General features: G+C 66.9%; 80 protein-coding genes and 1 tRNA gene (1 of these 81 only partly in view). 21 read left to right on the top strand and 60 right to left on the bottom strand.

Features of this window, described 5'->3' with window-relative positions; genetic code table 11:
* The 32 genes from IPG97_13425 to IPG97_13270 form a co-directional block, all read right to left on the bottom strand.
* Window positions 1-330 carry the 5' portion of an HNH endonuclease gene (locus IPG97_13425; protein ID MBK6857508.1) on the bottom strand. 327 nt of this gene lie to the left of the window's left edge, so 330 of the gene's 657 nt are visible here — the first part of the coding sequence; the start codon lies at window positions 328-330; the stop codon falls past the left edge of the window.
* A 1605-nt stretch (window positions 331-1935) separates the two neighbouring features.
* On the bottom strand, window positions 1936-2388 hold the full coding sequence (locus tag IPG97_13420) for a hypothetical protein (protein ID MBK6857507.1): 453 nt from the start codon (window positions 2386-2388) through the stop codon (window positions 1936-1938).
* Between the two features lie 91 nt (window positions 2389-2479).
* Entirely contained in the window at window positions 2480-2851 is a 372-nt protein-coding gene (locus IPG97_13415) for a hypothetical protein (protein ID MBK6857506.1), read from the bottom strand.
* Window positions 2852-2890: 39 nt separating this feature from the next.
* Window positions 2891-3163, bottom strand: coding sequence for a hypothetical protein (locus IPG97_13410; GenBank protein MBK6857505.1), 273 nt, complete (start codon window positions 3161-3163; stop codon window positions 2891-2893).
* Window positions 3148-3447 (bottom strand): hypothetical protein, encoded by a 300-nt coding sequence (locus tag IPG97_13405; GenBank protein MBK6857504.1) that lies wholly within the window; start codon window positions 3445-3447, stop codon window positions 3148-3150. The genes IPG97_13410 and IPG97_13405 overlap by 16 nt, the downstream gene beginning before the upstream one ends.
* A complete protein-coding gene (locus IPG97_13400; GenBank protein ID MBK6857503.1) occupies window positions 3440-3661 on the bottom strand; it encodes a hypothetical protein in 222 nt (73 codons plus the stop codon). The genes IPG97_13405 and IPG97_13400 overlap by 8 nt, the downstream gene beginning before the upstream one ends.
* Window positions 3662-3676: 15 nt before the next feature.
* The gene (locus tag IPG97_13395; GenBank protein MBK6857502.1) at window positions 3677-6988 is read right to left on the bottom strand and encodes a hypothetical protein; all 3312 of its coding nucleotides are present in this window, start codon (window positions 6986-6988) and stop codon (window positions 3677-3679) included.
* Window position 6989: 1 nt separating this feature from the next.
* Window positions 6990-7418: a hypothetical protein gene (locus IPG97_13390; GenBank protein ID MBK6857501.1), complete on the bottom strand. Its 429-nt coding sequence runs from the start codon at window positions 7416-7418 to the stop codon at window positions 6990-6992.
* Window positions 7419-7429: 11 nt separating this feature from the next.
* A complete protein-coding gene (locus IPG97_13385; GenBank protein ID MBK6857500.1) occupies window positions 7430-7828 on the bottom strand; it encodes a hypothetical protein in 399 nt (132 codons plus the stop codon).
* Window positions 7828-8322 carry a hypothetical protein gene (locus tag IPG97_13380; GenBank protein MBK6857499.1) on the bottom strand — a complete coding sequence of 165 codons (495 nt, stop codon included), beginning with the start codon at window positions 8320-8322 and terminating at the stop codon, window positions 7828-7830. The genes IPG97_13385 and IPG97_13380 overlap by 1 nt, the downstream gene beginning before the upstream one ends.
* Before the next feature lie 3 nt (window positions 8323-8325).
* Window positions 8326-8658: a WhiB family transcriptional regulator gene (locus tag IPG97_13375; GenBank protein MBK6857498.1), complete on the bottom strand. Its 333-nt coding sequence runs from the start codon at window positions 8656-8658 to the stop codon at window positions 8326-8328.
* Window positions 8659-9132 carry a hypothetical protein gene (locus tag IPG97_13370; GenBank protein MBK6857497.1) on the bottom strand — a complete coding sequence of 158 codons (474 nt, stop codon included), beginning with the start codon at window positions 9130-9132 and terminating at the stop codon, window positions 8659-8661. It abuts the gene before it with no gap.
* Window positions 9129-11486, bottom strand: a complete 2358-nt coding sequence (locus IPG97_13365; GenBank protein MBK6857496.1) for a hypothetical protein — start codon at window positions 11484-11486, stop codon at window positions 9129-9131. Before IPG97_13365 ends, IPG97_13370 begins: the two co-directional genes overlap by 4 nt.
* Entirely contained in the window at window positions 11447-14497 is a 3051-nt protein-coding gene (locus IPG97_13360; GenBank protein MBK6857495.1) for a tape measure protein, read from the bottom strand. Before IPG97_13360 ends, IPG97_13365 begins: the two co-directional genes overlap by 40 nt.
* A 9-nt stretch (window positions 14498-14506) precedes the next feature.
* Window positions 14507-14752: a hypothetical protein gene (locus tag IPG97_13355; GenBank protein ID MBK6857494.1), complete on the bottom strand. Its 246-nt coding sequence runs from the start codon at window positions 14750-14752 to the stop codon at window positions 14507-14509.
* A gap of 92 nt (window positions 14753-14844) precedes the next feature.
* Window positions 14845-15177 carry a hypothetical protein gene (locus IPG97_13350; protein MBK6857493.1) on the bottom strand — a complete coding sequence of 111 codons (333 nt, stop codon included), beginning with the start codon at window positions 15175-15177 and terminating at the stop codon, window positions 14845-14847.
* 45 nt (window positions 15178-15222) lie between these two features.
* Window positions 15223-16191, bottom strand: a complete 969-nt coding sequence (locus IPG97_13345; protein MBK6857492.1) for a hypothetical protein — start codon at window positions 16189-16191, stop codon at window positions 15223-15225.
* Window positions 16192-16198: 7 nt separating this feature from the next.
* The gene (locus IPG97_13340; GenBank protein MBK6857491.1) at window positions 16199-17536 is read right to left on the bottom strand and encodes a hypothetical protein; all 1338 of its coding nucleotides are present in this window, start codon (window positions 17534-17536) and stop codon (window positions 16199-16201) included.
* Between the two features lie 5 nt (window positions 17537-17541).
* On the bottom strand, window positions 17542-18147 hold the full coding sequence (locus IPG97_13335) for a hypothetical protein (GenBank protein ID MBK6857490.1): 606 nt from the start codon (window positions 18145-18147) through the stop codon (window positions 17542-17544).
* A gap of 1 nt (window position 18148) precedes the next feature.
* Entirely contained in the window at window positions 18149-18697 is a 549-nt protein-coding gene (locus IPG97_13330; protein ID MBK6857489.1) for a hypothetical protein, read from the bottom strand.
* Window positions 18698-18771: 74 nt separating this feature from the next.
* On the bottom strand, window positions 18772-19473 hold the full coding sequence (locus IPG97_13325; GenBank protein MBK6857488.1) for a hypothetical protein: 702 nt from the start codon (window positions 19471-19473) through the stop codon (window positions 18772-18774).
* A 78-nt stretch (window positions 19474-19551) separates the two neighbouring features.
* Window positions 19552-20244 carry a hypothetical protein gene (locus IPG97_13320; protein ID MBK6857487.1) on the bottom strand — a complete coding sequence of 231 codons (693 nt, stop codon included), beginning with the start codon at window positions 20242-20244 and terminating at the stop codon, window positions 19552-19554.
* Window positions 20244-20435, bottom strand: coding sequence for a DUF1508 domain-containing protein (locus IPG97_13315; GenBank protein MBK6857486.1), 192 nt, complete (start codon window positions 20433-20435; stop codon window positions 20244-20246). The genes IPG97_13320 and IPG97_13315 overlap by 1 nt, the downstream gene beginning before the upstream one ends.
* Entirely contained in the window at window positions 20432-20890 is a 459-nt protein-coding gene (locus tag IPG97_13310; GenBank protein MBK6857485.1) for a hypothetical protein, read from the bottom strand. The genes IPG97_13315 and IPG97_13310 overlap by 4 nt, the downstream gene beginning before the upstream one ends.
* A 9-nt stretch (window positions 20891-20899) precedes the next feature.
* Entirely contained in the window at window positions 20900-21652 is a 753-nt protein-coding gene (locus IPG97_13305; GenBank protein ID MBK6857484.1) for an N-acetylmuramoyl-L-alanine amidase, read from the bottom strand.
* Entirely contained in the window at window positions 21649-21819 is a 171-nt protein-coding gene (locus IPG97_13300) for a hypothetical protein (protein ID MBK6857483.1), read from the bottom strand. The genes IPG97_13305 and IPG97_13300 overlap by 4 nt, the downstream gene beginning before the upstream one ends.
* 39 nt (window positions 21820-21858) lie before the next feature.
* Window positions 21859-23352: a hypothetical protein gene (locus IPG97_13295; GenBank protein MBK6857482.1), complete on the bottom strand. Its 1494-nt coding sequence runs from the start codon at window positions 23350-23352 to the stop codon at window positions 21859-21861.
* Between the two features lie 3 nt (window positions 23353-23355).
* Complete coding sequence (locus IPG97_13290; GenBank protein MBK6857481.1) at window positions 23356-24171, bottom strand: hypothetical protein; 816 nt, start codon at window positions 24169-24171, stop codon at window positions 23356-23358.
* A gap of 83 nt (window positions 24172-24254) precedes the next feature.
* Window positions 24255-25979 carry a major capsid protein gene (locus IPG97_13285; protein ID MBK6857480.1) on the bottom strand — a complete coding sequence of 575 codons (1725 nt, stop codon included), beginning with the start codon at window positions 25977-25979 and terminating at the stop codon, window positions 24255-24257.
* A gap of 106 nt (window positions 25980-26085) precedes the next feature.
* Window positions 26086-27333, bottom strand: a complete 1248-nt coding sequence (locus tag IPG97_13280; protein ID MBK6857479.1) for a hypothetical protein — start codon at window positions 27331-27333, stop codon at window positions 26086-26088.
* A gap of 4 nt (window positions 27334-27337) precedes the next feature.
* A complete protein-coding gene (locus IPG97_13275) occupies window positions 27338-29224 on the bottom strand; it encodes a hypothetical protein (GenBank protein ID MBK6857478.1) in 1887 nt (628 codons plus the stop codon).
* Window positions 29225-29234: 10 nt separating this feature from the next.
* A complete protein-coding gene (locus tag IPG97_13270; GenBank protein ID MBK6857477.1) occupies window positions 29235-29708 on the bottom strand; it encodes a hypothetical protein in 474 nt (157 codons plus the stop codon).
* Between the two features lie 27 nt (window positions 29709-29735).
* Between IPG97_13270 and IPG97_13265 the strand changes: the two genes are divergently transcribed.
* Window positions 29736-30332 carry a hypothetical protein gene (locus IPG97_13265; protein ID MBK6857476.1) on the top strand — a complete coding sequence of 199 codons (597 nt, stop codon included), beginning with the start codon at window positions 29736-29738 and terminating at the stop codon, window positions 30330-30332.
* Window positions 30280-30552 carry a WhiB family transcriptional regulator gene (locus tag IPG97_13260; GenBank protein MBK6857475.1) on the top strand — a complete coding sequence of 91 codons (273 nt, stop codon included), beginning with the start codon at window positions 30280-30282 and terminating at the stop codon, window positions 30550-30552. The genes IPG97_13265 and IPG97_13260 overlap by 53 nt, the downstream gene beginning before the upstream one ends.
* On the opposite strand, the gene IPG97_13255 is transcribed toward IPG97_13260, so the two are convergent.
* The 28 genes from IPG97_13255 to IPG97_13120 form a co-directional block, all read right to left on the bottom strand.
* On the bottom strand, window positions 30516-30758 hold the full coding sequence (locus IPG97_13255; GenBank protein MBK6857474.1) for a hypothetical protein: 243 nt from the start codon (window positions 30756-30758) through the stop codon (window positions 30516-30518). The two genes, IPG97_13260 and IPG97_13255, sit on opposite strands and share 37 nt — an antisense overlap.
* Window positions 30755-30985: a hypothetical protein gene (locus IPG97_13250; GenBank protein ID MBK6857473.1), complete on the bottom strand. Its 231-nt coding sequence runs from the start codon at window positions 30983-30985 to the stop codon at window positions 30755-30757. Before IPG97_13250 ends, IPG97_13255 begins: the two co-directional genes overlap by 4 nt.
* Window positions 30982-31122 (bottom strand): hypothetical protein, encoded by a 141-nt coding sequence (locus tag IPG97_13245; GenBank protein ID MBK6857472.1) that lies wholly within the window; start codon window positions 31120-31122, stop codon window positions 30982-30984. Before IPG97_13245 ends, IPG97_13250 begins: the two co-directional genes overlap by 4 nt.
* Window positions 31119-31382 (bottom strand): hypothetical protein, encoded by a 264-nt coding sequence (locus IPG97_13240; protein ID MBK6857471.1) that lies wholly within the window; start codon window positions 31380-31382, stop codon window positions 31119-31121. The genes IPG97_13245 and IPG97_13240 overlap by 4 nt, the downstream gene beginning before the upstream one ends.
* 114 nt (window positions 31383-31496) lie before the next feature.
* A complete protein-coding gene (locus tag IPG97_13235; GenBank protein MBK6857470.1) occupies window positions 31497-31925 on the bottom strand; it encodes a methyltransferase domain-containing protein in 429 nt (142 codons plus the stop codon).
* A complete protein-coding gene (locus IPG97_13230; protein MBK6857469.1) occupies window positions 31922-32983 on the bottom strand; it encodes a hypothetical protein in 1062 nt (353 codons plus the stop codon). Before IPG97_13230 ends, IPG97_13235 begins: the two co-directional genes overlap by 4 nt.
* Window positions 32980-33348: a hypothetical protein gene (locus tag IPG97_13225; protein MBK6857468.1), complete on the bottom strand. Its 369-nt coding sequence runs from the start codon at window positions 33346-33348 to the stop codon at window positions 32980-32982. Before IPG97_13225 ends, IPG97_13230 begins: the two co-directional genes overlap by 4 nt.
* A gap of 34 nt (window positions 33349-33382) precedes the next feature.
* Window positions 33383-34303, bottom strand: coding sequence for a site-specific DNA-methyltransferase (locus IPG97_13220; GenBank protein MBK6857467.1), 921 nt, complete (start codon window positions 34301-34303; stop codon window positions 33383-33385).
* Window positions 34255-34878, bottom strand: coding sequence for an HNH endonuclease (locus tag IPG97_13215; protein ID MBK6857466.1), 624 nt, complete (start codon window positions 34876-34878; stop codon window positions 34255-34257). The genes IPG97_13220 and IPG97_13215 overlap by 49 nt, the downstream gene beginning before the upstream one ends.
* A 411-nt stretch (window positions 34879-35289) precedes the next feature.
* On the bottom strand, window positions 35290-35523 hold the full coding sequence (locus IPG97_13210; GenBank protein ID MBK6857465.1) for a hypothetical protein: 234 nt from the start codon (window positions 35521-35523) through the stop codon (window positions 35290-35292).
* Window positions 35524-35774: 251 nt separating this feature from the next.
* Complete coding sequence (locus tag IPG97_13205) at window positions 35775-36308, bottom strand: transglycosylase family protein (GenBank protein MBK6857464.1); 534 nt, start codon at window positions 36306-36308, stop codon at window positions 35775-35777.
* Window positions 36309-36331: 23 nt separating this feature from the next.
* A complete protein-coding gene (locus tag IPG97_13200; GenBank protein MBK6857463.1) occupies window positions 36332-36568 on the bottom strand; it encodes a hypothetical protein in 237 nt (78 codons plus the stop codon).
* On the bottom strand, window positions 36565-37173 hold the full coding sequence (locus IPG97_13195; GenBank protein ID MBK6857462.1) for a hypothetical protein: 609 nt from the start codon (window positions 37171-37173) through the stop codon (window positions 36565-36567). The genes IPG97_13200 and IPG97_13195 overlap by 4 nt, the downstream gene beginning before the upstream one ends.
* A gap of 10 nt (window positions 37174-37183) precedes the next feature.
* Window positions 37184-37573 (bottom strand): hypothetical protein, encoded by a 390-nt coding sequence (locus IPG97_13190; protein ID MBK6857461.1) that lies wholly within the window; start codon window positions 37571-37573, stop codon window positions 37184-37186.
* Complete coding sequence (locus IPG97_13185; protein ID MBK6857460.1) at window positions 37573-37767, bottom strand: hypothetical protein; 195 nt, start codon at window positions 37765-37767, stop codon at window positions 37573-37575. The genes IPG97_13190 and IPG97_13185 overlap by 1 nt, the downstream gene beginning before the upstream one ends.
* Before the next feature lie 3 nt (window positions 37768-37770).
* A complete protein-coding gene (locus tag IPG97_13180; protein ID MBK6857459.1) occupies window positions 37771-38151 on the bottom strand; it encodes a hypothetical protein in 381 nt (126 codons plus the stop codon).
* Window positions 38148-38504 (bottom strand): HNH endonuclease, encoded by a 357-nt coding sequence (locus IPG97_13175; protein ID MBK6857458.1) that lies wholly within the window; start codon window positions 38502-38504, stop codon window positions 38148-38150. Before IPG97_13175 ends, IPG97_13180 begins: the two co-directional genes overlap by 4 nt.
* A gap of 249 nt (window positions 38505-38753) precedes the next feature.
* Entirely contained in the window at window positions 38754-39023 is a 270-nt protein-coding gene (locus IPG97_13170; protein MBK6857457.1) for a hypothetical protein, read from the bottom strand.
* Window positions 39016-39348 (bottom strand): hypothetical protein, encoded by a 333-nt coding sequence (locus tag IPG97_13165; protein ID MBK6857456.1) that lies wholly within the window; start codon window positions 39346-39348, stop codon window positions 39016-39018. The genes IPG97_13170 and IPG97_13165 overlap by 8 nt, the downstream gene beginning before the upstream one ends.
* The gene (locus IPG97_13160) at window positions 39345-39647 is read right to left on the bottom strand and encodes a hypothetical protein (GenBank protein ID MBK6857455.1); all 303 of its coding nucleotides are present in this window, start codon (window positions 39645-39647) and stop codon (window positions 39345-39347) included. Before IPG97_13160 ends, IPG97_13165 begins: the two co-directional genes overlap by 4 nt.
* A gap of 58 nt (window positions 39648-39705) precedes the next feature.
* Window positions 39706-39909: a hypothetical protein gene (locus IPG97_13155; protein MBK6857454.1), complete on the bottom strand. Its 204-nt coding sequence runs from the start codon at window positions 39907-39909 to the stop codon at window positions 39706-39708.
* The gene (locus IPG97_13150; protein ID MBK6857453.1) at window positions 39906-40154 is read right to left on the bottom strand and encodes a hypothetical protein; all 249 of its coding nucleotides are present in this window, start codon (window positions 40152-40154) and stop codon (window positions 39906-39908) included. Before IPG97_13150 ends, IPG97_13155 begins: the two co-directional genes overlap by 4 nt.
* Window positions 40155-40233: 79 nt before the next feature.
* On the bottom strand, window positions 40234-40575 hold the full coding sequence (locus tag IPG97_13145) for a hypothetical protein (GenBank protein MBK6857452.1): 342 nt from the start codon (window positions 40573-40575) through the stop codon (window positions 40234-40236).
* Complete coding sequence (locus IPG97_13140; protein ID MBK6857451.1) at window positions 40575-40913, bottom strand: hypothetical protein; 339 nt, start codon at window positions 40911-40913, stop codon at window positions 40575-40577. Before IPG97_13140 ends, IPG97_13145 begins: the two co-directional genes overlap by 1 nt.
* Window positions 40914-40969: 56 nt before the next feature.
* A complete protein-coding gene (locus IPG97_13135) occupies window positions 40970-41680 on the bottom strand; it encodes a hypothetical protein (protein MBK6857450.1) in 711 nt (236 codons plus the stop codon).
* Between the two features lie 69 nt (window positions 41681-41749).
* Window positions 41750-41820, bottom strand: a tRNA-Pro gene (locus tag IPG97_13130).
* Window positions 41821-41911: 91 nt separating this feature from the next.
* Window positions 41912-42391 carry a hypothetical protein gene (locus tag IPG97_13125; protein MBK6857449.1) on the bottom strand — a complete coding sequence of 160 codons (480 nt, stop codon included), beginning with the start codon at window positions 42389-42391 and terminating at the stop codon, window positions 41912-41914.
* Window positions 42369-43232, bottom strand: a complete 864-nt coding sequence (locus tag IPG97_13120) for a hypothetical protein (GenBank protein ID MBK6857448.1) — start codon at window positions 43230-43232, stop codon at window positions 42369-42371. The genes IPG97_13125 and IPG97_13120 overlap by 23 nt, the downstream gene beginning before the upstream one ends.
* Before the next feature lie 1331 nt (window positions 43233-44563).
* Here IPG97_13120 and IPG97_13115 point away from each other — a divergent pair.
* From IPG97_13115 to IPG97_13025, 19 genes are all read left to right on the top strand, one after another.
* Window positions 44564-44935 carry a hypothetical protein gene (locus tag IPG97_13115; GenBank protein ID MBK6857447.1) on the top strand — a complete coding sequence of 124 codons (372 nt, stop codon included), beginning with the start codon at window positions 44564-44566 and terminating at the stop codon, window positions 44933-44935.
* Window positions 44936-45040: 105 nt separating this feature from the next.
* Window positions 45041-45247 (top strand): hypothetical protein, encoded by a 207-nt coding sequence (locus IPG97_13110; protein ID MBK6857446.1) that lies wholly within the window; start codon window positions 45041-45043, stop codon window positions 45245-45247.
* Window positions 45248-45380: 133 nt separating this feature from the next.
* Complete coding sequence (locus IPG97_13105) at window positions 45381-45578, top strand: hypothetical protein (GenBank protein MBK6857445.1); 198 nt, start codon at window positions 45381-45383, stop codon at window positions 45576-45578.
* On the top strand, window positions 45575-45934 hold the full coding sequence (locus IPG97_13100) for a hypothetical protein (protein MBK6857444.1): 360 nt from the start codon (window positions 45575-45577) through the stop codon (window positions 45932-45934). The genes IPG97_13105 and IPG97_13100 overlap by 4 nt, the downstream gene beginning before the upstream one ends.
* Entirely contained in the window at window positions 45931-46458 is a 528-nt protein-coding gene (locus IPG97_13095; protein ID MBK6857443.1) for a hypothetical protein, read from the top strand. The genes IPG97_13100 and IPG97_13095 overlap by 4 nt, the downstream gene beginning before the upstream one ends.
* Before the next feature lie 185 nt (window positions 46459-46643).
* On the top strand, window positions 46644-46877 hold the full coding sequence (locus IPG97_13090; GenBank protein MBK6857442.1) for a hypothetical protein: 234 nt from the start codon (window positions 46644-46646) through the stop codon (window positions 46875-46877).
* Between the two features lie 106 nt (window positions 46878-46983).
* On the top strand, window positions 46984-47463 hold the full coding sequence (locus tag IPG97_13085) for a hypothetical protein (GenBank protein ID MBK6857441.1): 480 nt from the start codon (window positions 46984-46986) through the stop codon (window positions 47461-47463).
* Window positions 47460-47726 (top strand): hypothetical protein, encoded by a 267-nt coding sequence (locus IPG97_13080; GenBank protein MBK6857440.1) that lies wholly within the window; start codon window positions 47460-47462, stop codon window positions 47724-47726. Before IPG97_13085 ends, IPG97_13080 begins: the two co-directional genes overlap by 4 nt.
* The gene (locus IPG97_13075; protein ID MBK6857439.1) at window positions 47723-48022 is read left to right on the top strand and encodes a hypothetical protein; all 300 of its coding nucleotides are present in this window, start codon (window positions 47723-47725) and stop codon (window positions 48020-48022) included. Before IPG97_13080 ends, IPG97_13075 begins: the two co-directional genes overlap by 4 nt.
* Window positions 48023-48082: 60 nt before the next feature.
* On the top strand, window positions 48083-48631 hold the full coding sequence (locus tag IPG97_13070) for a hypothetical protein (protein ID MBK6857438.1): 549 nt from the start codon (window positions 48083-48085) through the stop codon (window positions 48629-48631).
* Window positions 48628-48900 carry a hypothetical protein gene (locus tag IPG97_13065; protein ID MBK6857437.1) on the top strand — a complete coding sequence of 91 codons (273 nt, stop codon included), beginning with the start codon at window positions 48628-48630 and terminating at the stop codon, window positions 48898-48900. Before IPG97_13070 ends, IPG97_13065 begins: the two co-directional genes overlap by 4 nt.
* Window positions 48901-49075: 175 nt before the next feature.
* Entirely contained in the window at window positions 49076-49297 is a 222-nt protein-coding gene (locus IPG97_13060; GenBank protein ID MBK6857436.1) for a hypothetical protein, read from the top strand.
* Between the two features lie 106 nt (window positions 49298-49403).
* The gene (locus IPG97_13055) at window positions 49404-49781 is read left to right on the top strand and encodes a hypothetical protein (protein MBK6857435.1); all 378 of its coding nucleotides are present in this window, start codon (window positions 49404-49406) and stop codon (window positions 49779-49781) included.
* Window positions 49782-49896: 115 nt separating this feature from the next.
* A complete protein-coding gene (locus tag IPG97_13050; GenBank protein MBK6857434.1) occupies window positions 49897-50211 on the top strand; it encodes a hypothetical protein in 315 nt (104 codons plus the stop codon).
* Window positions 50208-50492, top strand: coding sequence for a hypothetical protein (locus tag IPG97_13045; GenBank protein MBK6857433.1), 285 nt, complete (start codon window positions 50208-50210; stop codon window positions 50490-50492). Before IPG97_13050 ends, IPG97_13045 begins: the two co-directional genes overlap by 4 nt.
* Window positions 50483-50764: a hypothetical protein gene (locus IPG97_13040; GenBank protein ID MBK6857432.1), complete on the top strand. Its 282-nt coding sequence runs from the start codon at window positions 50483-50485 to the stop codon at window positions 50762-50764. The genes IPG97_13045 and IPG97_13040 overlap by 10 nt, the downstream gene beginning before the upstream one ends.
* Window positions 50757-51389, top strand: coding sequence for a hypothetical protein (locus IPG97_13035; protein ID MBK6857431.1), 633 nt, complete (start codon window positions 50757-50759; stop codon window positions 51387-51389). Before IPG97_13040 ends, IPG97_13035 begins: the two co-directional genes overlap by 8 nt.
* Window positions 51386-51646 carry a hypothetical protein gene (locus tag IPG97_13030; protein ID MBK6857430.1) on the top strand — a complete coding sequence of 87 codons (261 nt, stop codon included), beginning with the start codon at window positions 51386-51388 and terminating at the stop codon, window positions 51644-51646. The genes IPG97_13035 and IPG97_13030 overlap by 4 nt, the downstream gene beginning before the upstream one ends.
* A partial coding sequence (locus tag IPG97_13025; protein MBK6857429.1) for an ERF family protein occupies window positions 51643-51906 on the top strand: 264 nt, incomplete at its 3' end. The genes IPG97_13030 and IPG97_13025, both read left to right, overlap by 4 nt.

Below are 51906 nucleotides of genomic sequence, written 5' to 3'. Positions count from 1 at the left end.
GGGGGAGTAGTAGCGCCGGTGGTTGGGTTTGTCTGCGTCCGGGTACCTGCGGAAGCGGACGCCGTTGAATACGACTTCATCGACACGCACCGACCCGTGCTCTGTCCCTCGGTACTCGGTATCTCCATACCTGCGCCAGAGGGCGTAGTGCCTGTTGCACAAGTCGCGCACGATCTTCCCGCCACCGCCGCACACTCGGCACGTCTTGTCGAGTCGGGGGGCTTCGACGGCGAGAGGGTCGCCGCGTCCCCACCATGACCTGTAGTGGCGACGGCACCATCCCCTCGCCGTGACCGGGGAACCGCATCCCTCGATTGAACAGCACGCCATTGCAGCATCGTATCATCTTGACGCAGGTCGGAAAGGCCCACCCAGCCGCGTCCGGTCCAAACGGGATGAGTCGGCGTTCCGGTGAGCGGACCCATCTGGACAGTGGGGGCAGACGGTGAAGTCATCCCCGCCCACTCCACATCCACCCAACCAGTTGCCCCGAGCACGCTGTCCCCCACGCGCACGGCATCGAGCCGCTTCGGCCCGGCCGCGGTTTGCACGAGCGTGTCACCCACTAAGCACTGGTCATCGTGCCGGCCGCGGGGGAACGTGCGATGTTCCTCGATGAAGTCCTTCTCCCATCCGATGGAGTTGACGAGGTAGATGTTCCCGTCCTGCTGCTGGGCGGCGTATGGCATGGCCCGCTGCTCCTTGGTGCCTTCCGGCTTGGCCCCGATGAGGTTGTAGCCGACGAGCATCCTGCGGTAGTCAGCGATGACGGCCTTGCCCGCACCGGCTCGCTCCTGCTCGATGCGGATGGTTACCCCCTTGCCGTCCGCCCTGGCAGTAGCCAAGACCTGCTTCTTCACCTCGTTGCCGTCCATGCGGAACCGCTGCACGTCGAGCACGAAGAAGCGGTCCTCGGTGTCGCGTCCCATGAGCACGCCCACGGTCCAGTCGCCACCGCCCTTGGTTGCGGCGAGGTCCCAGCACCGGACTTTGGTGAGCCCTTCGGGTGCGGATGGTCGGCGCATCCAGTTGTCCACCTTGAACATCCCGCCCTCGCGAGGGGAGGGGTTCTGCTGGAACCGGGACTCCCACACCATCGGGTCTACGGACGCCTTGATCTGGAGTAGGTCGTCCACCGGCCAGACCTCGGGCCACAGTGCCTCCCCGTCCTTGCGGCCGAGCATGTCGGTCCAGGCGCCGGGGTCCTCGTCCTTCGGACACTCCGCTATGGCGGGGAGGTGGATGGTCTCCCAGCGATCACCGTCGGGGTTCTCGCGCATCTGCTCCTCGATGCGCCCGGCTGGGTCGTCCACGCGCCAGCGCGACATCACCATCACGACGGTGGAACCGGGCATCATGCGGGGGCGGAGGCCCTCTTGGTACCACTCCCATGCCTTCCGCATCTCGGCAGGGGAGTCGGCTGCCTGCTGGTCCAAGAGGTCGTCCAGCACGGCGAGGTCGATGCCCTGGCCCTCGATGGCAGCCCCGCGACCGAGGGCGATGACGCCACCCTTGCGACCGTCGATGTTCCACAGCGTCTTGGACGACGAGGACTCGGACACCCGCAACCCGAACAGGTCTGGACCGACGACCTTGAACAGATCACGGGTGGCCTCACCCCATTGCTTGGCGAAGTCGCCGGAATGAGTGATGATCGCCACCCGCTTGTCGGGGTACATGCCGAGGAACCAGACCACGAGGTAGAGGGTGGTCAGCATCGACTTGCCGTGGCGGACGCTGACCTCCAGGTTCACGAACCGGCGCTTGGGGTCGGTGACGGCCTCAGTGAGCACCTTGTTGATGAACAGGTGGTGGTGGTAGGGCTTCCACTTCGCGATGGAGTCATCGGGGAGATCCCGGGTCGCATAGACGGCGAGGTGGGCGGGGGTGGCCTTCTTGCGCCACTCGTCCAGGGTGGCCTCGAAGGCTTCGTTGTCAGCCATCCTCGGTGGCCGTCACTTCGATCATCGGCAGGTCGTTCACGACGGAGAGCATCTTGTCGCGGTAGTCGGGGTCACCGAGGAGTTCGCGGAGCTGGTCGGTGGTGGCGACGGCGACCTGAATGGGTCCTCCACCGGGGCCGACATGTTGGTTGACGACGAGCTTCTTCTGCCCGAAGTCCTGGGCCTGACGGGACTCCAGCCAGCGGAACATGCCCGGGACGTTCTCCTCGCGGATCAGCACTTCGCGGAGGGTGAGCTGGATCTCCCCGTCGCCGTAGTTGATGGCGTCGGTGACCTCCTGGGCGAAGGTCGGATCTTCCTTCATGTGGCGCTTGACGGTGGCGACGGAGAAGCCGGCCTTCTCCGCGGCGATGGTGAGGTTGCCACCGAGGCGAACCTGCTGGATCACTCGGAGGCGTGCTTCGGAGTCGAAGGCGCGTGGCATACAACAAGCCTAGACGCGAAGAACCCCACCGGAGGATGGGGCCGGTGGGGTTCTTCTGTCCCGAGGGGGCGGGAACTAGGCGTTGGTCAGCCTACGCTGCACCGTGCCAGGAGTCAACGAGGTCGCGGCCAGAGCGGGCGAGGGAGCGCAGGAGGTCGGCCTTGGTCTGGAGGGACCGGACGAGTGACTTCTGCACGTCGTAGGCGACCTCGGTGGTGTCGCGCTCCCACATCTCGCCTGATGTCTGCTGGACGACCCACGCCTCGCGGAGCTTGTCGGTCTTGAGGTCGGGGTTGGCCTTGGCCTCCATCCACGCCTTGGCCTGAGCGACCCGGTAGGTGTGGTTGGCCTTGGCGGCGGAGGAACCGAAGGAAGCGAGGCCGTCGATGGCGGACTCCAGTGCCTCGATGCAGTCACGCATCTCGACTTCGACTTCCAGCGGGGAGAAGGGGGTGGTCGCCATGATGCGCTCCTTGGGGTAGGGGTTGATGGAGCTAGTGTATTACGAGTAGGGCTTGGTTGCAAGCCACTGGCCCACGAAGTAGGCGGCGACTCCACCCCACCAGACCGCACCCCACGACAGGGCGGGCAGCCCGTTGAAGGCGACGAGACCAGCGGCGATCCACGCACTCAGGCACCACGGGCAGCCGAGGACGTAGAACCACAGGCCGCGCTCGGTGAGCCAGGAGCGGGGACGGTCCAAGATCACCGAGTCCACCACGAGGTAGGTGATCTGAGCGGTGAGGAACACGCAGAGGATCAGCGTCGTGAGCATGGGATACAGCCCCCTTTGACGGCGACGCCAGAGACCACGACCGGGTTGCCCTCGGCGTCTGTGCCGGACCACCGGATGGCGGTGCCGTTGCGCTGCATCACACCCTCGTAGGTGAGGGTGTAGACGACGCCCCAGGTGCGGTTCGGGTTCTTCGTCTTGACCTTGATGACCTTGGCGTGGGTGTCCTCGTGGATGATGGTGGCCGAGAACGCGAGGGCGTGGTCGGAGAGGTCTGTGTCGGGAGTCCCCAGGTACACGTCGTAGCCGGTGTGGGACCTACCCATCGGAGGCTTCCTCCGACCCTCGTGGGTCGTCCACCCAGTCGCCGTAGCGGAGTGGTTCAGCGGAGAGAGCGTCCTTGAGGTTGTCGAGGCGGGTTGCATAGCCAACGCGGACGAGCGTCTCTGCGTAGCCACGCCGCACGTTCTTCACCTCGCCGGGCTTCATGCCGCCGACGTTTACCCTTGCCTTGATACGGATGGTGTCTGGCTTTCCCATGATTCACCTTTCTCGCTACCGTCCGCTTACGGTGACCTCAAGGGACTCGGCGTGGACGCCTGGTGCCCAGGGTTGGCTTACGGAACCTGCCCCGTCACCCTTGCGGTACGCGTAGAGCGTGCGCCCGGATGGCGACGTGTGGAAGTCTATGCGGTCCTCGGCCAGCATGTTCAGCACGTCCCAGTAGGTCTGGCCGGTCTTGGTGACGACGGTGTTGTCATCGTCGGGCCAAGCCGCGCCGTTGCTATCGGCCTCGTCGGTGAAGCTGCACGTCCACTGCCCAGCGGGTGCGCCACGGGCGGACGCTTCTCGGACCAGACGGCGCAGCACGTAGCCGGTGGAACCTCTGAGGCTGTGCTCCGGGTACGGGAGACACTTCCACCCGCCCCGGCTGTTCATCGCCGGTGCGTCGAGCCCGGAGCCGTTGCCGGTTGCCAGCAGCCCGGAGCCATCCGTCGAGTGCTTCATGCACGAGAACATCACCCCGGCCGGGCCACCCTCGTTGTAGGCAGCGATCGCGACGAGATGGAAGTCCCAGTCGAAGTCCACGTCGAAGCGCACGGTCTGGCCGGGCGTGGTCACCTCGGCCACCAGCGCCCCATCAACCCAGCACTTCGCGTAATCCCAGGCGTTGAGGAAGATCGCATGGCGTCCGGGCCAAGTCCCGAACGGAACCTGAAAGTAGACCCAGCCCTGCGGTTGCGCTGTCCAGTCGGGGGTGATGTCCCACATCCACCTAGCGGTGCTGTCGGGCCAATCTGACGGTATAGGCAGCACCTCGTCGGGGGTGCCCCAGCGGGCCGGGTCGTTGCCGAACGACGGCACGATCCCCGCAACGGACTGGTCGTCGAGAAGCCCGTTCATCGGCCAACCCCACTCCCGATCGTCTTGAGGTGGTGCACCGAGGCGGATCGGCTCGAAAGCCCCGAAGTCGGGCCACACCACGGTCTCGGTCCAGTCGATCGACAGCAGGTCAACACACTCGGCGGTGACGAGCTGGCCGGACTCCTCGCCTGGGTCCACTTGGACAGTCGTGATGCTGTCCGCATAGCCGGTGAACACGGCTGACCCACCGGACGTGAAGGTGATCTCGTCACCGAGCGCCGGGCCGGGCGGGACCACGGTGAACGACCCGGAGCCTGCGTTGTTGAGGGTTGGCTGGCATGACGCGGCGACCCTGTAGGGGTGGCCGCTCACCTGTAGGTCTGACGGGGGTGACCCGACCCCAACCCAAGGTGGGGGTAGCTGCGGGTAGCCGGGTGGGGGTGCTGGTGGGGTCGGTGGGGTCCCATTGGTCCAGATCACCCGGATGCCGCCGCGCTGCGGCACGGTCGGTGACGCACCCAGGAACACGGGCCGAGAGTCACGCACCGGATCGGGCGGGGGCTGTAGCCCGCCCTGCTGGGGGTTCTGCTGGGAGAACCCGAGTTGCACGCCGTCGAACGGCCAGAACCGGAACTCCAAGCCTCCGGTCTGGTCGATGGTGGCGGTCTGGCCGACCTCATAGGGGCCTTCCAGTGCGTCCAGCCAAGACAGGGTGCCGGTCGATTCCGTGTACCAGCCGACCTGTTCGGCGTCCATGTCGGCGTCCCGTAGGTCGTCGATCACGAGGTTGCTTGCGATGACAACGCCGTCTACCCGGATCGACGCCTCCCACGCCCAATAGTCGGGGGATGGCCCGCCGTCGTGTTGCGTGAAGGCATCCAGCTGGAACCGCACCTCGGCTGTGCCAGCCGAGAGGTCGACCGTGAACGGCGACAGGATGGACGACCAGGACACCCCGTTGAACCGCTTGACCAACTGCACGGTGTCCGCAGCGAAGTCGACCAGCACCCCGTACAGGGCTTGCGAAGCGAACTCGTAATCGGCCGCCACCAGACCGATCGTGACCTTCCCGGGACTGGCCCCCTTATTGACCTCTGCCACCACACCGCGGGCATAGGGGATGCCTTCGACAAGAGCCATGCCGCCAGTGGCCACGGCGTAGGTGCCGTCCCAGCCCGTCGTGACAGGGGCACCGGAGACCGTCGACCAGGGAAGACCACGCAGCGACGTGTTGCCGATGGCGCCATCGACCCGGTCGAACGTGTCGACCTCGACCCGGTCGAGCATGGGCGGCATGACCGCTTCGCCATGAACCAGCATCCGCCCGGCCGACAGCGCCGTGTCGTACACGGCGACCGTCCCGGCGAACTGGGTCGCGTCCGGCGACGAGAAGGTGAGCGAAGCCGCGGGAGTAATCGCCCCGGTCACCGGGGTCGATGCTCTGGCGACCCCGTCGACGTAGAGGATCAGGTCACCGCCCGCGTCCCAAGTCACCCCGACCAGGTGCACGTTCGTATCGAAGGGGCTACTCCACGACACGACATCGGAGCCAGCCGTCGCTTCGTAGTCGTTCGACCCGAACGTCCCGACGGCGGTGATGGTCACGTCACCGGACGAGAGAGTCACGTCCCCCGTGACGCCGGGTTCGGATGCTCGGAACGCAAACTCAGCAGTGAACGCCGTCGTGTCCAGAGCAACCGGCAGGTCCCACGTGCTAGCTGATGTGAGAAACCCGCCCACGGTCGACGTGGCGTCGGACGCTGTAAACCCAGGTCCAGACGTAGTGGCGTCGGCCGCCAACACCGCTGCGTCGGGGATGGTGTCGTAGTCGGAAGGGACCGCCCACACAGCTTGCGGTGAGTCGGCCAGCATCTCGTCGACGAGTGTCGAAGCGGACTCAGGGAGCGCCGGTTCCGCCCCGGACATCTGGATGCCGACCCGCCATGGCGACAGGGCGTAGTCGAAGATCGCGACCTGGGCGTAGAAGCAGTTTCCATAGTTGCCGAATCTCAGCGCACCGAACGGGTCGGCTCCAAGGCTGCCGGTGGATACCGGCCCCGGCCCGATTGGATTGGGATACCAGTTTGCCCAGTAGTAGGTGAGGTTGCCGCCCGACGACACCACGTAGAGGACGATCGGGATGTTGTAGGGGGTGTACCCCCACACCGACGTGTTGTAATACCCGTATGTGCCCCAGAGGTTGGCGTTTAAACCCCCACCCTCAAGGTGTGATACGCCGTCAAAAAGAATATGTCCACCATCGTCCCGCTGGATGATCGCCCTGAACGTCCAGTCACCGGAAGGCGTGAACCCGGTATCCCATACCACAGTGCTACGGGCACCCCTGATCCCTTGGAAACCAAAGTACCAGCCGTACTGCACGTCGAGTGGTGGAATGTACGAAAAGACCGACAGCTCGTTGGCGTTGCCGGAGACGTCGATGGCGCTGTAGGAGAACGGCCAGTAGCCCCAGGGGGTGTCGTTGAGGATCGGGTCAGTCACGTCAACTGCCTAGCTGGAAAATACGCCCCGGCGAGTTTGCAAAGCTGAATGTCATGGACCCGGACCCGTCCACCACCCGACTGATCGGCGTGGTGTCGGCGTGGGTGGTGGCAATCCAGATCAGGTCGTCGGTGGCGGCCGAGCCGACGTCTCGGGCGATCACGAACGCCCGGACCACTCCGCCCGGAGTCATGCCGGTGATCGTCGGGTCCGACGCATCGGCCCACCCGTTCCCCGCCCGGGTCGGAGACGGCAGCGCCACCATGCCGAGCACGCCCGTCAGGTCGTCACGGAACTCGTGCAGCTCGGAGTAGGTGTACGTCGAGTCGAGAGCGATGGCGAAGAAGTCGTCCCCGCCGTCGATGGCGGGCTTCCACGCGATCTCACCGCCCAGGAACTTGTCTCGGGCGAGCGGGTAAACGGTTTGCATCTCAGAGCCTCCTAAGCCCAAGTCCCATGAGGGGTGACAGTAATCGTCGGCGGCGAATCCGTGGGCCACCACACCCCGCCGTTGTGAACGACAGCGGATTGACCGCCTGCTGGCAGCACCACCGGTAGCGACAACCCGAATCCGGTAACCAACTGTTCAGCGATCTTGCGTTTCTGCCCGGCGGGCAGGATCACCTCTGCCACATAGTCGAACATGTCAGCGGGTTTCGGTTTGCACCACAACTGCACCACCAGTTCTTCCGGCAGCGTGTCTGAGGCGGAGTCACCGGGCGACCCCGACGATTCCAACGACACCTCCAACCATGCCAACACGAACGCGCGCTGAGTGACCCACAGCGGGTCCAACATCACCGTGCCTGCTTCGCCGTCCAAGCTCCGGGTAACACCCATCAGCTGCCACCGCCGCCAGACGGAGGATTGCGCCAGGTGAACGTCGGGATCGTCGTATCAATCGGCACCGCCGTCTTGATCTCCGGGTACGGGCTGGCCCACTCGGACTGCACCGGGGTCCCGGCCCGGGCGATGCGCCGCTCCATCTCATCGAGCCGTTCCCTCAGGGGGTCGCCAAGTTCCGGCGTCACCACCGTGTAGCCCTCGCTGTCGATGTTGACGGAGATGGACTGGACGGTCTCCCCGGACATCTTGTCGCCCAGCCAGAATCCAGACCCAGGTTGCTGTGAACCAGTGAATACGTGCCCAGTTACGCTCGTGGTGCCGCGGGTCCCCGCATAGGCTTCCAATAGGGATTCCCCTAGGGCGATGGCCTCGTCCCGGTTTGAGATGCCCCGCACCTCGATGTAACGCTCCCGCCCGCCGGCACGTTCAGGAACGGCCACGAACCCGTCGCTCCATCGGATCAGAACCGTATCAATGTGGCCGAACATCGCTCACGACGCTATCATCCCGCGCCTCGTGCGGCGGGGTGGGTCGGGTGGCGGGAGGTATCCGTGGGAGGAGAAGAACATTCTTTGCTCACGCGTCGTCCCCCCCCAAATCCCGTGTTCGTCAGCAGCAACCGCGTAGAGGAAACAATCTCCCCTCACGCTGCACCGCATACACACTGACCGGGCCTCCATAGCCATGACCCGGCCGTCAGCGCCACGTTCGTACTCCATGAAGAACTTGTCGCTGCGGTGTCCCTCGGTGCGACAGAGCGCGTCGTCCATGAAGGACGTGTCGAGCCCGTGGGCCGAGCGGGTGATCTGGTAGGGGGCACCCATTCAGGCAAGTCTCCCTTGGGGGAGGATCAGGTCGACGGTGAAGGTGAGGACCCCCTCCACGCCAGTCTCACCCGGCTCGATCTTCGCGACCTGGACAGTGCCGGTGATGGTGGAGCCGTGGGGCATGACGAGTGATGCCGTCGTGGTCGAGTCGGTAACCGTAGCGAGTGAACCGGCTATGGTCATCCAGTTCGTGGAGAGGCCGGCCGAGCGGGAGGCGTGCGCCACCCCAGCACTGGTGCAGTCTCCTATGACCACACATTCAAGCGTTACCCCTGTTTCGTCTATGCGCTTGGGGAACGTGATCCTCCCCGACGCTCCGGGGATGAGAAGGTTCTCGCCCCGCGTGTCCGGGCTGGGCCATAGGACGTAGTTGTTGAGCGATGCCCACGCCTTGTTGTTCATCGACAGGGAGCCGATGGTCAGGGTGCCGTGGCAGGACGAGGCGATGAGTTCCTTGGATGTCCAGGTCATCGGACCACCACCGGGAGGGTGTGTCCGCCGAGGAACCGCTTGCGCCGTTGCGCTCGGACGATTTCGTTGGCGGTCATGCGGGGCTGGCGGGCTTCGTGGATCTCGAAGTGGTTGACCTGCGACTGATCCACTGATACGGGAGCGTAGTTGGTGCCCGCCGCGTTGCCGGTGATCGGGGCGCCGAAGCCAGCGGCTTCGAAGGCCCTGGCGACCTGCGGGATGCCCATGATCTGCCGCATCCGGGCCGGGTTGGTGAGAGGGAAGATGGCCTCAGGACCACGCTCGGCCAGGGTGGAGAGGACCGGGCTGGTCTCCAGGCCACCGTTCCAGTTCTCCTTCGGCTTGGCCCCAAGGCCGACGAGGAAGGACGGGAGGATGGACGCGATGGACTCCTTGAGGTTGCCCCACAGCACCTCGAAGCCGACGGGGATGGTGGCCGGCTGCTCCAGCAGGGTCTTGTCGGCAAGCACCGAGTCGAGCACCGCCTGGTAGCCAGGCCCCTCCTCGATGTAGGTCTTGATCTGCGGCCTGGCGTTCGCCATCTCCACGATGGCGGCGAAGATGGCGTTCTTGCGGGCTTCGTAGTTCGGAGCCTCCTGGATGCCGACCCGGATCGGATCGTTGTTCACATCGGCCACGAACTCGCCCCAGGCGTCGGTGAAGTCCTTCATGCTCTTGACCTGCGGCGCGGCGGCGAGTGCCGCCTGCATGGCCCCGGCGATCTCGGGAGCGTTGCGGAGATCCTCGAAGAACTTCTTCTGCTCGGGGCTGGTGGCGCCGTCGATGAGGGTCTTGAAGAACTCATCCACGGAGGCATTGAGCTTCCCCATGTCGCCGTTGGCCTCGATGGCGAAGCGACCGATGATGTCTGCCACGTCGCCAGCGGCCCCGCGCTGGTTCTCCCGCAACCGAGCCCCGGCGAGCAGGTCGGACTCACCCTCCTGCTTCCCCTGTGCAGCGGTGAGGGCGCGCTCGGAGAGGGCGATGATGGTCTGGTCCACGGAGGACTCGCGGCCGAGCACTTGATCCAGGTAGGCGCGGAAGGCTGTGGACGCCTTGTCGATCTTCTCCTTGACCCGATCCCATGCGGCCATGAACCGCTCGACGGGGGGCAGGAGGCGCTCCTGGGCCTGGCGGAACTGCTCCTGGATGTCCACGAGGATCTTGTTCTTGGCGACGGCCAGGTCGATCTTGGGTGCGAGTTCCTTGAAGAAGTCGCCCAGCCCGGACTTGTTGGCGATGTCCTCGGATACCGACTCCTTGAACTGGGTCACCAGTTGGTCGACCTGGGCGGCGTCGACCCCGGCCTGCTTGAGCAGTGAAGCCCAAGCGGCAATGCCGATCCTGCCGTCAGTGAGGGCGGAGTTGAGATCCTTGACCCCACCCTCCACGCCGGACAAATCGGCAGCGAGGGCACCGGAGTCAGCGAGGGCGCCCAGCTCCCCCTTGTAGGTTTCGAGTCCCTTGACGTTGCCCTCCCACAAGGCGTCCCACTCGCGGCCAGCGATGGAGTCGTACAGGGCGGTGACCGCTTCCCCGCCCCCAGCGATGGCCGTGGCGACCTCATCAAAGGTGACGTTGAAGGTCTCGGTGATGAGCTTGAGCTTGCCGTCGGTGTCCTCAATCGTGGAGTTGATGACCTTCCACGACGCCGCCATCCTGCCCTGGTCGGACGCGCCGAACTCCATGAGGGCGGAACCGTAGGCTGCCCCCATCTGCGTGACGGCATCCTCAACTTCCTTGAGGGCCGCAGCCTCCTTCTGGGCCTGCTTGGCGGCGTTGCCGAAGTAGACGCCGGCGAGGGCCGTACCGGCAGCGACCACGCCGAGGATCGGGCCATCGGTGGCCCAGGCGGCAGCGATCTGGCCCACGGTGGCGAGGTAGCCGGTCACCTGGGTGGTGGTGTCCTCGGACATGGACGAGTAGTAGGCGGTGATGTCAGTCACGGCGATGCCCACAGCGGCCTGCGCTGCCCCAGCGGCGCCGCCGATGGCGTCCCAGCCCTTCCGCACCTTGGCGGCAACGGTGCGGATCTGCTCGGGCAGGCGCTCCAGCCGTCCACCGATAGCGACCAGGGCGCTGCCAACGGCCTCGCGGAACTTCTCCATGTTGGAGCCGGCCCCGCCGAAGCCGGTGACGGTGGCGGCGTTGGTGGACTTGCCCGCCTGGATGATGGCCCCGCCCGCGGACTGGAACTTGCCCTGCACCCCGGCGACCTGCGCCCCGAGTTCCTGCATCTTCCTGCCGCTGCGCTCGGTGAGGGAGGCGAGGCCGGAGGTGGCCTTGCCAGCGGCGTCGGAGATGCGGGCCACCTTCATGCCGAGGTCAGCGGCCTTGGACCCGGTGCCGTCCATCTCTCGCTTGAGCCCGGCGATCCCGATGCGGGCGTCGCGGGTGCTGTCCGCGTTGAACCCGATGGAGAACTTGCGGAACGGAGCCGCGACCTTGGCGGCGAGGGCGGCGAGCTTGCCCCGGCGAACACCACGCCCATGCCAAGCAGGATGGACCCGGCGAAGGCCGTGCCGATGTCTCCACCGAGGGCTCCGGTGAAGGCGTCTTTGAGCATCCCCCCGAGTTCGGGGGCGGCGTCTCCCATGCCTTGGATGAATCCGAGAACGAACTGCCCGGCGATGAACAGCCCGGCCGCACCAGCCGCGACGGCCGCGGTACCGAGCGCCTTGAACACCTCGTCCTGGAAGATGGTGGAGGACAGCTTGCGGCCGACCTCGTAGGGGAAGTCCACGATCCACGCGGTGAAGGACTCGGTGAACCACGTCCCGATGGCCGACGCGAGGTTGCCGAGGTTCTCGGTGGCCTTCTTCCATGCGGCGGTGATGGTGGCGGCGATCTTGGCGGCGACGGAAATGGACGCCTGCGGGTCGGCCGCGGCGTCGCCACCGCCCTCCCCTCCGAATAGGGCGCCCCACACGTCACCGACGAGCGACCCCAGCTTGCCGACCACGGCAGCGATGATGACCGCGGCATCGAAGGCCCGGTCGATGCCCTTCTGCAAGAACTCGTTGATCTGCTTGCCGAACTCGTCTGCGGTCTGATCCTTGGCGAGTGAGCGGGCCGCGCCGATGAGAGCGCCAGCGATCGCAACCCCGATGCCGAGTTGGGCGGCGCCGAGGAAGTTGCCGCCCCGGGCGAGCCCGAGCATCCGCAGGATCAGCGCACCGCCAGAGGCAACACGGGCGCCGGAGATGATGGAGTCCATGTTGTTGCCAACCCAACCGACCACCGCCTTGATGGCCTTCCCGGCAGCGGCCTTGGCGGCGTCCACGCCCTTGCCGAACTGCTCAGCGAGCGCGTCCTTGATGGGCGACAGGGCCTTCCCGGCGTCCTTGGCGATCCGGCCGAGGGCCTTGCGGAACTCCCCGAAGTCGCGAGTCTGAGCAAGTGCTCCGAGAGCATCCCAAATCCCTCGGAGGGCGTCCACGATGACCCGGGCGGCGGCACCGAGCGAGGTCTGGAACAGGACGATGTTGGAGAACTCGTCAATCACGCCGCTGATGCGGTAGCCGACCAGGAACCAGTCCTTGGTGCCGACGACGAGGGCCTTGGTGAAGTCCTGCACCGTGCGGGCGAACTTGCCCACGGTGGTGATGACCTTGACGAAGCCGGAGAAGCTGTCGATGACAGTGTTGGCCCGGTAGCCGACCAGGAACCAGTTCTTGGTGCCCTCCACGAGCGAGGCGAGCTTGGCGCGCAGGCCGTCGAAGGTGGACAGGACCCCGACGAGCGCGACGAGCGCAGCGGTGACGGGGGCGGCGGCGATGGCCGAGAGCCCGATCCCGAGCAGCTTCACGACTTGGATGGCACCCTTGGCGGCGATGATGGCGGTGAGTGCCCCGACGATGCCACCGAGGGCGTCACGGGCGACCTTCCATGCCCCTCGGCCGGAGATGAGCTGGTCCCCGAACTTACCCATCGCGAGGGCTGCGGCAGAGAAGGCGTTGCCGACCGGCATGAGGAACTTGATGACCAACTGCTCGCCCACGTCACGGAGCTGGGACATCGCCCCGCGGAGGGTCTTGGCCTGACGGGCGGACGCTCCGGCCGCACCGGGGATGCGGGTCATGGCATCGAAGATCGCATCGAGGCCCTCCTTGACCCCGATGGACCCCTCCTTCATCGCGTCCTTCATCTCCTTCACGGACATGCCGAGCGACTTGGCAACCTCATCCATCGGGAGGCCGATGTTCTCGGTGACCTGACGGAGTTCCTCCATCATAAATCCGGTGCCCTGGATCTGCGTGATGCCCAGCAGGGCGGCGTCCATCTGCGACGCGTTCTTGCCGGTGGCGGAAGCGGCGTCAGCGAGGCGGCGGAGCTTCTCGGTCAACTGTTCGGTGGCGTCGGCGTCCTCCGGGTTGACCAAGCGCGCCGCAAACATCTTCTGCGCGGCGAGGGAGACTTGGTTGAGGGTGAACGGGGTCTCCCGGGCGAACGCCTGCATGTCCTTGAGGAACTGGGTCGTGCGCGGGGCACCACCGTCCACCTCGCGGAAGATGCCCTTGAAGGCGGTTTCGATGGACTGGAACTCGCCCAGGATGTTGAAGATCTCGCGCCCGCCAAGCGCCCCGGCGAACAGGCTGGCGACCCCCATGCCGCGCCCGGTTACCGCGCCGAGCACCCCACCGGAGAGGGCCGTGTTGGCGCGCTCGGATGCGGTCGCGTTGGCCGTGGCGGCAAGCGACTGCTGCCGGGAACCGGCCTTGATCTTGGCGAGTCGTCGGTCCATCGACCCCTGCAACTCGATCTCGGCCTTGCGGTTGGCGGACTGCTCGTCAGCGATGCGGCGTTGGTGGTGGGACCGCCACGCGGTGAGGATGGCGGTCATCACCGACTGGTTCACCCGGGTGAGGTTGTTCAGCGCGGTGCGGATGTAGACGGTTCGCCGCACGGCCGACTGCTGGTCGGAGGCGATCATCGCGGCGTTGTGGCGCTTGGCGTCAGCGAGGATCTTCTGGTTGGACGTGGAGTAGAGCGAGTGGATGTCGTTCTGCTCACGGCGCAGCCTGTCCACGGCGACCTGTCCGCCCGTGGTGCCCTGACGCTGGATGGTGGAGGTCCTGATATCGGCCTGCTTGGCGGCGTTGGTGGCCCGCTGTAGGGACGCTTTCGTGATGTCCTCGATCTGCTTGACCCCAGTCGAGAAGCCCTTGGCGAACTCCTTGCCCTTTTTCTCGCCGCTGGCGCGTGCCTCCCCGCCACCGCCTCCCACCGTCTTGTTGAACGTCTGGTTAGCGCCCTTGCCAGCGGTCGTGCCGAAGGTCCGGCCGAGGTTCTCTGCGATGCGACGGGCGGTCGGTTCGTCTACGGCCAGCAGGATGCCGAGAGTGATCGCCAGATCATCGTCCACGCAGGAATCCTAGTCGTTCGCTGGGTTTGGTGGCTTTCCGCTCGACATGATCGCACGGAACTCAGCCAACTGCTCCTCGGCCAGATGGGCCGGGGGTGGGGTGTTCATCGGGTCCACCGGTTCGGTGGGCACCAGGGGGGCAGCCTTCACGCCGAGGGCGTCGTAGATGTCGCTGCGCTTGGACGGGTCGAAGGACCATCCGGTCTGGCCTGCGTCCTCGGCGGCGAGGGCGACCGTGACGGCGAAGGCGTCCACCACATCGAGACCCTCCAGACCGAGGGGGTGCCCCGCCAGCAGGCAGCGCCCGTGGGCGTAGTGCCAGTTCTGGCGGAGCCACTCCCCTGCGGTCAGGAGGGATTGGTGGGGATGTGGCTGTACGCCTTCTCCTGAATCACGCCCTGGAGGGCGACGAGGTTCTCGATGTCCATGCCGTCGGCCTCGGTGAGCGCGGTCACGAAGTCCTCGCGCTGGGCCTTGTCGATGTGGGACAGCACGAACTTGAGCAGCGCGGTGAGGTCGGTGGTCTCCTCCATGTTGGCGAGGAACACCACGTTGCCGGGGGCGATCTTCCAGGTCTTGCCGAACGCGTTGAAGGTGGTGCTCTTGGGCTTCTTCACCACGAAGTCATCGGGCGGGACCGGGGTGGTGCGCTTGGCGGGGGCACGCTTAGCGGGGGGCATTGGCTTCTCCCTGAGTTGAGTTGTTGCCTTGGTGATGGTACTACGTCACCCGAAGTGGGCCTGGATGACCTGCGCTCCGGTGAGTCCTGCGGTGCCGAGGTGTGGGTAGACCTCGGCCACGATCTCTCGGCGGCGAGCGACCTGGGTGGGCTGCTCGCGACGGGCTTCAATGATGGCCTCGGTGATCTCTGTGGGGTTGTCCACTTGGACGCCCACGTCGGCCCACGTCCAGAAGCGGCCACCGTGGTGAACGTCGCGACGGAATGACGGCGGGTTGAGGACGACCACCGGGCGGTCGAGGGCGGCGAACTCGTAGAGGGTGGACACCCCGTCACAGACGTACACCTCGGCGCGTCGGCACACGTCAGGGAACCAGCGGACGGGCTCGAAGCCCATTGCCGAGAGGCGTCCGTTCATCTTGTCCCACAGCTTGGGGTGGGCGTGGCCGAGCGCGCCGGGGAACGCCTTGGGGATGGCGTCGTAGAAGGTGTGCCACTGGTACCACGCCCCGCCCATCTCGGGGACCGATGTCTTGTCGCCCCAGTGGTTGGAGAGGGCGACGGGTCCCTTCACGACGGGGTCGAGGGTGAGGAGGTCGTCCATCTTGGGGCAACCGATGACCTGGACCGGCACGTTGGGGAGCGCCTTGCGGTGGGCCTCGGCGGCGTACTCGTTGGGGACGAGGCGCAGCGCGATCTTGCGGTGCTCGGAGGACCCGGAGTAGGAGGCGTTGTCGGTGCCGACGAAGGACTGGCCGATGCCGTGCTCCATGAGGATGACCTTGCGCCCAACACGCAGACACCGCTCGGCGTCGCGCCATGAGGCGACGAGGATGGGGCGCTCCGAGCGGGTCGGATGGATGGCTTGAGCCGTCGTGCCGTTGCGGCCCGCTGCCCCGCACAGGTCGTAGGACCCCATGTAGAAGGTGCCACGGTGGTCTGGCTCCAGGTGCTTGTAGAGCGCGTAGGCGTGATCGAACCAGTGGTCCATCGTCGCGTAGGCGTCTACCTTCATGCGGCCCTCACTTCGGCGGCAGCCACGAGCCGTGCCAGTGGTGGGCGACGAGGCTCCAAGGTTGGTTGGCCCTGTGGTCAAGGCCCCTCTCTTTCGCCTTCGATTTCCAGTGGTAGGGGTACAGGCTGCCGGGCGGCAGCAGGAGTGCTTCCCCTCGCTCGGCGGCGTAGGGCAGGGCTGCGGTGAACACCCCCGGCCCCGAGAGCCAAGCGTCATCCCCACGTTCTACCGATCGCCGGGCCGCGTCAAGCAACTCCGCCGTCACGGGATGACGGGGAGGGGCGGCGAACACGGCGTCGGGGATCGTCTTGGCGTCCTCCCACCCGGCGACGAAGCACCCGGCGTTGAGCAGGCCGTCGAGCGGGCGGTAGCACTCCACGTCTGAGTCGACGTACACCCCACCCCAGCGGTAGACGGCCTCAAGGCGGATGAGGCCGGCCTTCTGCGCTCCGTTCTGACACTGGTCCCACAGGTCGCCCGTCTCGGGCCACTCGTCGGGGTCCAGCGGGTCGCGGTGGGTCAGGTGGTCCCAGTGGGGGTGGAGGTCCACGAAGGTCTGCCACCATGCCTCCACCTGCTCGGTGGTGGTGGGCGGGACGGTGCGGTGGACGATGCAGGGGATGGAGCGTGCCCGTGGGGGCTCTACCGGGAACGCCTCCGCCCACCCGGTGACGTGCCCGGCGAGCAGTTCACCCATCGCCTCGCGATCGAAGCGGGCGGCGGAGAACTTGTCTCCGAGGGCCTTGTTGGCCCGGAAGGTTGCCTCGGCGCGGTTGTTGCCCGATGAGGTGATGTGGAACAGGTGCCAGCAGGTGGCGGCGATCTTGACCATCTCTCGACCGGTGATGGTCTCCACCGCGCAGCGGAAGGCCACGTCCTCCCAACCCCAGCCGACGAATCGCTCATCGAACCCGCCGACGGCGTCCCAGGTCTTGCGGGTGACGACCACAGCGGACGAGCAGGCGTCGAAGCGGTCCTTGGCCTGTCGCCCGAGGTCGTCCCAGTTGCCCCGGTACCCGGAGAGCACCTTGTCGGTGGCGGGGCCGTCGAGCAGGACGCGTCGGTGGTAGGCGAGGGTCATCCCATCGGTGGCGACGGCGAGGTCCACGGCTGCCCGCACGGCGTTGGGGTCGAGCAGCACGTCGGCGTCGATGATGACGGCCACGTCCCAGTCGCCTGCCTTGGCTGCGGCCTCGTTGATCGCGTGGGAGCGGCAGAACGGGCCATCTGGCCCCTCGCCCTCGTGGATCTCCCAGTCGGGGAAGTCGTTGAGCCACCACGTCCGGCAGAAGGCCCACAGGCGGTCACGGTCGGCGTAGCCCCCGCGGCGGGGGACAAGGATCACGACGTTCACAGGTTGCTCTTGGCCTTCACGTTCAGGCGGGTGGACTTGCGGTAGCGGTCGGCGGCGCGGGCGAGGATGCGCTTCGGCTCGGAGCCGGGATGCAGGACCGAGTTGGTGTGCATGGTGGGGGCACTGTTGTAGTTGACGGGGAACACGCCCTTGGTGCCCTGCCGGAATCTGGACGTCTTCCCGGCGACCTGGCGGATGCCACCCGGGGTGGAGGGCGGGTCCCAGGGGAAGGCCAACTGACTTGAGGTGTTGGCGATGATGTAGTGGGGCGGCGACCCGTTCTCAATGATCCCCGCGGCTGGGTGCGTGTTCGTGATCCCTGCGCGGACCTTCGACGGGTTAGAGGTGTCGGCGGGGATGATGACGAACGAGTCGTGGTACTCGGCACCGTGCTCCAGTGACTCCTTGGTGCGGCGATTGACTGGGCGACGGTGAAGCTCGGCCTCGGCCAACCCCTTCGCGATTACGACGATCTTGCGGGACTCGTCGTTGGCTACCCGGGCGAGGGTGGCGCGTGCCTTCGGGGACTCGATGGCCCGCTCGATGAGGCGCATGAGTTTGGCCTGGTCGATACGTACCGAGGTCTGCCGGGCGACAGCCATGTCACCCAAGCTCCGTGGTCACGGTGAACTTCCAGCCGACCGCTGCGCCCTGGGGGCCGAGGGGCTGCATCGGGCCGAAGCGGATGCCGTCCACGGCCGGAGGGAAGATGCCGGTCTTGTTGAGCCACCCGGCCAGCACGGCGTTGTAGACAGCGAGGCCGTGGGCGTACACGAAGCGGTTGACCCGGTTCAGCTCATCGGCCGTCGGGGGGATGCCGTTGTCGTCCACCACCGGGTAGCAGTTCTCCCACAACTCCACCTGCCACGTCGCGATGAGGGTGGGCCACAGGCCGGACGCGCAGCCGTTGATGGTTGCACGGGGGTCGGGGCCGAAGTCGGTGAGGTGGATCGACAGGGCGTCGTAGAACTCGGCCACCGGCTTGTTCATGGACAGGTAGGTGTGGAAGTCGTAGCCGCACTCGCCCACAGGAAGGAACGGCTCCAGGCCGACCAACCCGAGGGCGAGGATCGCTTCCCCGATGTCCGGCAGGACCGTGCAGTCGTCCGGTTCGGTGTCGCCTGAGCAGGGATCGAACGGGATGAGCGGCATGAGGGGAGTCTAGACGCGACGAAGGCCCGCCCCGGGAGAAGCGGGCCTTCGTCAGTTTCGCTCAGGGGAAGCGATCAGCTACCGGACCCGCTCCCGGGGGTCACGAATCCGCAGTCCACGGTGGGCACAGTGGTGTCGTAGAAGCGCACCCACGGGGAGTCCGAGGGCATGGGCTCCAGCGGCACCCAGTCACCCCAGGGACCCTCGTCCCAAGCCAGGTTGGCCTCGGCGGTGCCGGCGAACGAGTTGGTCGCCGGAGCACCCTCGAAGGTCCGGTCGGCCGGGCGCAGGAGCACGCGGGGGAGGACGTGGCGGATGTACGGGGGGTTGGTGTCGGCCGGGCCGCAGACGCCGGAGTTCGTGGCGGTCTTGGTCCAGATCTCCAGGCCCACGCCGTAGCCCTGGGTCGTGGTGGCGCCGGGGGCCGAGACACCCACCACCTTGTTCTCCCAGTCGGTGGCGGGCTTGCCCATGAGCAGCGAGCCGTCGGTGAGCAGCTCGTACAGCTCGAAGTCCACCATGTGGAGGTCGATGGTGATGTTGTACCGCTTCACGATGTCGGGGTCCGACGCCGAGTAGAGGATGCGCCCACAGGCGTCCTTCGGTTCGTAGCGGGTGCCCTCCTCCACGTCGGGGGAGAGGTTGATGGTGGCGATGGCGCTGGTGAGGGCGCCGTCGGTCGCACCGGTGAGCGGGGTGCAGTCGGACCCGAGGCGCGTCGCCCGGAGCACGCACGCCGACCGCTCTGCGATGCAGGTGACGTTGTTGGAAGCCATTGGGGTTCTACTCCTGGTGTTGGCTGGGGTCTGGACCTCTTGTCCTACCGAAATGGTAGGAATGGGGGTTGGGCAAAGTCACGCCGAGATGGTGATGAGTTCCCAATCGCCGGGAAGCCAAGCGTCGGAGGGCATCCCGCCGTTCATCGGGTAGGCGTTGGCGGCGTCGTTGACAAGCCGGTTGGAGGACTCCAGCGCACGCTCCACGTCCACGGTCATGCCCTGCCGGGTGATGGTCTTGGTGCCGTAGGGCAGGCTGCACCCGGCGACATCGTTGTCAAGCATCCAGAACTGGACGGCAAGCTCACGGGTGGCGCGCAGGACAAGGGGGGGCGGGGCTACGCCGAAGGTGTAGGTGATGGAGAAGGTGCCAACCTCGGTGTCGGGGAGGCCGAGATCCTGGCTGGGGGGCCAGGCGTCCCCGTCGTTGCGGTGGATGGTGCGGCTGTTGCGGACGTGGTAGTCGGTGAACTCCTCGCCGTCGAGCATCACGAGGTCCACCGATTCCAGCGGGGCGTGGAGGGCAATACCGGTATCGCAGGCGCACCGCGTCGGGGAGCACCCGCAGACGCACCCGCAGCGGCGCGGGCGAACCGTGGCCGAGCACACACCGAAGCGTCGGCCCGTGATGACCCACATGGCCTCGGTGGCGCGCTGGACGTACTCCCCGAGGTCGACCTCGGGCTCACCGGAACCCTCAGGGGCGCAGTAGCGCGAGTCGGCCTCGATCGCCTCGATCGTGGTCCAGTCGTCACATGGGGAGAGCATCATCACGGCACGTCGATCTCGTAGCCGCCCTGGGCGATGAAGGCGCCTCGGTTGAGGGCCTCGGAGCGATCGGTGTAGCCCTCGCCGGAGGTGGCAACCGTGCGCCCGTTCTCCGCGACGATGCGCCACGCCCATCGCTGGGAGCGGCGGAGCGACTTGGTGCGGTACACGTCCAGCACGGCCTTGGGCTTCATGGTGCTTCCCCTTCGTGGTCGGTGTGGCGGCGATCTACCCCCACCTTGCCTGCGATGTCGTCCACCTTGTGGGACGTGTTCTCGTCAGCCAGCCGGATGAAGTGGCAGTCCTGGCGGATGGTGTCAACCGATGAACTGAGCACGTTGAGGCGATGATCCATCTTGGCGAACAGGGTGTCGTGGACGGCGAGCCGGGCGTCTTGGCCGGTCTGGCCGTCGAGGATCTTGGTGAGCATCGACACCACGTCCTGCCCGCCGTTGGGGTCACCGATGCGGTCCTTCACGTCCTTGCGGGCGGAGTTGGCAAGGTAGGCGGAGGCGATGGCGGAGACCGCACCGATAAGAGCGATGACGATGGCGACCGTCGCCGCCTCGCTCATAGCTGCGACAATGGCGCCGATGACGAGACCGACGGCCGCGAGGATGGCGGGCACGAGGTAGTCGAGGTAGGTCATGTCTCTGACCTACCCACCCGAGGGCGGGTTGGACCCGACCTTGGTCTCGATGCGGGTCAGCGACTCAATGGCCCGCACCGGGTACGGGCGCTTGCCGTCGGTCGGCCGGACGTTGAGGGCCGACAGCACCTCCGCGAGCAACTGCTCGCAGTGGGCAGCCCGGAGGCCGGCAGCCGCAGCCTCCGCGAGTGCCTTGTCCAGCTTGGCTTCCTGGGCGGGGGTCATGGTGTCTCCCTTGTCGGGTCCGGTGATGCCGCCGAGTCGGGTGGCGACGTGCGGGGCGATCAGCGTGCCGGGGCAGGACTTCCCCTTGCCGCTGTAGATCGCGTGAGTGGTGATGAGGGGGGCGGGCTTGAGCTTGTTGAGGCGGATGCCCTCCCTGATGAGCCAACGGGCTGACTCCCATTGTGCTTCGGTGGCAGGCCACTTGTCGCCGTGGCCCAAGAAGCAGAAGGCGGCGGCGGTGGAGTTGCGGCCCTCGGTGTGCGCCCCGGAGCGTCCCCAACCGCGCCCCTCGAAGATCCGCCCCGACGGTGCGATAAGGAACGAGTAGGCAATGCCGTTCCAGCCCCGAGTGTTGACGTGGAAGTTCTCGATGGCGCGAATCCAGCCGCACTCCACCTCGTAGCTGGCGGGGGAACGTTGGGGGCCGGCCTCGGTGTGGGCGACGACCTCACCCCACGGGAGCTTGGCGCTCACGTCCTCGCCGCGACCCCCGGTGGCGCCCCACTCGCCTCGGAGGATGATGCGGTGCTCGGTCACTTGCCCAACTCCCCGTTCGCGCCGGAGAACCGGCCGATGGCTTGCGAGCCGATGGCGACGAGGCCGAGGGTGATCTGCTCGGATGCCGGGGGCTGGACCCAAGCGGTCACGGCGAGGGCCACGGCGCAGATACCGGCGACAAGGCCGAGGATGAGGTCACGGTGCATGATTCGATGCTCCCACGGTTGGTGAATGAATCCCCGTGGTCATGTGAATCTCAGGAAGTCGAACGATGCGGTGACGGCGATCCCTGTGTGTTCCTGCCCGACCACTACGCCAGCCTCGGTCACGCTGCCGATCCACGACGCCAACGTCACAGACCCAACCATGATCCACCGGTCACCGTCGGCACTGACCCACCTCCGAATGTTCGTGCCATCGCTGGTCATCCGCAGGTAGACGTGCCCCACACCCACCGACACGCCCGTGGTCGTCGTTGCTGAATCGAACGACGTAAACGAGTTGGCCCTGTGCAGCTCCAGGTCCTTGCCTGGGCCGTGGATGTGTACCAGCCATTGCAGGAGGCGTCCGGTGCCGCTGTTGCGCAGCACCAACCCAGCGTTGGAATGGTTCGTCAACTCACCACCAACTGTGACGCGGGTAGTGACGGAAGCGAAACTGGCCAGGGTCGTGAGAAGCGCCCGCTGGTTGTACCCGGACGCTGCAGCCTGGCATGTCATCAGGAGGCGACCGTCGCTGATCGCTGCGGTGGACGTTCCTTGGTTGTGCCACGTCCCCACCACGGGGGACCCGTCGGCCATGTCCCAATACTCTTGGTCGTAGGCGGACGGCGAAACTGGCGGCACCATTCCGGGCTCAACTGCACCACCAGCCCCCAACGGCCCGACCTCGGCGCCGGTCTCGTCGCGGACGTAGAGGCCGTCGGTACGGGCCACGAGCCGCTGGTGGTCGGCAGCGGGGTTGGTGACGGCAGCGGTTTCGGGGAGGTCGACGAACCCAGTGGTGATGGACGCAGCGTCGGGGGTGCGTGCGCCGAGCGGGTCGTCGACGCGACCCCTGAACACGTCGCCAATGTTGATGTCGCCGTCGCCTGTGGCCGACGTCATGAGGCCGATCGCGGTGGACCCGTCGCCTGTGGCCGACGTCATGAGGCCGATCGCGGTGGACCCGTCGCCTGTGGCCGACGATATGGTGCCGATCGCGGTGGACGCGTAGCCTGTGGCCGACGATATGGTGCCGATCGCGGTGGACGCGTCGCCTGTGGCCGACGATATGGTGCCGATCGCGGTGGACACGTAGCCTGTGGCCGACGAGCCGGTGCCGAGTTCGATCCTCCGATCCAAGAAATCGACAATCTCGTCCCACGAACCGGGGTTCGACGCAGGGTCAAGCCCCGTCGACGGCGCCGACGCCACGTACACCGAACCCGAAGCAGCGACGACATCGCCCACGGCGTAGGTGGCGGCGACATCCCACGTGCCACGGTTCCTCTCACCGGGCAGCAGCCCGACGGCATCGTTCGGCACCGCGCCCGCCACGGCGGGCGCGGCCTGCACCCACGTACCGGACGACACGACCCACAGGGTGCCGCCACCGTCGTCGGTGGCAAAGTAGCGGGTCCCCGTGGGGACGGTGGTGGCGTCGGGGCGGTCTCCGAGAAGGCCCGCCTGAGACCGGATGGAAGCCGCACCGCACGGGTCGCCGTCGTTGAAGCACTCAGACTCGTCGGGAACACCCATTGGTCAGGACCCTTCGATGTAGTCGGGGTAGCCGTACTCGATGGCGGAAGCGGAGCAGGGGTCGAACGCGACCACAGAGGTCCCGATGATGCGGGCCGTGTTGGTGTTGTCGTCGCGGTCGAGGTACTCGGTGGCCTTGGTGGGCACACGGGGTTCCCCGAGGCCGAACAGGACCGCCCCAGTGGTGTAGACCCACTCGGTGCCGTCCAGCAGGGTCTCACCCGTCGGCTGGACGCCGGTGTGCCCGGCGTCGGCCACCACGAGGTGACCACCCGGGGTGCGCCACTGGCTGTCGCGCAGGTCCACGGACCCTTCGGCCACCACCATCGACAGCGCGGCAGGGCTCATGTGGACCATCCCGAGGCCCCCGTGGAGGGTGAGGGCCAACTGCTCCTCGGCCTTGGCGATGAGGATGGAGGTGTTGATCGGCCCGGTGGTGGCGACCGCGGCGCGAGCGGCCAGCTCCACGTTGAGGCGGGCGGCGACCTGCTCGGAGACCATCACGCCCCAGCGGGTCTCCACCCGGGCGTTGAGGACCGAGATGTCGGAGTCCAGGGTGGAGCAGGACTCGGTGCTGTAGATGTCGAACGCGTCGAACACAGGGTTGGTGCCCACGTCGAAGAAGTCGTCCAACTCATCCGACTCGAAGTCGCAGTAGTCGGCGTCGGACGGGACGAAGCCCGAGCAACCCCAGGGGCGAAGCGTCACGCCCGCCAGCCACCGGACGGAGTTCGGGATGCGGTCGGCCGCTTCGATCAAGAGCCCTCGGGTCCGCTTGCGAAGCGGGAGTTCGATGACTGCTTCCATGCCGGTAGCCATGTGGATTCACCTTTCAGCGCGCCGAGAGGGGGTCCGGGGGCCTCGACCTCCGAAACCCCCTCTCGGGTTGATGCTGGGTTGGGTCAGGAGCCCGAGTTCTCGGGGCAGGTGATCGAGGTCACGTCGGCGGTCTGAGCGCCACCCGTGCAGACGCCCTCGATGGTGAGGGCGTAGGTGCGGGCACCGAAGTCCACCAGGCCCTCGAAGTTCTCCTGGAACACGGCGAACTCGTTTTTGGCGTTGGTGGTGGTGTCGCGGTAGATGCCACCGTTGGTGACGCCGATGGTGAGGTCGCCTCGGTCCAGAGCCCGGAAGTTGCCAGCCGGGGTCATGATGAGGTCGATGTTGGTCGGCAGGGTCGGGAGATCCTGCCCGTCGGCGGCGTTCGGGACGTTGGCCCAGGTGGAGGCCACGTCCAGGGTCCAGGTGACGTTGAGGCCGGCCTCACGCAGCGCCGCGTTCACGTCGCTCATGGGTGCGAGGCGGTTGCGGAGCGAGCCGCCCTCACGGCGCTGGTTGGCGAGGTCGATCTGCATGGCGGTGCCGACCCAGCGGGGCAGCCAGGCATCGAACCGCTGACCGCTGTCGTACCGCTCCTCGTCGCGGTGGATCTCCACGGCGTTGAGGATGGTGGTCAGCACGTTGATGCTCGCGCCGTAGGTGTTGGCGGTGGCCGTCATCGCGTAGGTGTTGGCCGAGGCCAGCATGGCGTCGAGCAGGGTGACCTCGCCCAGCCGCGAGTGCAGGGCACCCAGGCGGTTGAGGATGGCGTCGACCAGCTCGGGGAAGGTCATCGCCATGAGGTTCTTGACCTTGAGGCAGCGCCACACGCCGTAGATCTCGTACACCGTCGGGGACGAGCACGGGATGGTGGCGCACGCCTTGGTGGCGTCGTTGTCGCTGTCGTCGGCCGAGGTCCAGATGCCGTAGCCGGTGCTGCCGTCCACGTTCTGGTCGGACACGTCCGACAGGGTGGGCGACGGGTACACGCTCACCGAACCGCGCTTGGGGCGGTAGGTGGCGAGGCTGGCCTTGACAGGGCGGGCGGTGCTGGACGACGTGGCGATGTCGTAGAGCGGCTCGGTCGGGGCACAGAAGGCGGCGGTGAGGCCCTGGGTGAAGGACGGGGCCGTCACGTCGAGGCCACCGAACTTGGCGATGTTCTCGGCGGCGTCGTCGGAGAGAAGCTGCTCGGGCTTCCAGTTGGCCGACAGGCGGGCGACGGCGAGCTTGGAGTCGCTGCCGCCAGAGATGGTCTCGAACCGGGAGATGAGCGCCTCAGCGAGCTGCGCCTTGGACTCGAACTCCTCACCGGCCTGCACGTCGTTGATCGAGGAGACGGCCTTGAAGGGCACGTCCTGGAAGGAGCGGAAGGCGGGCTTGGCGGGGGCCTTGTCCTTGGGGGCGGTCTTGGCGACGGCACCGAGGCTGGGGGACCAGGCGGAGGCGGTGACCGCTTCCTGCTCGTCCTCGGCGGCAGCGTCCTCGGCGTCCTCGTCGGCCTCGTCGCCCTCGGCTTCGGCGGCGGGCTCGTCGGCCTCGTCGTCGGCGTCCTCGGAGAACTTGGACAGGAGGGCCTCGCGGCGGGCGGACAGGGCCGCTTCGGCCTCGGCGCGCTCGGAGGCGATGGTCTCGGCCTGGGCGATGAGGGCGTCGGCCTTCTCGGCCTGGTCGGCCACGTCGACGGTGACCTCGCCGGACAGGGCGGTCACGATCGCGCCCTTGAGGTCGGAGATGAGGGTGGAGAGGTCGTCTGGCGTCAGCGCCGAGAGATCCTCGGGGATCTGGATTCCGAGCAGCTCGTTCATGGGAGTCTGTTCTTCCTGTTCGGGTTGGATCTGTGGTGGTCGGCGCTGGGCGCTGCGGGCGATGGTCGCTCGCAATCCCTACCTAAGTGGTGGGAAAGGTGGGAAGTCAAGCCGAGTGCTTGGCTGCGAGTTCCGCGAGGCGGGCACGGGCCATCTGCTTCGCCACGAAGGCGATGTTCGGGTCCGTGGCGGGCGTGACGACGTGTGGCTTGACGAAGCCGGCCGACAGGATGGTGAGCATGTGGCCCTCGGAGTGGCCGAAGGCACGGGGGGTCGGGTAGGCCGGGGTGTTGACCGACAGGACCGAGATCAACTCGTGCCCGGCGCCCACCCAACGCCAGTCGCCCGACACGCCCGAGGCGCGCCCTGCGTAGACGGTCTCCGCCTTGGTCCCGGGGCGGACCTGGCCGGAGAACCAGACGCCGAACTCGTCCTCACCGACGCAGCCGTCCGCCCACGCCGCGCAGGTGTTGGCGTAGTGGTCGATGGCCTCGTTCATGCCGATGGTCACATCCGCGTGGTTGCCGCCGATCACCAGGGGACCGGTGGCGACGAAGCCGTCCTCGGTCTCCACGGAGCGGTTGGCGAAGTAGGCGTAGTTGGTCCGCGAGCGCGGGACCGGGATGCCGAGGGAGAGGTGGACCTCGTTCCACGCGGCGACGTGGCCGAACACCCGGTCGCCGGTGTCCACGAACATCGGCGTGACCTCGGTGAGCCCGGGGTCGGTGAAGTTCTCGGCCTTGGCCTTCGGGCGGTCCTTGACCACCGAGAAGCAGAAGGCGTGCTCGGGCTTGGCCTCCGAAGCAGCGGCGACAATGGCCTCGGCCAGCGGCTCGGCGCCCTCGACCTCCCACCCGTCGGGGATGCGCGCCCCGGCGTTCTCGAACGCGGGCTCAGCAACGAGGGTGGAGGCGGCGAGGCGGGACTGCACGAAGTCGTACTCGATCGAGAACATGCCGTCCTCGCCCTCGATGAAGTTGACCTGCACGTCCTTGTCCTGCACGGAGAGGTCCACCGAGTTGCCCCGGAACGCCTGGGTCTTGACCAGGAACGCGGCACGTCGACCGTTCTCGTCGTTGAGGAACCAGCCACGCCCGGACACGGTGCCGTCGTCGTGGACGGTGACCTCATCGAGCCGCCCGGCGATCTCGGCGTTGTCGTGGCCCCCGGTGACCCGGAACTGGGCCTTGAGTGAGCGCGGCAGATCGAAGGGCTCGAACCCCTCGCCGTGGACCTTCCGCCCGTCGCGGGTGCGGATGTCGGTGAGGAGCATCTGGTCGAACACGACCGGCACATAGAAGCCCGGAGGGGCGTTGCCGGGTTCGGCGTCGGTGAACTGTCCAAAGACCTTCATGGGGTCAATCCTCTCGGATGGCGAGTACGGAAGTCACGGCGAGAGCGGGCAGGTCGGGCTCGCTTCCGTCAGCGACTTCGGCGGCGAGGGCGTGGATGAAGGGGGCCGCTGCGGGGGACCGGACTGCATCGGCGATGCCGGCTAGTTCGCTCAGGAACCACTTGCGGACCTCGCCCTCGGAGAGCCCGACCGCATCGAGGATGCCCGGGTGGCCGACGATCTCCTCGTTCGGCAGGTGCTTGAGGGAGGCGTGCAGTTCCTTGTCCGGTTCGCAGCGCGCCCGGAGCTTGGCCCCGACCTTCTTGCGGGCGGCGAGCAGGAACCCGGGGGAGGCGGCGACCAGGAGGCGGGCGGTCATCTCGTCCTCGGCCTGAGTGTCGCCCTCGCCGGGCGCGCCGGCCGGGTCGGACGAGTCAGCCGGGCGGTGGGCCTCGTCGGTGGACCCGACGCCGGGCTTGCCGGGGCCTGCGGCGACCGCGGCCATCGCCTCCCAGTCGATCTCGTCGTGGACGGCGAGGCCGTAGGTGGCGAGGTACGGGTTGTTGATCTTGCGGCCGACCTGGCGGACGTACTCCTCCTCGGACGGCTCGTCACCCTCGCCCACGGCGGAGCGGTCGCGCAGCGCCTTGTCCGAGATGACCATGCGATCGTGGAGCTGGCGACCGTCCTCGGCCTCGTTGGGCCGGGAGATCACATCGGAGCCGTCGGGGATGATCTTGTGGCGGCGGATGTCCAGCTCGGAGTAGTCCCACCCGTTGAAGCGGTTCACGTCGCGCAGGAGCGGCCACAGGATCGTGGTGGTCAGCAGGTCCGCGAAGCCCTGAGCGTAGGGCAGCAGGTGGGTGAAGGCCGAGTCACTCACCGACCAACTCGACCAGTGGTTCGCGCTGCCCATGCCCTCGATGACCTCGGGCGGCAGGAACATGCCCTTGGCGATCTCGGCCCGCTGCTCGGAGCGAAGCTCCAGCTCCACCCGGTCGATGGTGCGGTCCATCGTGATGAACTTGATGGCCTCCCCGAGAGCGGCATCACCCCGGATGAGCGCCGGGGTGGCCGAGGCATCGCCGGAGTCGTGCTGGGCCTGGATGATGGAGAGGATCTTGGCGGCGAAGGGGTCCTCCACCGCGTTGCCGTCACCCGTGGGCGCACCGATCGGGCCGGCGAGGCTCAACTGGGAGGGCATGAACAGGAACCCGGACTGGGTGAGGCTGTTCACGATGCGGGCACGCAGGGAGCGGTCCAGCACGGCGAGGGTCTTGAGCTTGTCCAGCACGGCGAAGGTCGGGGTGTCCGCGACCTCGCGCAGCTTCGGGGACGGCTGCCAGATGCGCCGGAGGTAGCCGGGCTTGAACGACCAGTCCGGGGCCGAGGTGTTGCCGAGCGGGTACCGGGCGTATGCCTGCCCGGTCTCGCCCGTGGCTCCGTAGCTGCCGGTCGGGCCGAACTCGATGACCGAGAACACGGACCAGAGGATCTCGCCGCTGATCTGACGGCCGACGAACCAGCCCTCTCCGGCGACGGCCATGTTCTTCGTGTAGCCCTCGGCCAGATCCGCGAGGCCGGCATCCTCACCGCGGATGGTGAAGGCGATCTGCTCGGCGGCGGCGTAGAGCTTGTCCCGGTTGGCCTTCTCGGGGACGGCAGCAGGCGACGAGAGGTCGTCGGGGGGGACGACTCCGGCCGGGAAGTGGAAGCGGGCGACGTTGCGGCCCAGGTAGCTCGCCGGGTAGTTCAGCTCCGACATGGACTCGTAGAACGACCACGCCTCGCGCTGCTTGCGCCCTCCACTGACCTGCGAGATCGCGGCAGCTTCGGTGGCGTTGCGGATGTTGAGGGGCTTCACCGCAGCCGTGATGGACGCGGTGGGCTGGTTCTTGCGAGTCAGGGCCATGATGTCTCCGCTAGGCGGGGTCGCGCTGGGCGCTGTCGGAGAGGGTAGAACTCCGCTCGGTGAAAGTCGCCCTGAGCCGCTCGCGGTACTCGTCCAGGTCCCGCACCAGCATGTCGGTGGGGTCCACGTCCATGTCGGGGAGCGGGAGCGGATCGAGGCCCTCGCGGACCTGCTCCTCCCAGTAGAGGGCGGCGAACATCGGCTCGTAGATTCGGGCGAGTCTGATCCACGCCCGGGTGCGTGCTCGGTCCCGGGCGCGGTGGGCGTTGGTCTTGATCTTGGAGGACTCGTACCGCTTGGGCTTGGGGCGGCGCGGTGGGGTCATCATCACCTTGGTGCCGTCCACGTCGAGGGCGATCACCTCGTCCGCCGCCTCGGACAGCGTGCGGGCGCACTCGCCGCACATCTTCTTCCCGGCGAGCACCCAGTCGCCGCACCCGGGGCAGAAGTCGTAGCCCTCCACCTCCAGGTCGTCCAGGTCCATGCGCTCAGCGTAGTTACGCTACGGGGCATGGACGAGATGGAACCCGCCACTCCGTCGCTGGATGACTTCCGCGACCAGATCGCCGGGGTGCTCAACCGCACCGCCATCGACATCGGGTCCATCTTGATCGCCGCCAAGCACGCCCACCCGCGCCGGTTCATGGAGTGGGTGGAGGCCGAGTTGCCCTTCTCCTACCCCAAGGCGTCGCAACTCATGGCAATCAGCCGAGCCTTCCGCGACCTTCCACCCGAGAAGCGTGAACTCCTGCCCGCCCCCTGGACCACCATGCTCACCCTCACCCGGTTGGACGCCGAGCGGTTCGACCAGGCCCTCGAATCCGGCCTCATCTCACCCGACATGACCCGCTCCCAGGCGTTGGCGCTCACCGGCAAGACCGAGGCCCCCGAGCCGGAGCCGCGCCCGTGGAAGTCCGGCCCGCCGAAGGGGACAGTCACGTCGCAGTCCCGCCTACCCACGTCCTTGCTCGTTCGGGAACTCCAGAGGTACGATCCGGGTGAACTCACCCCTACCCAGCGCCAAGAACTGGCTGACTGGTTGACCGGAGGCTCCGATGGAACGACCGAAGTGGATGGCGGACGCGAACTGTGCGGGCACGTCGCCTGACATGTTCTTCGCCCCCCTGCTTGGGGACGGTGGCAACAAGTACTACTCCGCCGCCCTCTGCGCCGAGGCCAAGAAGGTCTGCGAGGGCTGCACGGTGAAGGCCGAGTGCCTGGAGTGGGGGATGGAGGACATCTACTACGGCGTGTACGGCGGGCTATCGCCTCTGGAGCGCCGGAACCTCCGTCAGCCCGGCAGGTCCGCCTCGGGGCTGGCCTCGTAGCCGCGGCTGAGCGCGTCGGCCAGTTCTTCCTCGACCACTACGTCCTCCATCCAGGCGAGCAGGCAGCGACGACACGCGAACTGGGGTGGGCCGTCGAACTCCTCCACCGGCTGGGGCTTGAGGGGGCGGGTGCCGCAGCCTGCCTTCTGTGGGCTGGCCGCGACCTGGATGTGGACGGTCTGCCCGAACTTGAACCAGAGGCTCATCCGAACGTCCCGTCAAACTCGGCAGCGCGGGCCACGATGGCCTCCATCTCAGACATAACCTCACCCACGGTCCAGATGGTGGAGACATGCGCTCCCCCGTGCATGGTGATGAGCGCCCCATCGTCGCCGCTGGGGAACGGCTCAACCCTCACGACGGCGATCTCGTTGACGTTCACCCACTGGGGGTCTCCGATGGGGCTGGGGAAGTTGATGAAGATGGCGTTCATGCCTCGGACCCGAAGATCATGCGGCGCAGGTAGTCCGCGATGGAGACCTTGCCTCGCATCTTGTCGAACTGCTTGCGCTCGGCTGGGGTCATGCGGAAGGTGACTACGACGGTTCGTGGGTCTGGTGATCGGTTCATCGGTTCCCCTTGTTGGCCTTGCGGCGGGCTCGGTTCTTGGCCTTCTTGGCCTCGATCGTGGGCTTGGTCGCCCCCGGGCGATGCTTGGCGGTCGGCTTCGGCAGGTACTTGGCGAGCACGTCGGCGGAGGCGCGCTGCATCCGCTTCTGCATCTTCACCTGCTGGTAGGCGAGGCGCTCCGCGTGCATCTCGTCCTCGGTGAGCGTGCGGGTCGCCGTGGAGGCGAGCGCACCGCTGCGCTTGAGTTGCTCAGCCGTCACGGTCCATTCCTTCCTTCGCTCGGGCCACGGCCCGCTTGGCTTCGGCCACGCCCTTCTTGTACGGGGCCGAGTTGACGATCGGGGCACACGTTGGGCAGGTGTTCGGGTCGTGCTTCATCGCTTCCTCAACACGGCGCAGATGTCGACCTCGTTGGTGACCACGCTGACCTTCTCGAAGGGGGCCTCGTCGCCCCACACCGGCTTGCCGAACTGCTCGAACAGGTCGGTGTGGGCGCACCAGTAGTCGAAGGACCGGACGGTGCAATGGCGGACGTGGGTGGGGTCGGTGTAGGAGTTCTCGTGGCGGTAGTCCGGGGTGGTGATGATGAGGGGGCCACCCAGCACAAGAGCCTGCCACGCTCGGGCCATGAAGTGCTCGGGGTCACCGACATGCTCGAACACCTGCACCGCGTAGATGGCGTCCACGGACGAGGCGGGCCAAGGCCACGGATCGTCCAGGTCCAGCACCACGTCGCCGTTCGCCTTGTCCACGTTCACGCAGCCGGGGAATGGGTGGGCTCCGCAGCCGAGGTTGAGGATCACAGGTCCACCTTGTTCAGCTCTACGGCCCTGCGGTTCGGGTTGAGGATGTGGGTCACGGACCCCTCGATCACCCGGATCGGGCGGTTTGGTTCGGTGGAGAACTCCAGGGTGACCCGCTCACCCGAGCAGCGCGACAGAGCATCGCGGGCGTGGGAGAGGGTGAGGCCCGTGGGGTAGGGCAGCTCGCCCTCCACGGGGATCGCGGTGGCGACCATGCCCTGGCCTGGTGATGAGGCGTGCATGTGGAGTTCCCCGCGCACCACGTCGATGCGAACCGGCACCTCGTCGCCCTCCTTGATGACCACCATGAGGCCGAGACCCTCCAGCAGCGCCTTGCGGTCCAAGGTGACGTTGTGGGCGAGGTCCAGGTTCATCGGGAGCGGCTTGCGGTCGTACTGGGGGAGGGTGGTCCACAGGCTGATCCCCGCGCTGGAGAAGATGGCCGCTCCGCCCGACGTGGTGATGGTGACCTCGGACTCACCGAAGGTCTTGGCGGCGAAGTCCAGGGTGGAGCGGAGGATGGCGAAGTCCAGCCCCTCCGGCGCGAGACAGAAGGCGAGCCGGGTGCCCGAGAACGCCTCGGCCTTGCCCTCGGGGAAGAACGTGATGGAGCGGTGCCGGCCCTCGCGCCCGTCGGCGGCGTAGGTGATGAGCGGCAGCAGGTCCCACGCATCGAAGGCGACGGGCGCGGACGTGCCGTCCCAGTTCAGCTTCGGGTAGGAGTCGGCCGGGGCGGTGGGGAGGGTGATGCGCGAGGTCATGGTCTCGATGCCGAGCGAGTCGTCGTCGTCCAGCGTGAGGTCCACGTTGCCCTCCATGAGCGACACCGCCTTGGCGACCGTCTTGGCCGGGACGAGCACGTCACCGGGCTCGGACACCTCGCCGCCGCAGGGCACCCGGATGTAGGACTCGCCGTCGCCGCCCGTGACGAAGATGCCGTCGGTGGTGGCCTCGATGAAGATGCAGCCGTGGGCGAGCAGGTGGGAGTTGGCCTTGGTCAGACCCGCGGCGATCTTGAGCCCGTCCGCGAAGTCGGGAGCCTCGATGGAAGCCTTCACAGCAGATCCTCCAGCGCCTCGATGGCGCGGCCGAGGGGCGAGTCGGCCACCACCGGCACACCGCCGTCCATGATCCCGAGGACCGTCTGAGCGGCCTTGGCGATGGCGTCGCGCTCCTTGGTGGCCTTGGTGGCCTCGGCCTCGCACTCCTCGGCCCAGTCCTGGGCAGCCTTGGCCTCGTGCTCGGCCTCGTCCAGCGAGTCGCGCATCTGGTCCAGCATGTAGTGAGGGGCGACGAGGCGCTCGAAGTCCCCGATGCTCATGTGGAGGGTGAGGCCGTAGACGTTCTCGTTCTCCACGATGATGTGGTCGCGGAGGTCGGCGGGCAGCTTGGACAGGGCGTCCTTGGTGAGTAGTGAGGTCATGGGTTCTCCTTGCGTGAGGGGTTGTGGGATCGTATTACAGATCGGGGAACAGGTCAAGCACGCCCGAGTCATCAGTGGGGACGGGCGACGGCGCTGGCGGAGGGGACTGTCCCGCCTCGTACTCCAACTCGGAGGCGTGCCGGACGCGGTGTCGGGCAATCGCCAGGTACTTGTCGTCGTCGTCCCGGTCGATGCCGATGCCGTCGAACCCGAGCCGCTCAGCGGCAACCATCGTCGTCCCCGAACCGCAGAACGGATCAAGCACCGTGCCACCCGGAGGGGTCACCATCCTGACCAACCACTCCATGAGAGCCACCGGCTTCACGGTCGGATGGTCGTTCCTCATTCCCTCGGGCAGCCCGGCGTTGCGCTCAGACTTGGCGGTCTTGGCACAGTAGAAGAACCGGGAGGCACCGCCCGAGTCACCGTAGAGGTGGTACTCGACACCCTCGGAGCGCAGGCTGCCGTCCGCCGACCCTTCAAGGGCAGCGCCGCCACCGACCCCAACTGAGGCTTTGGCAAGGTGGGGTCCATCACCACCAGCGGGCTTGCCGGAGGTCAGGGTGCCGGTCTGCTCGTCCAGCACCCCACCCGCCTCGGGGTCGAGGATCACGTTGGCGGGCCAGCGGCCTTGGGTGGTTTCCCCGACAGCCCTGGAGCTGCCAGCCAGAGACCCGTCCATACGGCCCACGTAGGCGTTGTTGTCGGCCTCTTTGTAGTCCCACTCCCGCAAGGGTCGGCTGCCGCCATCAACTCGCGTGGCGTCGATGTTGATTGCGCCCGTGCCGTGGGTGAGCACGTTCTTGGCGACCGTCGCCTTGCGGCCGTCAACCCGAAGGGGCTTGCGGGCGAGGATGATCGGCTCGTGGGCTGGCTTTAGGGCCGTGCCAAGCGGCTCCAGGCTCATCAGCCAGGCCGGGTCGGGGAGTCCGCACCAGGAGCAGACAGCGGCCATCGCTGCTCGCCCTCCACCGTGATCGTCAAGGATGGTCCGTCGAGGCTCACTTCGACCTGGATCGACTCCAACACCTGCGTCGTGATCGCCTCGATCTTGTGGTGACACGTCTCGCACAGCGCCACCAAGTTCTCCGAGCGGTTCGTCCCCCCGAACCGGAACGGCACCAGATGGTGGACATGCAGTTCGGTCAACCTCTTGGGCCTGGCTCCACACGACCGGCACCCGCGGTCCCGCTTGCGGATCTCCGCTCGACGGTTCTTCCATCCCGGCCCGTACCGAAGCATGTCCGTGTCCCGCCGCTTCTGCCCCGCTGCCGCGCACTCCGTCGAGCAGAACAGCCGCCGGGAGCGGCGCTGGTCCCTGGACTTCTTCTCCGTCGGCATGCCGCAGTTCGCGCACGGAATCATCATCGGACCCCTGGTGGATCGGAAGGTCGGAACCCCCAGCGCCCTCCGTCGGCGGGACACCACCATCTCGCTCCGGCCGATCCTCGTCGCCACCTCGGCGTCCGGCATCGTCCCCAACCAGGACTCCTGCTCCGCCGTCCAGGCATGTGCATCGTGCAGACCCATACCGAGACTCTACGGCCTTGACCGTTGCCTTATGCACCGAAAGTGACTTCGGGAAACCCGATCCGTACAACCATTGGATCTGGTCACGAATCTCGAAACCGCCCAGTCGGATCGCCATACCCATGAGGTCCACGGTGCGGGAACCGGCGAAGCACAACAGATGCCCGCCCGGTTTCAGCACCCGCAGGCACTCCTTCCACACGGACGGGCCGGGGACGAAGCTGTCCCACTCCTTGCCCATGAACCCGCCGCCACCGTGGTCGTAGTCGTCGCCTGCGAGCCAGTGGCGCAGCACCTCTGCTGCGTCCGGCTCCCGGGAGAGGCCGTAGGGCGGGTCGGTGACGATGGCATCCACCGACCCGTCAGCCATCCCTGCTAGAACCTCCAGCGCCACCCCTCGGTGCAGTTGGATCATGGGCGGGTCTCCTTCTTGTAGGTCTCGCAGGCACACATCAGTGCGCCGCAGGGGTGGTGGGGGAGGTGGTGAACGTGGTCGTAGTAGTCGTGGCCGCAGCGGCAGAACTCGTCCTCGTGGAGCCACTCGTCGGAGCGGTCCCGGGTGGCGAGGACGATGAACCCGCCGACCAGTCCGAGGACCATCAGCACCCATGCGGTGACGAACACGCCGACGAGCAGCTCATTCACCGGCCGTGCTCCTTGAGCACCTTGATGACGGTCTCGGTGGCGACGGTGACGGCCACCTGAATGACCAGGATGCCGACGATGACGCCGACCAGGACGTAGATGGCGGCGGTCAGGATGTCGTTCATGTGGATCTCCTTGCGGTAGGGGTCCCCCGAAGCGTAATGCAGTTCGGGGCTGGGGTCAAGCGCGAGCCCGCCCCCACCGAGCGGGAGGTGGGGGCGGGTGCCGGGTGTCGCTAGACGGTGGTCGGGTTACAGGGTCAGCGACCAGTGGGAACGACCACGGCCGTTGTCGTAGAGCCGACGCTGGCACTCCACCTGCTGGGCGACGGAAGCCCCGCGGTGGGGGAACTCGGGGCAGACGGAGCGCCAGGTGCTGGCGAGGAACTGCGCCAACCCATAGGCCGATGAGCGGGGGTTCTGTGCGGTCGGGTTGAACCGGGACTCGCGGTAGATGACGTAGCATGGCAGGAGGTCGTTCCCGTTGCAGACCTCGATGCCCTGGACTGAGCACTTCTGCTGGCTGGGGGAGTGGCAGGGCGGCACCTCGGCAGCCTTCGCTGCGGCTGCCTCCATCCAGCGGTTGAACCAGTAGGCCCGGGTCCACTCATTCACCCAGTAGGCGTCGATCCAACCCTGGATCACTTCGGGCGAGTGGGTCGCTTGGACCTCGGCCGGGGTCTCCGACCAGTGGTGGTAGACGGCACCTGCGGTCGCCTGGGGGGCAGCGAGGGCGAGGGAGGCCATGACGGATAGGGACGCTATGAGCTTCTTCATGGGCTTCATGGCTAGCAGATGTTACGGATTGGTTACAAGCGTGGCAGGGGACGGCCTGCGTTGTGGTTCAGCCGGTCTTGGATCTTCCTGGTCTCCTCGCGCGCCCACGCCGACGGCATGAGGTGCCGGTAGGCGGCGATGTCGAGGACTGACTGCTCGTAGGAGAACCCGTCGCGGATGCGCTGCTGGACAGCGGCGACGAACTCCGGGCCAGGGAGGGCGAACAGGGCAGCGACCCCCTCGGCGTACTCGATCTGTTCGGGGGTCACAGCGGGCCGAACTCCCCGATCCAGACGGCCTCTGCCCACGGCTGGGTCAGGCCGTAGGGGCGAGGGGCCTTGTCGTCGGGGTGTGCCTCGGTCCAGTTCTCGCCAGTCCGCACCACGTAGGTTCCACTGAGCGACCAACGGCCCAGCTCGCCGGAGGCGAGGAAGTCATCAAGGGCAGCGTTCCAGCCGGTCGGGAAGGTGCAGAAGAACCGGCCCCCGGTGGTCAGCAGGGACCGCAGGTGGTAGATCGCCTCTATCGCCGCATGGGGGTAGTCCCGGCCGTCGTCCAGCCCGACGTGCTCGATCGTGGAGATGGAGATGATGGTGTCGTAGGTGCCCTCGATGTCGAACACGTCAATGTTCTCCACGCCGGGGGCCACCTCGAAGCGGTCCATGATCCGGCGCGACGGCAGGGCGATGGAGTCCTCGTAGTGGCTCAGGACGTTGCCGACCTCCAGCACTCTCCCCATGCGGCCCTCCCAGTTGTGGCGGATGATGATGAACTGCTGGGCCATCGCCAGCTCCACGGCCCGCTCGTTGAGGATCGTGGTGTTGTAGGGGTGGTCGAAGGGCTGGAGGGTGGTGCCGTTGGCAAGGTGGATCATGGGTCCCCGATCAGAACGGCCACAAGTCGACGCCCGGCGTCGTCTCGGGCTGCCAGTTCGTCAGGCCGCAGTCGGTGAGCACGAGGTCTGAGGCCGATACTGAGGTGACGCCGTGGGCCACCAGCTCGTTCTCCAGCATCTGCCTCGCCCGCACCTTCGCGGCCAAGACCTCGTGCTCCTCCGGCTCATCCTCGCCCAACTGCACCCGCGCCTTGAGCACCTTGAATCGCTGGCGCTGGCCGTTCAAGTGGAAGTCGACGCGGAGTGTGGCGAGCACGGCCCACGGGAGGCCCACCCTCCCGTCGTAGTCGCCGCGGGCGTAGGGCGTGTGGAGGGAGATGTTGCCGTGGCCGATTTCGCAGGTCACCTCGCCGTGGACCTTGTGGTGGTTCGCTCGCATCACTTCTCCCGGGACGTGAGGTGCCAGCCCGAGCACATGCCGCAGAAGTAGACGCGGGCCTCCTGGCGGTGCTCCAGGCCGTTGCGGCGCTGGGAGCGGGCGTGGCTCAGGGCCGTGCGGGCCTCAGACTCGGAGCGGTACCTGGCCTTGCGGGTGGGGCAGTTGCCGCGCTGGCGGCGGAAGGTGCGCTTCACGGTTCACTCCTTGTGGGTGATGATGACCCGGATGCCGGTCTTGGCGGTCGGGTCCTTGATGGGTGCGAGGAAGCAGACGTAGGCGACGTGGGTGCCGTTGTCGTCGGGGACGACGCCGTGGTCCACGATGCCGTCGATGATGCCCTTGGCGGTCGGGTGGATCGCGTCGGGGTCGGGGAGGGGACCCTTGGGGTAGATCGGCTGGAACATGATGCCGATGCGGTCGAGGCCCTTGGGGACCTTCGCCATGCGGCAGCCCTGGAGGCCGGCCTCGCGCCACGCCTTGCGGATCTTGGCCGACTGGTGGTGGTGGACGTTGCGCTCCGCGTTGGCGAGGTGTGGTCGGCCCAGGTGTGTGATGTCGAACACGTAGACGCCGCTCATCCGGCGTCCTTCTTCGCTGCCTGCCTCTTGGCGTAGTTCAGGCGGACACAGACCCGGCACACGTTGTTACCGTCAGGTCTGACGTAGGTGTTCTCAGCGTTGCGCGGATGGCCGCGCAGGCAAGCCCCCTGCTTGATGGCGATGGCCGAGGGGGCGAACCCTCGAATCCAGTTCTCCCGGGCCGTGACAGGTTCCAAGTGGTCGGGGTTACAGCAGATTCGGTTCCGACACAAATGGTCCAGTTGGAGCCCGTCCGGCACCGGGCCGCGGAGTGCTTCGTAGGCGTAGCGGTGTGAGGATGTGCCGCGAAGCCTGCCGTACCCCTTACTGCCGTCCTTGGTCCCCAACCACACCCAGCACCCATTCGGGCCACTCTTGTCCACCCTGGTCCAGAACCATTCTGCCCGCGAGGGGCGGACGCCTGACGGGTCTCCGTACTTCTTCCAGCGGTGGTAGTGGGCATGACACCAGCCACGCGCCCATGCCCAACGGTCACACCCCTCAATCGTGCAGGGGCCTCGGCCATGATCCTTCCCCCTCACGTCGCGAGCCAGTCGATGGTGAAGGTCCAGCAGGTCACGACTCGGCTCCGTGTCCGTCGATCACGCGGTATTGGCCTTGCGGGCCGCTTCCTTCTTCGTGTCCTCGATGAACATAAGGATCAGCCGAAGCTCGTGCAGGATCGGCGGGCCGAAGGCGAGCGACACGGACTCCACGCGCTCGTCCTTGGGCCACGGGCCGTCGGTGAGGGTGAGGTCGAGCATCTTCACGAAGTCGAAGCCGATGAAGTCGCAGGCCGCTTGGGCCACGGCCCACAGGTAGCCCGAGTCCTTCGGGCCGGCATCCATGTAGACGCTGATCGGGTCACCCACGGTCATCCACCTCGTAGGGGGTGACGAGGTAGGTGAAGTCGCCCGCCTCGTAGGTGAAGATGCCATCCCGGCCAGACCGCTCGAAGGAGCCGTGGGTGTCCTCGATCCACGCCTCGGCCTCGTCGGGGGACGAGAACACGCCGTCCACGAAGGTGAGGTCGTCGTAGAACGACTGGAGGACGTAGACCTCGGCGGGTGAGCCGACCGGCCTGGCCACCGCGATCTTGGGGGCTGGGTTGTCCTCGGTGGCGATCCCGAATCCGAGCAGGAACGCGACCGAGGCGATGAGGACGCCGCCGAGGGCGAACTTGGTGTCTCGGGTCACAGCGCCACCGTCCGCTCGTGGAAGTCCTCGTTGGGCTTGGGGCCGACGTAGGTGACGTAGATGTCGGCCTTCCCGTCCTTGACGTTGCGGCACGTCGCGAAGAACTCCCCGGCTTCACAGCCGCTCATCTCGCCGCGCTTGATCCTGCTGGCGAGGGTCGGGTGGTGCTTGTCGATCTTCACCACGGCGCCGGGGTTGGCCCGGAGGTGCTCGAACAGGGGGACGTACTTGCCGCCAGGGTTGATGAACCGCTTGGGCTTGGGGATCTCGTTGACGAGGGTGAACTTGATGTCGGGCATGGGCTTGCCTCCTGGGTAGGGGTTGATGGATGGACTGTAATGCATGTTGGCGATGGGGTCAAGAACTCTCGCGGTTGATCCCTGCCATGAGGGAACTGTGAAGCTGGACGGCCATCTGCTCGGCTGCCGCCTCCGAGAATCCAGCCTCCATGCAGGACTCGCGGTAGGAGGACATCGCGTCGGGGATGGAGCGCACGGACTCCATGAGGTGCATGAGGGCGAACCCCATCATCATCGTCGGGCTGTCGTCGCTGTCCGTCACGACGCGCTCGTCTTGGGGCGGTTGATCGCATCGAGCTGCGTCCGGGTGAGGACCGGGTGGTCGAAGGCGGTCAGCATGGCCTCGATGGTCCCCCGAAGCTCGTCAGGGGACTCGTAGGACTGCACGTCCGCCGCGGTGTAGCCCCGGACGGACCCGTCGTGGTTGTAGAACACCTCGATGATGTCGTAGGTGGGGCCGAACAGGTCGTGCTCGGTCAGCAGGACTTGGTGGTTCCAGGTGGTCATGTGGCCTCCTTGGTGGCAGGGTTCATGGCTGATTCCTGACCATTCCGGTCGGGAATGGGGGAAATGGTGGGAATGGCGATCACCTGACCGCCCTGGCGGCGAAGGACCAGAGATCCTCACCCTCGCGCCGGAGGCAGGTGCGGCCCCTGACGACCACCCGGGTCACGGCGTGGGACTCGTGGGCCTCGAAGCCCTGCATAGACCGCACGATGGCGCGGATCACGGAGATGTCCACGGGATCGGGGTCCGCGAGCCCGTGCTTGGCTCGTTCGGCGGCGATGCGCCGGCCGAGGCCGTCCAGCATCTCCTTGGCGCCCTCGGGGTCCGAGAGCGGGTACCGGTTCGCGAGGAAGTAGCCGCGCTCGTAGCCGGTGGGTTCGCGGGTCCTCAGCCGATCGACGGTCACGGAGAAGATCGGCATCAGCCCGCATCCTCCCCGGCCAGGAAGCGTCGGGCCAGCTCCGAACCGACGGCGGTGACGACGGCGTGGGGTTCCATCGCGGCGGCCCCTACGGCACGGGAGACCTTGCGGATCGGGTCCAGCTCGCACAGTTCGTCGTCAATGGAGCCGATGAGTCCGACGGCCATCATGAACCCGGCGATGGAGTCCACCGAGAGGTTCAGGCCGTCAGCGAGGATCTGGTCGACCACGCTGTCGACATGGGGCTTGAGGCCGGAGCCCTCGTACTCCTTGGCGTGCTCGGTGAGCAGGTCGGCCGAGGCGCAGGGGCGGCGGAGGTATTCGTTGGGGTCGGACATGGGGGGCCTCCTTGGGGTAGGGAACGCCCTCATCGTAATGCAAGTTCAGGTAGGGGTCAAGAAGGAGCGCCGATGTCGCTGGGGGTCAGCAGACGAGACTCGATCTCGGTCATCAGCCCGGCGAGGTCGTCGCGAGTGGTGTCGTTGGGGATGTCGATGCGGAACTCCCGACGCTTGCCGGGCCGGTCGGGGTTGGGGATGCCGAGGGTGAACTTGATGCGGCCGTTCTTGCGGTGGGGGTTGGTCGGCGGGGACTTGAGGATCTGCCCCCGGCGCGAGACTGCACCTGCGGCCCGGTAGGCGGTGAACACCTCGCCGCACTCGCGGTAGTACCGCTCGATGTCGGCCCGGAACCACCGACGGTGACGCTCTCCGACGGTGGAGGGGATCGGCTGGGGGAAGCAGGGGCGCTCGGCGTGCTGACGGACCCGCTCACGGGTGATCCCGAGCACGGCGGCGATGTCGGTCAGGTTCACCCCCGGGCGAGGGGTGGGGAGGGGCTTGGGCTTGGGTGGGGGTGGGAGCGTGAGGCGCTGGTGGTACCCGGTCAGCCAGGGCCGGCCTCGGAACCCGGCGCGCTGGGCCTCCTGGATGGTGTTCACGTTCTCCCCCGTGAGGGCTTTCCAGTCGCCCTGGAGGGTGCGGCTCTCGAAGAAGGCGCTCTCCAGCAGGAACCGCATGAGCTTGCGCCGCTGAGCGACGTGGGCTCGGTACTCGCCGCTCCAGCGGGCGTAGGGGGTGCAGTCGTCGGCAGTCGGGTCCAGCATTTGGCATCTCCTCGGTAGGGAACGCCACTCACTGTAATGCAAGTAGGGCTGGAACGCAAGAGATGGCGGTCGGGGTGGAGGGAGTCAAACCCTCGCCAGACGGTCCCGAACCGCCCGTGCAGCCGTTACACCACACCCCGGAGAATGCACGGGGTGTTACGGCCCGTCAGACCGTCAGCCCCGCCATCGCGGGGTAGGTGGGACCTGGGTGGAGCGCATGGCGAAACCGTACTACAGGCGGATTTGGGGTGCAAGGAGCCCAAGCAGGGACAGCGGGTAGACCTCGAAGTCCGCGAACATGAACTTGTCCACCCGTTGCCGCGCCAGGGTGGCGTTGCGGGCGTCGATGTCGAATCCGACGGCATCTCGCTCCAACTCATTCGCCACCATGAGGGTGGTGCCGGAGCCGGCGAACGGGTCGAGGACGACGCCGGGGCGCCACTTGGTGCCGTCGTCGGGGCACTCGCACTCCGACCAGCCGATGGTGGTGGTGGAGCGCACGACGTGCCCGGGGTTGCCGCCGTCGACCTCCCACGCGTTCACGCTTTCCCCCTTGCGGTCCCCATCGAAGTGGTTGACCACTCTGCCGCCGGTGGTGCTCACGTACTCCGGCTCCGACGTGATCCGTTCCGATGGTGCCCCGCACACGGTGCACACCTTCGCCGGGACCATCGACTTGATCGGCCGCTCACACAGCGCCGGGGGATACACGGCGTAGTGGCTGGGGGGGGGCGGCCTCGGCGTGCGGGGGCCGGGGGCGCGCTGCGGGGGGGGGGGGCCGGCCCCGGGGGGGCCGGGGGGGCCGGCGCCCCCCCCCCCCGCTGTAGGGGGCGGTGGGGATCACCCAGTAGTCGAGCGGCGGGGCACCGTTGGGGTTGGACGCACCATCACCGCCCACCTTCCCCGCGTCGCGGTGCCCCGTGCGAGCGCGTGACGCATCGTCGGGGTGCTTGTGCGCCGTCCGCACCGCGTCGAGGTCGAAGTACCGCTTGCCGTACGGCGTAGCGATCGTCATGTAGCTCGTGGCGGGTCGGAACTTGTCGCCCAACGCACCCACCGGCGGGTTCGGACGGCACCACGCCACCACGTTCCGCACCCGCCACCGCCCAGCGGGCGACTCCTCGCCGGTGAGCAGGTTCCGCCCGTAGGCGAGCGACAGGTGGTACAGGTGCGGAATCCCGCACAGAGACTTCGGGAGGGGCCAGCCTCGGGCGGGGGTGCGACGCGACCAGTTGCCGCCGTCGGGGTGGTACGTCGGATCATCGCCGTTGCCTGAGCCGCTGTACGTGTCCCCGAGCTCCACACAGATCGACCCGTGCGGGGCCAGCACCCGCCGCCACTCGGCCGTGAGCGCAAGCAACGTGTCGAGGAACGTCGCCGGGTCAGGCTCCGACCCGATCTCGCGATGCTTGTCCGGGTGATCGGCTGGCAGATAGGACCGCAACGCCAGGAACGGCGGCGAGGTCATCACGAGGTCCACGGACCCATCCGGGGTGGCGGCGAGGCAGTCCCGCACGTCACCGACGATGTAAGTGGAGCGGTTGATGGTCACAGATGGCCTCCAGGTGTGTAGGGGTGGTCCTCAAACCGTACTACATGTTCGGTCCATCCGTCCATGTGGCGTTGGTCACGTTCTCGAGCGCCCTCAGCACCCCTCAGACCCCCTCGATGCACCCCGTTCTCCACCCCCAGATGCAATACATCCTGGTAAACACCGTTTTCGACGGCCCATTTCCGCAGGTCAGCCCCCATTTCCCCCCAAATAGGTAGGGATTAGGGTCGCTTGACATCGAGGCGAGATCGTTGTCCACCATCCCGACTTGAAATCGCGGCGGAGAGGCGATTAACGTGACCGGCGTCCCCTTGGCTTCGGGGGTACCCCGATGGTGAGGGTGACCCAAGCGAGGAACGAGCAAGGGCGGGAGGCGGACAGAGGGAGGCTGCGCCACCCATCTCGGCGTCCCCTTGGGTTTGTCTGGCCCTTCGAGGGTGCCAGGTGGTTTCCCTAGACCCACTCTCGGGCCGGAGCGGCCTCCCTGGTGGTTGGCCAGTCGCGTCCGGGGTTCGGTCTGGTCGGCGGAGCGATGTTTCATTGGTAAACATCGGCTGAGTTGCAATACGAGTTGACCGGCGACCGAGGCGAGATGGCGAGCGCTACGGCGAACCGAGCCCGCCGGCCGATTTGCGAGTAAACCCCAGTGTATCAAACCCTAGCGGTACTTGTCAAGTCCTAGTCTTGTGACATATCGCACACTAGGAATCGCTTCAGTTCTATCGCTCATGGGCCGATACTGGAGCCATGACGACTTCACCCCGATCAACGTTCCCCGCGCCCATTGGCGCGGTCGTTCGCGCGTCCGTACTCGGCAAGCCCCTCACGGCATCTGTGACCGGCTACACCATCCGGACCTTCGGCGCCCACGAACACTGGACCGACGTACCGTGCTACATCCTCGATCGGTTCGGCGCATGGCCAGTCCGTGATTGCGAGGTAGTCAAGTGACCTTCCTCCGCATCACCTTCCGCACCATCACCTTCCTGCCCAGCGCGATCCTCACCCTCGTGGGGATGCTGCTGACCCTCACCGGATGTCTCCTCATGGCTCTAGGGCTCACCCTGCGAATCTGTGGTGGTCTCATGAGTGGAGTGCTCATCGTCACATGTACGCGCCGAGCGTGCGCTAGGCCGCTATGTGATGTTTGTCCGATCGGACGATCATGGTTTCTGGGATGCCATCGGACCTACTACGCGAAAGGTTGCCGATGGTTACCTTTCGGAATGGGTCGCCGCGAACGTCCCTGTTGACGAGGGCGTCGACCTTTAGGTCAATCGACCCCCACCCCTACCCCTACCCCTACCCCTACCCCTAGAGGAGATAAGACAATGTTCTACGCTGGATCTAACATCCCTGGCTTTCTGCCGATGGCAGACAGCCCCGCCATGTTCGCTACGTTCGCGGATGCGAAGGCCTGGCTACTGGATGAGCTATCCACCGACGACCCCGAGCGTGGCGACGCCATGAGCGCGATTGCCGAAGATCTCAACTTGTGCAGATCACATGGCGAAACCGAGTTCTACGATGTTGCCTTCAGTGTCGATGACGATGGCGAACCAGAGGCTCATGACCTCGGCATTGCCTACTGGATCACATGGGAGGCTACCGACTGCGCCCATTGCGGCCAACAGGCCACGATGGTGGGCGAGGACCCTAGCTCATGGGAGGATCTTCCCGTGTGCGAAGCGTGTCACGCCTAGAGATCGGTAGGTCTAGCTACCCTCCCCCGGCCACGGCGGGACGGGGGAGGGTATCGGGACCGATCGGTACCCACGAAACCCTACCTAGCCTAGGAGGCTACCTAAATGCAACGATCAGATATCCCTACTCCTCGCACCGTCCGCACCGCTACGGCGCACGCGCCTGCCAGGATCACGCGCCAGATCAAGCGGACCGCGGTTCGTGCCGAACGGCGCAACGTGGCCGCGGAGATCGCGGCCGCGGTCGCGGAGCTGCACGCGTTCGACGGTGAGACGATTGACCATCGGCCCACCCGCACCGCGAACCAATAGGTAGGATCTACTAGACGCCTAGGGCACCCTAGGTTATAAAGGTCTCACCCCCTCGGTGATCGGAATCTACCGGCCCACCCCCCCCCCCCCCCGGGTGGGCCGGTAGCTCCCGACAATCGGGAACCCCTACAACATGAGCCCTGGAGGCTATGAGATGCACCAATCAGACTTCCCCACCCCTCGCGCCGTCCGCAACGCGACGGCCTACGCGCCGGCCAGGATCACGCGCCAGGCTAAGCGAACCGCGGCGCGGTTCGAACGGCGCAACGTGGCCGCGGAGATCGCGGCCGCGGTCGCGGAGCTGCACGCCGACGCGGAGGTGGACGCGTGAGCACCCCCACCCCCACCCCCACCCCCACCCCCACCCCCTACCGCCGAACCGTCTACCTCGCGGAAGGGTGCCGACCGGCCCCTGACCCCTCGCGGCTCTTTCGGCCCCTCGCTGACCTCGCCCACGAGGGCCACTACACGCCATCGGACCTCATGCACGATGCCGCCTGGCTTATGGCGCACGCCACCGGCCCCGTCATATTCTACTGGGCGGCGCGGTCGGGCGGCGGAACCGCCATCGGCACAGACCCCGCGCTGGTCTCGTGGCCGGGGTATGGTGGCGACTCCTACCGGGTGACCGTGACCCGCGAGGAGCGCGGCCATTGGACCGCCACCGTCGAGGGGGTGAACGCGTGAGCCGCTTCGATACCCTCCCCTCCCCTCTCCCTCTCCCCCCCGGGGCGCGTGAACTGTTCTACGAGTGGCACGGTGGCCAGTGGTCGGCCCTCTACTCCGCGGCATCGTGTGATGGCATCGTGCGATGGTCGACGGTCTCCCGACTGGCCCGCGAGCTGGAGAATGACGCGGCCGACGCGGCGCGATCCGATGATCCTGCCGTGTCCGCGGATGCCCGGGACCTCGCGGAGCTGGCCCGGTGGGCCGAAACGCTCGCGGAGACGAACCCCTACGCCGCGGGGTACCTCCCGGTGCCCGACTCCGGTGGCTACATGCTCGCGGCGGTCACCGACGACGGCGGTACGTTGTGCGAGTGGTGCGTTGTCGACCCCGGCAACCCCTGCCACCCGTCCGCCGACGGCAATGATGGCGACGGGTGGGCCGTCGTCGCGTGGACTCACTCCGGTGATGTGGACGGCCCTGAATGGTGCGATCATTGCGGCCGCGAGTGGACTGGACACAACCCCGACGATGGCGACGATTGACCATCGGCCCACCCGCACCGCGAACCAATAGGTAGGATCTACTAGACGCCTAGGGCACCCTAGGTTATAAAGGTCTCACCCCCTCGGTGATCGGAATCTACCGGCCCACCCCCCACCCCCCCCGGGTGGGCCGGTAGCTCCCGACAATCGGGAACCCCTACAACATGAGCCCTGGAGGCTAAGCAATGACCACCGAAACCTACGTTCACAGTTTCGCCCCTACCTACCGGTCCTCGCGGCTCGCGGGAACCCCCTACCGGCCCTGCCTGGAACCGGGGTGTGATGTCGTCACGCTAGACCCCCTGCACGACATCGACACCTACCGCGAGGACGGCGGATTTGCCGCGGTGTGTGCGTGCGGGGAGACCGCGCACGCGGCGACCGAGGACGCCGCCATCGACGCGCTAGCGTGCCAGTAGCCCCCCTACCCCCCCGCCTGAAATGGGCCAAACGAACTAGTTGACAACCTAGGGTGACCTAGGGAAGATAGAGACGAAACCCCTACACAAGCCTGGAGGCTACGAAATGACCAGTACCACCCCCGTCCTGCCCACCTTCCGCAACTTCTCAACCTGGCACCTGGCCGACCTCGCGGGGTGCGGATCGCCCGACCGCCCCGACGGTATCGGCGTGAGCCCTCCCGCTGACATGTCCACCGTGCAGCCCACCCCCGGGGCGTTGTTCCTCCGGTGGGTGGCGGATGACCTCGCGGAACGGATCGCGTACATCTTCGAGGACCTCGACCCCGCGTGCTGTGACCTCGCCCGCGAGCTTGAGGAGGAGCTGCGCGAGGTTGCCGACGGGGCCGTACCCGTCTACACGGGCGAGCGGTGGGCCGTGTTTGCCGACCTCGCCGCGTACAACGAGGACCCCGGCGACATCGGCGGATGGCCCGCTGACCTCACCGATGCGGCCGGCGTGGCCCTCTACATGATCGCGGAGCGACTGGCCCTGGCCCTGGTCGAATCGTGGGCCGAGGAACTGGCCGCGGAGGTGGACGCGTGAAGGTGCCCCCGGCCACCCTGGAGGCAATGCGCGACGCGATCGCCCCGCTCGACACCCCCACCGCCCGCTGCGCGTACCTGCGCGGGGAGTTCCCCCGGGCCGAGCTGGTCAAGGATCTTGACCGTCGGTATCGGTGGGACCTACTACACGCGGCCCTGCCGGCATCGTGGATCTGCGCGGAGTTGTACGACGACGCGGGGTGCCATGACGCCCATATCGACACGGCCCTACGCGCCATCGTGCCCCCCCTGGTGGACGCGTGAGCGTGCAGGTCGAGTGCTCGGTATGCGGCGGTGGATTCCCGCTGCACGATTACAACGTCTGCCAGGGCGGGCGATGGCTCCCCGCTGTCACCCGGCGCGACGTGATGGAAGTCCTGGCCGACGTGGGCACGCTAGGGGACGCCGCGGCCCTCCTCGGCGTGCGCCCGACCCGCGTTAGCAACTGGGCGGCGCGCCATGAGGACTTCCCCGCCCCTGTCGGCCGTGTCGGCCGATGGCCCGTCTACATCCTGTCCGCCATCGTGACATGGGCGGAATCGTCCGATCGAATCGCTTGACTTTCCCTGTCACCTAGGTAAGATACACCTATCCCTACTGCGCCCCGGAGGTGCCACATGATGACCGAAACCCCCCCCACCCCCTCCCCCCTCACCCCCGACGAGGTGCTGGCCCGCGACCTCGTTGCCGGCGATCCTTCCTTCGGTGCTCCGGCATCACTCACCCTGCCCGACGGCCGGAAGCTCGTCATGGTCATCGACCACGACGAGTGGTCGAACCCGATGGATGACATGGGGGAGGGGACCTGGACCGGACGTGTCGAGTTCAGCAACCGCGACCCCTACACCGGGCACGACCGACGGCCCGACGGAATGGACGGCCGAGCCCGCAAGCTCCGCGTGGGCCGCGGTGGCGATCCGGTCTGGTGGCAGGTGCCCGCCGACGTGCCCGACGATGCCATCCCCACGATGGCCCGCAACATTGAGGATCTACTTGAGTACGGCTACTCCGTCGTCGTTGTCAAGCTCCGCGAGACCGTGACCGACTCCCGCGGCGAAGCCCACACCGTGACCGTCAGCATGGCTTCGATGGGCGGGATCGAGCCCTTCCCTGACGCCGACTACCTAGCCGACGTGGCCGCGGATCTGGTCGCGGAGGTGCTCGCGTGAGCACGATGACCTACTACTACGACGGACACGCGCCATGCGAGGTGCTCCACACCTGGGCCGACGGTTTCGGCAACTGGCATGTCACCCTGGAAACCGAGGGGGTGCGGGCCACCATCCCCCCCGCCGCGGAGGCTCGCGATGCCATCGTGGCGGAGCTGGAGGATCGTGGATCGCCGTCCTTCGACCCGGCAAGCATCGGCGTTCGGCTTGAGGAAGTCATGCCCACCGATCGCGGCATCCAGTGGGTTTACGCGGAGGTGCCGGCGTGATCCGCCACGCGGGCGGAACCCCCGATGCTCGGTATGAGGTTGTTCGGATCGGACATAGCCACAACACGGAAGGCTGTTACGAGGCTCGGTTTTGCGGGGAATGGGTTACGTTGTCCCGAACCGAGCAAGGGGCATGGGAAGGCGCAAAGCGCCACCAACGGAACCGGGGTATGGCATGACCTCGGTTGACCGATGGCTCACTACCGACCCTCGCGACGAGGAATGGTGCCAGTACGAGGAATGGTGCTCGGTCAATGAGCTGGACCCTTGCGGGCCAGATGGCGAGGTCGACCCGGATAACTGGGAAGCGTTCCAAGAAGCATTGGAGCCGGAGTACGACCCGGAGCCGGATTACGAACCCTTCCGCGATGATCCGTCGCTCGACTACCTCGCATGACGACCGAAAACACTCGCCCGTCTAGTGTTCGAGGAAGGGCAAGTGACCCCTTGACCGCGAAACCCTCAAGCATTACCATGATGACGAAACCCTACGAAGGAGACCTATGACCCCCTACTACATCTGCAACAACCTCCACCCCGTCAAGCGCGAGAACTGCCCCGCCTGTGGTGAACAGTTCCTCCCCGAACTCGACCCCGGCGAGGTGCGGGCCAGACTCGAAACCGAGGTGGCTACCGTCGCCCGCGCCCTGCGCGAAGCGTTCCCTTCCATCCCTTGCGACGAGGATGGACGGGAGGATTACGCCGCGATCGCCGAAGTTGCCCTGTCGGCGTCATCCCACGTCGGATGGATCGGCAGCGATCTCCACGCCGCCGTCTGGATCGACCACCCCTACCAATCCAGCCATGTCACCGTGCAAGGATGGCTCGGGGACGAGGGCGAGACCCTCGTGGAGACCCTGCCGGTGGAGGTGTGGTCGTGATCCGCCACGCGGACGGAACCACCGAGGCACGCGCCTCGTTGGGCCAGCGGCCCGCCCTAGTCGCCCTCCCGGTGCTGTTCGCGTGGTACTGGACCCAGGACCCCGAGGTGGTCCCGTGAGGCCCCACAAGCTCTACGAGTACGACACGGCTCTCGGCCCCCTCCCCCTCCCCCCGGGCTCCACCGGCGAACCTACCGCCCTCGTGCTAATCGAGTGCCCGTACTGCCCGACGATGGTGCCCTGGAACTCCACCGGGGAGTACCGGACCAGCCTCGCAGGCCGCAACCGCCGCACCGTCACCGACGACGACGGCAACGTCCGCCCCCTGTGCCTCTCCTGCTCGTGGGAGATCACCGTGGCCGAACAGGACGCCCGGGAGGCGCGGGAGACCGCGTGGGCCGACTACGAGCGGGACGGGGCATACGAGTGACGACGCCCGAGTACCGCGAGAAGATCAACGCCGAGTTCCCCGAGTACCGCACCATCCACTCCACGCGGATCGAGAAGGCGACCCGCATCCTCATCAACGAGTACCCCCTGGAGTACGACGACCTGCTCCGAACCGGCCCCTCGTGCCAATGGGCGAAGGCCGAGCTGCGCCGCCGACACAACGCGGAGTGGCGGGCCATCCTCGCCACCGTGCCCGGGACCGTGCGGGACGTGCGCCTCGGGCTCACCTTGGAGCGGCTGAAGGAGTGGCCGTGGAACTGACCAGCCACCCCGACCCGCCGTCCTGGTACTTCCAGGTCGCGTGGGACCTGTTCCTCACCGACAACGAGGACGACCTCCGGTCCCTCACCGAAGAAGCCCTCCGGGGCTACGACCACTACGAGCTGGTCCGAGCACTGGCCCTCACCGCCGTCCCCCTCATCGTTGCCCTGCGCGACACGGGCGGCAAGCGCCTGTTCGACAAGCTCGTGGCCGACCACCTGCAAGCGATCAACGAGGCCCTCAACCCCAAGGAGATCCATCCCCATGTCTGACGAGATCCACCCCCGGGCCACCGAGCCCGACAACCTGCCCGCCGCCACCGAGGCCCTTCCCGAGCCGTCCCGAAACTCCGACATCATCTACAACCTGCGACTCCTGTTCGCACAGATGGACGACCGACGGGCCGAACTCGCCAAGGCCGGCGACGTGGAGTCCCTGGCCCACGGTGCGGCCGACGTGGACCTTCTCGCCTCCGAGCTGTCCACCATCAAGAGATCCGCCCAGACCGACATCGCGAAGATCTTCGCTGAGACCGGCGAACACAAGCGAGAGATCCCCAACCTCGGCGTGGTCGAGGTCAAGGGCGGGTTCGACCGCAAGAACTGGAAGTCCCGCGACGTACTCCGAGAGGTCATCTTCCGAGCACTCGTAGACCCCGAGACCGGCGAGTGGTACAACCCCGACGCCGACGCGATCGACGTTGCCAAGACCATCGAGGCCGCGATCGCCAACTGCATCGGCATGACCGGATCGACATCATGGAAGGTCGGGGAGCGGTCGGCCGACGGCACCTACAAGGGCGGGCTCCGCTCGGTCGGCATCCAACCCGAGGACTACTGCGACGAGGTGGAGAAGCCCCGCCTCGCCATCATCCCCAAGCGAAAGGCAACGACATGACCTACCAGACCATCCCCGCCCCACCCCCCATCCCCCGGGCCGGAGGGAGGCCCCGTCTATGGGAGGACCTCGCCACCGCCATCCGTGAGTCCGGTGAGTGGGTCGTCGTCCCCCCCGAGGGGCGATCCACCACCAATGAGTCGCTCATGGTGACGCTCCGCAAGGTCTACTTCCCCGACCACAAGCTCAAGTCCCGCAACGACAAGGCCGGCAACCTCTACGTCAAGCTCGGCCAGCCTAAGGAGACCGCCCGATGACCACCGCCCATGAAGCCTGGAACGACGTGATGCGTGACGTCCGAGAGATCCGCAAGGACGAACGCGCCTCCGGTGGGGGAGCCAACTACAACTTCCGAGGCATCGACGCCGTGATGAACGCGGTCGGCCCCATCTTCCGCGACCACGGCGTCTCCTGCGTCCCGGTGGAGATCAAGAACGTGATGACGCGTGACTTCACCTCCAAGACTGGCACCAGGATGCACGAGGCCATCGTCATCGTGCGTTACCGGGTGACTGGA

The sequence above is a fragment of the Microthrixaceae bacterium genome, assembly GCA_016702505.1.
Lineage (GTDB): Bacteria > Actinomycetota > Acidimicrobiia > Acidimicrobiales > Iamiaceae > Aquihabitans.
The sequence above is the reverse complement of the archived record's forward strand: the minus strand, read 5'-3'. Positions and strand labels throughout refer to the sequence as shown.

What these genes read in the sequence shown, in the direction of transcription:
- IPG97_13030 (MBK6857430.1), top strand. Translation starts at nt 51,386, where the DNA reads ATGACCTACCAGACCATCCCCGCCCCACCCCCCATCCCCCGGGCCGGA.
- IPG97_13115 (MBK6857447.1), top strand. Translation starts at nt 44,564, where the DNA reads ATGTTCTACGCTGGATCTAACATCCCTGGCTTTCTGCCGATGGCAGAC.
- IPG97_13220 (MBK6857467.1), bottom strand. Translation starts at nt 34,303, where the DNA reads ATGGCCGCTGTCTGCTCCTGGTGCGGACTCCCCGACCCGGCCTGGCTG.
- IPG97_13385 (MBK6857500.1), bottom strand. Translation starts at nt 7,828, where the DNA reads ATGGGTGTTACCCGGAGCTTGGACGGCGAAGCAGGCACGGTGATGTTG.
- IPG97_13270 (MBK6857477.1), bottom strand. Translation starts at nt 29,708, where the DNA reads ATGGACCTGGACGACCTGGAGGTGGAGGGCTACGACTTCTGCCCCGGG.
- IPG97_13205 (MBK6857464.1), bottom strand. Translation starts at nt 36,308, where the DNA reads ATGAAGCCCATGAAGAAGCTCATAGCGTCCCTATCCGTCATGGCCTCC.
- IPG97_13405 (MBK6857504.1), bottom strand. Translation starts at nt 3,447, where the DNA reads ATGGGTAGGTCCCACACCGGCTACGACGTGTACCTGGGGACTCCCGAC.
- IPG97_13410 (MBK6857505.1), bottom strand. Translation starts at nt 3,163, where the DNA reads ATGCTCACGACGCTGATCCTCTGCGTGTTCCTCACCGCTCAGATCACC.
- IPG97_13380 (MBK6857499.1), bottom strand. Translation starts at nt 8,322, where the DNA reads ATGTTCGGCCACATTGATACGGTTCTGATCCGATGGAGCGACGGGTTC.
- IPG97_13275 (MBK6857478.1), bottom strand. Translation starts at nt 29,224, where the DNA reads ATGGCCCTGACTCGCAAGAACCAGCCCACCGCGTCCATCACGGCTGCG.
- IPG97_13090 (MBK6857442.1), top strand. Translation starts at nt 46,644, where the DNA reads ATGACCACCGAAACCTACGTTCACAGTTTCGCCCCTACCTACCGGTCC.
- IPG97_13180 (MBK6857459.1), bottom strand. Translation starts at nt 38,151, where the DNA reads ATGAGCGGCGTCTACGTGTTCGACATCACACACCTGGGCCGACCACAC.
- IPG97_13310 (MBK6857485.1), bottom strand. Translation starts at nt 20,890, where the DNA reads ATGACCTACCTCGACTACCTCGTGCCCGCCATCCTCGCGGCCGTCGGT.
- IPG97_13375 (MBK6857498.1), bottom strand. Translation starts at nt 8,658, where the DNA reads ATGGGTGCCCCCTACCAGATCACCCGCTCGGCCCACGGGCTCGACACG.
- IPG97_13260 (MBK6857475.1), top strand. Translation starts at nt 30,280, where the DNA reads ATGGAACGACCGAAGTGGATGGCGGACGCGAACTGTGCGGGCACGTCG.
- IPG97_13110 (MBK6857446.1), top strand. Translation starts at nt 45,041, where the DNA reads ATGCAACGATCAGATATCCCTACTCCTCGCACCGTCCGCACCGCTACG.
- IPG97_13055 (MBK6857435.1), top strand. Translation starts at nt 49,404, where the DNA reads ATGACCCCCTACTACATCTGCAACAACCTCCACCCCGTCAAGCGCGAG.
- IPG97_13415 (MBK6857506.1), bottom strand. Translation starts at nt 2,851, where the DNA reads ATGGCGACCACCCCCTTCTCCCCGCTGGAAGTCGAAGTCGAGATGCGT.
- IPG97_13290 (MBK6857481.1), bottom strand. Translation starts at nt 24,171, where the DNA reads ATGGCTACCGGCATGGAAGCAGTCATCGAACTCCCGCTTCGCAAGCGG.
- IPG97_13280 (MBK6857479.1), bottom strand. Translation starts at nt 27,333, where the DNA reads ATGAAGGTCTTTGGACAGTTCACCGACGCCGAACCCGGCAACGCCCCT.
- IPG97_13320 (MBK6857487.1), bottom strand. Translation starts at nt 20,244, where the DNA reads ATGATGCTCTCCCCATGTGACGACTGGACCACGATCGAGGCGATCGAG.
- IPG97_13085 (MBK6857441.1), top strand. Translation starts at nt 46,984, where the DNA reads ATGACCAGTACCACCCCCGTCCTGCCCACCTTCCGCAACTTCTCAACC.
- IPG97_13135 (MBK6857450.1), bottom strand. Translation starts at nt 41,680, where the DNA reads ATGCTGGACCCGACTGCCGACGACTGCACCCCCTACGCCCGCTGGAGC.
- IPG97_13060 (MBK6857436.1), top strand. Translation starts at nt 49,076, where the DNA reads ATGACCTCGGTTGACCGATGGCTCACTACCGACCCTCGCGACGAGGAA.
- IPG97_13160 (MBK6857455.1), bottom strand. Translation starts at nt 39,647, where the DNA reads ATGCCCGACATCAAGTTCACCCTCGTCAACGAGATCCCCAAGCCCAAG.
- IPG97_13365 (MBK6857496.1), bottom strand. Translation starts at nt 11,486, where the DNA reads ATGGACGGCACCGGGTCCAAGGCCGCTGACCTCGGCATGAAGGTGGCC.
- IPG97_13245 (MBK6857472.1), bottom strand. Translation starts at nt 31,122, where the DNA reads ATGAACCGATCACCAGACCCACGAACCGTCGTAGTCACCTTCCGCATG.
- IPG97_13255 (MBK6857474.1), bottom strand. Translation starts at nt 30,758, where the DNA reads ATGAGCCTCTGGTTCAAGTTCGGGCAGACCGTCCACATCCAGGTCGCG.
- IPG97_13285 (MBK6857480.1), bottom strand. Translation starts at nt 25,979, where the DNA reads ATGAACGAGCTGCTCGGAATCCAGATCCCCGAGGATCTCTCGGCGCTG.
- IPG97_13325 (MBK6857488.1), bottom strand. Translation starts at nt 19,473, where the DNA reads ATGGCTTCCAACAACGTCACCTGCATCGCAGAGCGGTCGGCGTGCGTG.
- IPG97_13345 (MBK6857492.1), bottom strand. Translation starts at nt 16,191, where the DNA reads ATGAAGGTAGACGCCTACGCGACGATGGACCACTGGTTCGATCACGCC.
- IPG97_13140 (MBK6857451.1), bottom strand. Translation starts at nt 40,913, where the DNA reads ATGTCCGACCCCAACGAATACCTCCGCCGCCCCTGCGCCTCGGCCGAC.
- IPG97_13215 (MBK6857466.1), bottom strand. Translation starts at nt 34,878, where the DNA reads ATGGGTCTGCACGATGCACATGCCTGGACGGCGGAGCAGGAGTCCTGG.
- IPG97_13265 (MBK6857476.1), top strand. Translation starts at nt 29,736, where the DNA reads ATGGACGAGATGGAACCCGCCACTCCGTCGCTGGATGACTTCCGCGAC.
- IPG97_13420 (MBK6857507.1), bottom strand. Translation starts at nt 2,388, where the DNA reads ATGCCACGCGCCTTCGACTCCGAAGCACGCCTCCGAGTGATCCAGCAG.
- IPG97_13145 (MBK6857452.1), bottom strand. Translation starts at nt 40,575, where the DNA reads ATGCCGATCTTCTCCGTGACCGTCGATCGGCTGAGGACCCGCGAACCC.
- IPG97_13390 (MBK6857501.1), bottom strand. Translation starts at nt 7,418, where the DNA reads ATGCAAACCGTTTACCCGCTCGCCCGAGACAAGTTCCTGGGCGGTGAG.
- IPG97_13105 (MBK6857445.1), top strand. Translation starts at nt 45,381, where the DNA reads ATGAGCCCTGGAGGCTATGAGATGCACCAATCAGACTTCCCCACCCCT.
- IPG97_13225 (MBK6857468.1), bottom strand. Translation starts at nt 33,348, where the DNA reads ATGACCTCACTACTCACCAAGGACGCCCTGTCCAAGCTGCCCGCCGAC.
- IPG97_13035 (MBK6857431.1), top strand. Translation starts at nt 50,757, where the DNA reads ATGTCTGACGAGATCCACCCCCGGGCCACCGAGCCCGACAACCTGCCC.
- IPG97_13335 (MBK6857490.1), bottom strand. Translation starts at nt 18,147, where the DNA reads ATGGCTGTCGCCCGGCAGACCTCGGTACGTATCGACCAGGCCAAACTC.
- IPG97_13195 (MBK6857462.1), bottom strand. Translation starts at nt 37,173, where the DNA reads ATGATCCACCTTGCCAACGGCACCACCCTCCAGCCCTTCGACCACCCC.
- IPG97_13295 (MBK6857482.1), bottom strand. Translation starts at nt 23,352, where the DNA reads ATGGGTGTTCCCGACGAGTCTGAGTGCTTCAACGACGGCGACCCGTGC.
- IPG97_13330 (MBK6857489.1), bottom strand. Translation starts at nt 18,697, where the DNA reads ATGCCGCTCATCCCGTTCGATCCCTGCTCAGGCGACACCGAACCGGAC.
- IPG97_13350 (MBK6857493.1), bottom strand. Translation starts at nt 15,177, where the DNA reads ATGCCCCCCGCTAAGCGTGCCCCCGCCAAGCGCACCACCCCGGTCCCG.
- IPG97_13315 (MBK6857486.1), bottom strand. Translation starts at nt 20,435, where the DNA reads ATGAAGCCCAAGGCCGTGCTGGACGTGTACCGCACCAAGTCGCTCCGC.
- IPG97_13400 (MBK6857503.1), bottom strand. Translation starts at nt 3,661, where the DNA reads ATGGGAAAGCCAGACACCATCCGTATCAAGGCAAGGGTAAACGTCGGC.
- IPG97_13070 (MBK6857438.1), top strand. Translation starts at nt 48,083, where the DNA reads ATGACCGAAACCCCCCCCACCCCCTCCCCCCTCACCCCCGACGAGGTG.
- IPG97_13150 (MBK6857453.1), bottom strand. Translation starts at nt 40,154, where the DNA reads ATGACCACCTGGAACCACCAAGTCCTGCTGACCGAGCACGACCTGTTC.
- IPG97_13190 (MBK6857461.1), bottom strand. Translation starts at nt 37,573, where the DNA reads ATGCGAGCGAACCACCACAAGGTCCACGGCGAGGTGACCTGCGAAATC.
- IPG97_13300 (MBK6857483.1), bottom strand. Translation starts at nt 21,819, where the DNA reads ATGCACCGTGACCTCATCCTCGGCCTTGTCGCCGGTATCTGCGCCGTG.
- IPG97_13250 (MBK6857473.1), bottom strand. Translation starts at nt 30,985, where the DNA reads ATGAACGCCATCTTCATCAACTTCCCCAGCCCCATCGGAGACCCCCAG.
- IPG97_13370 (MBK6857497.1), bottom strand. Translation starts at nt 9,132, where the DNA reads ATGACCTGGACATCCAAGGAACTCATCGCCTCGTCCTGCCACGGCACC.